This is a genomic window from Plantactinospora endophytica, from assembly GCF_016862915.1.
GTDB classification, from domain to species: domain Bacteria; phylum Actinomycetota; class Actinomycetes; order Mycobacteriales; family Micromonosporaceae; genus Plantactinospora; species Plantactinospora endophytica.
Genome location: NZ_BONW01000042.1, coordinates 230,687 through 288,357 on the forward strand (window position 1 = coordinate 230,687; position 57,671 = coordinate 288,357).

31 protein-coding genes (2 of these 31 running past the window's edge) are annotated in these 57,671 nt (G+C 72.0%); 14 read left to right on the forward strand and 17 right to left on the reverse strand.

Translation table 11 applies throughout. From position 1 onward, the window contains the following. The 10 genes from Pen02_RS35880 to Pen02_RS35925 all read right to left on the reverse strand — a co-directional run. Positions 1–15,575, reverse strand: partial view of a non-ribosomal peptide synthetase gene (locus Pen02_RS35880; protein WP_203870634.1) — the 5' portion only. The gene continues 1,660 nt to the left of window position 1, outside the view; the window shows 15,575 of its 17,235 coding nt (coding positions 1–15,575); its start codon is at positions 15,573–15,575; the stop codon falls past the left edge of the window. Between the two features lie 351 nt (positions 15,576–15,926). Further along, complete coding sequence (gene sbnA / locus Pen02_RS35885; protein ID WP_203870635.1) at positions 15,927–16,907, reverse strand: 2,3-diaminopropionate biosynthesis protein SbnA; 981 nt, start codon at positions 16,905–16,907, stop codon at positions 15,927–15,929. Continuing rightward, a complete protein-coding gene (gene sbnB / locus Pen02_RS35890; RefSeq protein WP_203870636.1) occupies positions 16,904–17,962 on the reverse strand; it encodes a 2,3-diaminopropionate biosynthesis protein SbnB in 1,059 nt (352 codons plus the stop codon). Before sbnB ends, sbnA begins: the two co-directional genes overlap by 4 nt. After that, positions 17,962–21,474, reverse strand: a complete 3,513-nt coding sequence (locus Pen02_RS35895) for a non-ribosomal peptide synthetase (RefSeq protein ID WP_203870637.1) — start codon at positions 21,472–21,474, stop codon at positions 17,962–17,964. Before Pen02_RS35895 ends, sbnB begins: the two co-directional genes overlap by 1 nt. Positions 21,475–21,519: 45 nt before the next feature. Continuing rightward, on the reverse strand, positions 21,520–22,056 hold the full coding sequence (locus tag Pen02_RS35900; RefSeq protein ID WP_203870638.1) for a flavin reductase family protein: 537 nt from the start codon (positions 22,054–22,056) through the stop codon (positions 21,520–21,522). A gap of 73 nt (positions 22,057–22,129) precedes the next feature. After that, positions 22,130–23,662: a tryptophan halogenase family protein gene (locus Pen02_RS35905; protein ID WP_203870639.1), complete on the reverse strand. Its 1,533-nt coding sequence runs from the start codon at positions 23,660–23,662 to the stop codon at positions 22,130–22,132. Between the two features lie 262 nt (positions 23,663–23,924). Then, the gene (locus tag Pen02_RS35910; protein WP_203870640.1) at positions 23,925–24,764 is read right to left on the reverse strand and encodes an ABC transporter permease; all 840 of its coding nucleotides are present in this window, start codon (positions 24,762–24,764) and stop codon (positions 23,925–23,927) included. Continuing rightward, complete coding sequence (locus Pen02_RS35915; protein WP_203870641.1) at positions 24,761–25,729, reverse strand: ATP-binding cassette domain-containing protein; 969 nt, start codon at positions 25,727–25,729, stop codon at positions 24,761–24,763. Before Pen02_RS35915 ends, Pen02_RS35910 begins: the two co-directional genes overlap by 4 nt. Before the next feature lie 82 nt (positions 25,730–25,811). After that, positions 25,812–27,776: an AfsR/SARP family transcriptional regulator gene (locus Pen02_RS35920; protein WP_275413651.1), complete on the reverse strand. Its 1,965-nt coding sequence runs from the start codon at positions 27,774–27,776 to the stop codon at positions 25,812–25,814. A gap of 132 nt (positions 27,777–27,908) precedes the next feature. Continuing rightward, a complete protein-coding gene (locus Pen02_RS35925; protein WP_203870643.1) occupies positions 27,909–28,892 on the reverse strand; it encodes a TauD/TfdA family dioxygenase in 984 nt (327 codons plus the stop codon). 205 nt (positions 28,893–29,097) lie between these two features. On the opposite strand from Pen02_RS35925, the gene Pen02_RS35930 reads away from it, so the two are divergent. Genes Pen02_RS35930 through Pen02_RS35950 form a run of 5 tightly spaced genes read left to right on the forward strand, consistent with a single transcriptional unit; the run spans position 29,098 to position 33,572 of the window. Continuing rightward, positions 29,098–30,036 (forward strand): ABC transporter ATP-binding protein, encoded by a 939-nt coding sequence (locus Pen02_RS35930; RefSeq protein ID WP_203870644.1) that lies wholly within the window; start codon positions 29,098–29,100, stop codon positions 30,034–30,036. Further along, positions 30,033–30,896 (forward strand): ABC transporter permease, encoded by an 864-nt coding sequence (locus tag Pen02_RS35935; RefSeq protein WP_203870645.1) that lies wholly within the window; start codon positions 30,033–30,035, stop codon positions 30,894–30,896. Before Pen02_RS35930 ends, Pen02_RS35935 begins: the two co-directional genes overlap by 4 nt. A gap of 33 nt (positions 30,897–30,929) precedes the next feature. Beyond that, entirely contained in the window at positions 30,930–31,631 is a 702-nt protein-coding gene (locus Pen02_RS35940; protein ID WP_203870646.1) for a sensor domain-containing protein, read from the forward strand. Further along, positions 31,585–32,916 carry a sensor histidine kinase gene (locus tag Pen02_RS35945; RefSeq protein ID WP_203870647.1) on the forward strand — a complete coding sequence of 444 codons (1,332 nt, stop codon included), beginning with the start codon at positions 31,585–31,587 and terminating at the stop codon, positions 32,914–32,916. Before Pen02_RS35940 ends, Pen02_RS35945 begins: the two co-directional genes overlap by 47 nt. Positions 32,917–32,927: 11 nt before the next feature. Beyond that, the gene (locus Pen02_RS35950; RefSeq protein ID WP_203870648.1) at positions 32,928–33,572 is read left to right on the forward strand and encodes a response regulator transcription factor; all 645 of its coding nucleotides are present in this window, start codon (positions 32,928–32,930) and stop codon (positions 33,570–33,572) included. Positions 33,573–33,665: 93 nt separating this feature from the next. On the opposite strand, the gene Pen02_RS35955 is transcribed toward Pen02_RS35950, so the two are convergent. Both Pen02_RS35955 and Pen02_RS35960 read right to left on the reverse strand, forming a co-directional pair. After that, positions 33,666–34,436: a hypothetical protein gene (locus tag Pen02_RS35955; protein ID WP_203870649.1), complete on the reverse strand. Its 771-nt coding sequence runs from the start codon at positions 34,434–34,436 to the stop codon at positions 33,666–33,668. Between the two features lie 182 nt (positions 34,437–34,618). Further along, positions 34,619–35,086 (reverse strand): hypothetical protein, encoded by a 468-nt coding sequence (locus Pen02_RS35960; protein WP_203870650.1) that lies wholly within the window; start codon positions 35,084–35,086, stop codon positions 34,619–34,621. Between the two features lie 379 nt (positions 35,087–35,465). On the opposite strand from Pen02_RS35960, the gene Pen02_RS35965 reads away from it, so the two are divergent. From Pen02_RS35965 to Pen02_RS35975, 3 genes are all read left to right on the forward strand, one after another. Further along, on the forward strand, positions 35,466–38,684 hold the full coding sequence (locus tag Pen02_RS35965; protein WP_203870651.1) for an AfsR/SARP family transcriptional regulator: 3,219 nt from the start codon (positions 35,466–35,468) through the stop codon (positions 38,682–38,684). A 203-nt stretch (positions 38,685–38,887) separates the two neighbouring features. Continuing rightward, positions 38,888–39,790, forward strand: a complete 903-nt coding sequence (locus tag Pen02_RS35970; RefSeq protein WP_203870652.1) for a bile acid:sodium symporter family protein — start codon at positions 38,888–38,890, stop codon at positions 39,788–39,790. Then, positions 39,787–43,053 (forward strand): ATP-binding protein, encoded by a 3,267-nt coding sequence (locus Pen02_RS35975; protein WP_239141844.1) that lies wholly within the window; start codon positions 39,787–39,789, stop codon positions 43,051–43,053. The genes Pen02_RS35970 and Pen02_RS35975 overlap by 4 nt, the downstream gene beginning before the upstream one ends. Here the strand turns inward: Pen02_RS35975 and Pen02_RS35980 are convergent. The 3 genes from Pen02_RS35980 to Pen02_RS35990 are packed head-to-tail and all read right to left on the reverse strand — an operon-like array spanning position 42,974 to position 45,157. Further along, positions 42,974–44,218, reverse strand: a complete 1,245-nt coding sequence (locus Pen02_RS35980; RefSeq protein ID WP_203870653.1) for an MFS transporter — start codon at positions 44,216–44,218, stop codon at positions 42,974–42,976. The two genes, Pen02_RS35975 and Pen02_RS35980, sit on opposite strands and share 80 nt — an antisense overlap. Positions 44,219–44,228: 10 nt before the next feature. Continuing rightward, on the reverse strand, positions 44,229–44,372 hold the full coding sequence (locus Pen02_RS35985; RefSeq protein ID WP_203870654.1) for a hypothetical protein: 144 nt from the start codon (positions 44,370–44,372) through the stop codon (positions 44,229–44,231). Next, positions 44,372–45,157, reverse strand: coding sequence for an alpha/beta fold hydrolase (locus Pen02_RS35990; RefSeq protein ID WP_203870655.1), 786 nt, complete (start codon positions 45,155–45,157; stop codon positions 44,372–44,374). The genes Pen02_RS35985 and Pen02_RS35990 overlap by 1 nt, the downstream gene beginning before the upstream one ends. 118 nt (positions 45,158–45,275) lie before the next feature. Here Pen02_RS35990 and Pen02_RS35995 point away from each other — a divergent pair, with 118 nt between their 5' ends. The 3 genes from Pen02_RS35995 (at position 45,276) to Pen02_RS36005 (ending at position 47,019) form a co-directional block, all read left to right on the forward strand. Further along, entirely contained in the window at positions 45,276–45,482 is a 207-nt protein-coding gene (locus Pen02_RS35995) for a 2TM domain-containing protein (RefSeq protein WP_203870656.1), read from the forward strand. Between the two features lie 210 nt (positions 45,483–45,692). Next, complete coding sequence (locus Pen02_RS36000; RefSeq protein WP_203870657.1) at positions 45,693–46,355, forward strand: MOSC domain-containing protein; 663 nt, start codon at positions 45,693–45,695, stop codon at positions 46,353–46,355. 304 nt (positions 46,356–46,659) lie between these two features. Beyond that, on the forward strand, positions 46,660–47,019 hold the full coding sequence (locus Pen02_RS36005) for a YciI family protein (protein WP_203870658.1): 360 nt from the start codon (positions 46,660–46,662) through the stop codon (positions 47,017–47,019). A gap of 86 nt (positions 47,020–47,105) precedes the next feature. On the opposite strand, the gene Pen02_RS36010 is transcribed toward Pen02_RS36005, so the two are convergent. Then, positions 47,106–48,314: an RNA polymerase sigma factor gene (locus Pen02_RS36010; protein WP_239141846.1), complete on the reverse strand. Its 1,209-nt coding sequence runs from the start codon at positions 48,312–48,314 to the stop codon at positions 47,106–47,108. A 144-nt stretch (positions 48,315–48,458) separates the two neighbouring features. Here Pen02_RS36010 and Pen02_RS36015 point away from each other — a divergent pair, with 144 nt between their 5' ends. The 3 genes from Pen02_RS36015 (at position 48,459) to Pen02_RS36025 (ending at position 53,778) form a co-directional block, all read left to right on the forward strand. Continuing rightward, a complete protein-coding gene (locus Pen02_RS36015; RefSeq protein ID WP_203870660.1) occupies positions 48,459–50,003 on the forward strand; it encodes an alpha/beta fold hydrolase in 1,545 nt (514 codons plus the stop codon). A 245-nt stretch (positions 50,004–50,248) separates the two neighbouring features. Next, entirely contained in the window at positions 50,249–51,154 is a 906-nt protein-coding gene (locus tag Pen02_RS36020; protein WP_203870661.1) for a hypothetical protein, read from the forward strand. Positions 51,155–51,540: 386 nt separating this feature from the next. After that, positions 51,541–53,778, forward strand: a complete 2,238-nt coding sequence (locus Pen02_RS36025; protein WP_203870662.1) for a penicillin acylase family protein — start codon at positions 51,541–51,543, stop codon at positions 53,776–53,778. 84 nt (positions 53,779–53,862) lie between these two features. On the opposite strand, the gene Pen02_RS36030 is transcribed toward Pen02_RS36025, so the two are convergent. Continuing rightward, positions 53,863–57,671, reverse strand: partial view of a rhamnogalacturonan lyase family protein gene (locus Pen02_RS36030; protein WP_203870663.1) — the 3' portion only. It continues 70 nt past the right edge of the window; 3,809 of the gene's 3,879 nt are visible here — the last part of the coding sequence; the start codon falls outside the window, past its right edge; it ends in the stop codon at positions 53,863–53,865.

The window sequence follows — 57,671 nt, forward strand, 5'->3', positions numbered from 1 at the left end:
GGCGACCCGGGTTGGGCGAACGTCTCCGGCGCCGGCAGCGCCGCCCGGTCCACCTTGCCGTTCGGGGTCAGCGGCATCGAGTCGACGAGTACGACCAGCGCCGGAACCATCGCGTCGGGCAGCCGGGCGGCGAGTGCGGCGCGCAGTCGACCCGGTTCCGGCGGGGCGACGGCGTCACCCGGGACGACGTACCCGACCAGCATTCGGCCGTTGCCGACCTCGCGTACGGTGGCCGCGGCCAGCGCCACTCCCGGCTGTGCGGACAGCGCCGCCTCGACCTCGCCGAGTTCGATCCGGAAGCCCCGGACCTTCACCTGGTCGTCGAGCCTTCCCACGAAGTCGAGTTGCCCGTCCGCCCGCCACTTCGCCAGGTCGCCGGTGCGGTACATCCGCTCCCCGGCCGAGCCGTACGGGTCGGCGACGAACCGCTCGGCGGTGATCCCGGGGCGGGCCAGGTAGCCGCGCGCCAGGCCGGCGCCGGCGACGTACATCTCGCCGACGACTCCGGGCGGGACCAGTCGGAGCTGCTCGTCGAGCAGGTACACCCGGGTGTCCCGGACCGGCCGGCCGATCGGCAGCGGCGCCGTTCCGGCGAGCGGACCGCTCAACGTCGCGGCGAGCGTCGACTCGGTCGGGCCGTACCCGTTGACCAGGCGCCGCCCGCGTGCCCAGTACTCGGCGAGTTCCGCCGGGCAGGACTCGCCGCCGACGATCAGCGACCGCAACTCCGGCAGCGCGATCCGGGGCAGGCTGGCCAGCACCGACGGCGGCAGCAGCAGGTGGTTGATCCGGTGCGTCTCCAGGTAGTCGGCCAGGTCCTCGCCGACCGGCGGTGCGGACGGCACCACCAGGCACGCCCCGGAGAGCAGCGACAGGCACAGTTCGGCGACCGACGCGTCGAAGCTGAGCGCGACGAACTGGAGTACCCGGTCGCCGGGCCGTACGCCGCACGCGTCGACCATCGACTCGGTGATGCTCGCGATCCCGCCGTGCGTGACGACGACGCCCTTCGGCTGTCCGGTGGAGCCGGAGGTGTAGATGACGTAGGCCGGTGCGGCCAGCGGCCTCGCCGGGCTCGGGTCGGTGGCCGGGGCGGCGGCGACGGCGCGGGCGGTCGCCGGGTCGTCGAGCAGCACGACCGGACGGTCCCCCAGGTCCACCGTGCCGGCCACGGTGGTGTCGGTGACCACACAGGACGGTCGGGCGTCGCCGAGCATGAACGCGAGGCGCGCGGCCGGGTAGTCCGGGTCGAGCGGCAGGAACGCGGCGCCGGACTTCATCGCGGCGAGCACCGCGACGACGTAGTCCGCGCCGCGCCGCAGCGCCACGGCGACGGTGCGCTCCGGGCCGGCGCCGTGGGCGGCCAGGTGGTGTGCGAGCCGGTTCGCCCGGGCGTCCAGCTCCGCGTAGCAGAGCGCCTCGCCGGCGAACCACACCGCCGCCGCCTCCGGGGTACGCCGGGCCTGGGCCGCGAACAGGCCCGGGAAGTCCAGCGCACCGGCCGGTACGGCGGTGTCGTCCCCGCCGTGCCAGTCGTTCCAGCCGTACCGGATCCGCTCGTACTCGCCCGGGACCAGCACGTCGAGGTCGTCGACGGAACGGTCCGGCTGCGCCGCCGCAGTACCGATCAACTGCACCAGCCGCTGTGCGAACGCGGCGACGGTGCCGGCGTCGAACAGGTCGGTGGCGTACTCGATCGAGCCGGTCACCCCGACCGGCCGGCCGGCGTCGTCGAACCGCTCGGTCAGGCCGACGCCGAGGTCGAACTTTGCCGCGCTGAATCCGGGGTCGTGCCACCCGGTGTCGAGGCCGGGCAGGTCGTAGACGGGTTTCCCGGCGGTGTGCACGGTCAGCGACACCTGGAACAGCGGGTGGTGCGACAGCGACCGGACCGGGTTCAGCTCCTCGACCAGCCGCTCGAACGGCAGATCCTGATGGTCGTACGCCGCCAGGTCGGTGTCCCGAACCCGCGACAACAACTCCCGGAACGTCGGCGCACCACTCACATCCGTGCGCAACACCAACGTGTTGACGAAGAACCCGACCAACTCGTCCAACGCCGCGTCAGTCCGACCCGCGACGACCGTACCGATCGGAATGTCCGTACCGGCGCCGAGGCGGGACAGCAACGCCGCCAACCCGGCCTGCACCACCATGAACAGCGTCGTACCGCTGCCCCGGGCCAGCTCGGTCACCCTGGCGTGCACCTCCGGGCCCCAGGCGAACTCGGCCCGGCCCCCGGTGAACGACGCGACCACCGGGCGGGGCCGGTCGGTGGGCAGCGGAATCAGGTCCGGCATCCCGTCGAGCCGGTCCCGCCAGAACCCGAGCTGTCCGGCCAGCACACTGTCCGGCGCGTTCTCGTCGCCCAGCAACTCGCGTTGCCAGATCGCGTAGTCCCGGTACTGCACCGGCAGCGGGGACCAGCCCGGCTCGGCACCGGCAATTCGCGCGGCGTACGCCGCCGACACGTCCCGCACCAACGGATCGAACGACCAACCGTCCGCCGCGATGTGGTGCAACACGACCAACAGCACATGGTCCTCGGGCCCGACCTCGAAGAGCGTGACCCGCAGCGGCGGTTCCTCGGCGGTCAGGTCGAACGGCCGGCGCGCGGCGTCCGCCACCTCGGCGTCCAGGCGCCCGGCGTCGACCCGTACCAGCTCGACGGCCGGCGAGGTCGGCTGGATCCGCTGCCGGGTCGGGCCGTCGGCGTCGACGAAGACGGTACGCAGCACCTCGTGCCGCGCCACCACGTCCACCCAGGCAGCCCGCAACGCCGACACGTCCAACACCCCACGCAACCGCACCGCCAACGGCACGTTGTACGTCGCACCCGCACCCTCCAACCGATGCAGGAACCACAACCGCTGCTGCGCGAACGACAACGGCACCAACTCATCCGCCGACGTCGACCCGACCAACGCCGGCCTCGACACTCCACCGTCGACCAGTCGGGACGCCAGCCCCGCCACCGTCGGCGCCTCGAAGACCGCCCGCAGCGGCAGTTCCACCCCCAGCGCCGCCCGGATCCGGGACACCAGCCGGGTCGCCAGCAGCGAGTGGCCGCCGTACTCGAAGAAGTTGTCGTCCAGGCCGACCGCCGGCACCCCCAACACGTCGGCGAAGAGCCCGCAGAGCAGTTCCTCCCGTGCGGTGCGCGGCTGCCGCCCGGTGCCCGACCCGCCGTCCGGGCCGAGCAGCACCGGCGCCGGCAGCGCCCGATGGTCGACCTTGCCGTTCGGGGTGACCGGGATCGTGTCGACCACCACCACGGCGGCGGGGACCAGGAACGCCGGCAGCCGCTCCCGCAGGAAGTCCCGCAGCTCGCCCGGCTCGGCGGCACCGCTCGGTCCTGCCGCCGGTACCGCGTAGGCGACCAGCCGTGCGTCGCCGGGCCGGTCCTCGCGGACGACCGCGACCGCCTGGGCCACCGACGGATGTCCGGCGAGCACCGCCTCGACCTCGCCGGGCTCGATCCGGAAGCCGCGCAGTTTGACCTGCCGGTCGACCCGCCCGAGGTACTCCAACTGCCCGTCGGACCGCCACTTGGCCAGGTCGCCGGTGCGGTACATCCGCGAGCCGGACGGACCGTACGGGTCGGCGACGAACCTCGTGGCGCTGAGGCCGGGCCGGGCCAGGTAGCCGGTGGCCAGGCCGGTACCGGCGACGTACAGCTCCCCCGGCACGCCGGGTGGCACCGGGCGCAGTGCCGCGTCGAGTACGTAGGTGGCGGCGCCCCGGATCGGCCGGCCGATCGGCGGAGTCGCCGCTTCGTGCAGCGGCGTACTCATGGTGGCGCAGACCGTCGTCTCGGTCGGGCCGTACGCGTTGACCATGCGACGGCCGGGTGCCCAGCGTTCGATCAGTTCCGGCCCGCACGCCTCCCCCGCGACCACCAGCGTCATGCCGGCCGGCAGGTCGTACCCGTCCAGTCCGGCGAGCGCGCTGGGCGGCAGCGTGACGTGGCTGACCCGTTCCTGCGCGACGAGCGCGCTGAGCGGTTCGCCGGGGCGCAGCCGCTCGCGGGGTGCGAGCACCAGGCAGGCGCCGTTGGCCAGCGCCATGCAGACCTCCCAGGCCGCCGCGTCGAAGCTCAGCGCGGCGAACTGGAGCACCCGGCTGTCGGCGGTGACGCCGAGCATCTCGGCCTGCGCCCGGGCGAGGTTCGCCAGGCCGGCGTGACTGACCACCACACCCTTGGGCCGGCCGGTCGAGCCGGAGGTGTAGATGACGTAGGCGGGTACCTCCGGAGCCGGCGGGGCGAGCGGCGCGGAGTCGGCACCGGCCGACGGTCCGGGGTCGGCGCTGTGCGGCACGACCTCGTCCAGCAGCAGCCGGGCGACCGGGCTCTCCGGCAGGGTGGCGGCGGTTCCGCTCGTGGTGAGCAGCACGGCCGGCTGGCCGTCCTCGAGCATGTAGGCGATCCGCTCGGCCGGGTAGTCCGGGTCGATCGGCAGGTACGCCGCACCCGCCATGTGCACGGCGAGCAGCGCCACGACCAGTTCCGCCGAGCGCGGCACCGCGACCGCGACGAGGCTGTGCGGACCGGCACCGGCCGCCCGGAGCCGCCGGGCGAGGGCGGTGGCCCGCCGGTCCAGCTCGGCGTAGCTCAGCTCGACCCCCTCGAACCGTACGGCCGGCGCGTCCGGTTCCCGGTCCACCCCGGCCCGGAACAGCGCCGGCAGGGACGCCGCCGGAAGGTCGGGAGCGCCGTGCGCCCAGTCGCCGAGGATGGTGTCCCGCTCGCCGTCGACGAACACGTCGATGCTCTCGACCCTGGCGTCCGGCGCCGCGACGGCGGCCTCGAGGGTGTGCACCAGGCGCCGGGCCAGCAGTTCGACGGTCGCCGGGTCGAACAGGTCGGTGGCGTAGTCGAGCTGCGCGGCGGCGCCGCCGTCCGGGTGCTCCCGCACGGTCAGGGTGAGGTCGAACTTGGCGGTGCTCAGCTCCGCGTCGCGCCAGGTGGCTTCGACGCCGGGCAGGTCGTAGACGGGTTCGTCGTCGGCCTGCACGGTCAGCGACACCTGGAACAGCGGGTGGTGCGACAGCGACCGGACCGGGTTCAGCTCCTCGACCAGCCGCTCGAACGGCAGATCCTGATGGTCGTACGCCGCCAGGTCGGTGTCCCGAACCCGCGACAACAACTCCCGGAACGTCGGCGCACCACTCACATCCGTGCGCAACACCAACGTGTTGACGAAGAACCCGACCAACTCGTCCAACGCCGCATCCGTCCGACCCGCGACGACCGTACCGATCGGAATGTCCGTACCGGCGCCGAGGCGGGACAGCAACGCCGCCAACCCGGCCTGCACCACCATGAACAGCGTCGTACCGCTGCCCCGGGCCAGTTCGGTGATCCGCTCGTGCAGCCCGGCGTCCCAGCCGAACTCGAAGCGTCCACCGGCGAACGACGCCACCACCGGGCGGGGCCGGTCGGTCGGCAACGCGATCAGGTCCGGCATCCCCGCCAACCGGTCCCGCCAGAACCCGAGCTGCCCGGCCAACACACTGTCCGGCGCGTCCTCGTCACCCAACAGCTCCCGCTGCCACACCGCATAGTCCCGGTACTGCACCGGCAACGCCGACCAGCCCGGCTCGGCACCGGCAACCCGCGCCGCGTACGCCGCCGACACGTCCCGCACCAACGGATCGAACGACCAACCGTCCGCCGCGATGTGGTGCAACACGACCAACAGCAGGTGGTCCTCCGGGCCGATCTCGAACAGGGTGACCCGCAACGGCAGCTCGGCCGTGAAGTCGAACGGCCGGCGGACCGCGTCCGCCACCGTGGCCGGCAGGGCCGCCTCGGCGACCGGGATCGGGCCGGCGAGCACCGGGGCCGCCGGATGCACCCGCTGGTACATCACGCCGTCGACGTCGGTGAACCCGGTACGCAGCACCTCGTGCCGCGCCACCACGTCCACCCAGGCCGCCCGCAACGCCGACACATCCAACACCCCACGCAACCGCACCGCCAACGGCACGTTGTACGTCGCACCCGCACCCTCCAACCGATGCAGGAACCACAACCGCTGCTGCGCGAACGACAACGGCACCAACCCATCCGCCGACGTCGACCCGACCAACGCCGGCCTCGGCGCCCCGCCCTCGACCAGCCGGGACGCGACGCCGGCCACGGTCGGCGCCTCGAAGAGCGCCCGCAGCGGCAGTTCCGCCCCCAGCGCGGCCCGGATCCGGGACACCAGCCGGGAGGCGAGCAGCGAGTGGCCGCCGAGGTCGAAGAAGTTGTCGTCCAGGCCGACCGCCGGCACCCCCAACACGTCGGCGAAGAGCCCGCAGAGCAGTTCCTCGCGTACGGTGCGGGGCTGCCGTCCGGTGCCCGGCGCGGCGAACGCGGGTGCCGGCAGCGCCCTACGGTCGACCTTGCCGTTGGCGTTCAACGGCAGCGCGTCGAGTACGACGAAGTACGCCGGCACCATGTAGCCGGGCAGCTTGCCGGCGAGCTGGCTACGCACGTCGTCGAGCCCGACCGTACGCCCGGCCGCCGGCACCAGGTACGCGACGATCCGACGGTCGCCACCGATCTCCCGCACGGTGACGTACGCCTGCCCGATACTCGGCTGGCCGACCAGCGCCGCCTCGATCTCGCCCAGCTCGATCCGGAAGCCGCGCAGTTTGACCTGCTGGTCGGCGCGCCCGACGTACTCGATCTCGCCGTGCCGGTCCCATCGGACCAGGTCACCGGTGCGGTACATCCGCCCGCCGGCCGGGCCGTACGGGTCGGCGACGAAACGCTCGGCGGTCTGGCCGGGACGGCGCACGTAGCCCCGGGCGGTCCCGGTGCCGGCGAGGTACAGCTCACCGGTGACGCCGACCGGCACCGGGCGCAGCAGTTCGTCCAGCACGTAGCCGCGCATGTTGTCCATCACCCGCCCGATCGGCACGGTGCCGGCCTGCTCCGCAACTGTGTGCACCTGCCCGGCGAGCGCGTAGGTGGTGGTCTCGGTCGGGCCGTACACGTGCACCAGGGCGACCGACGGGCACGCCTGCCCGAACCGGCGCATCGCGGCCGGCGAGACCAGTTCGCCGCCGGTCCACACCTCCCGCATCCCGGCCAGCGCCGCCGGCCGCTCCTCGGCGATCAGGTTGAACAGCGCCGTGGTGAAGAACGCCGCGGTGACCTGGTGATCGCGCAGTACACGTTCGAGGGTGTCGACGTCGGGGTCACCGGGCGGGGCGACCACGACGGCGCCGCCGCGCAGCAGCGGCACCCACATCTCGTAGGTGGAGGCGTCGAAGGCGAACGCGGAGTGCACCAGTACCCGCAGGTGCGCCGGGTCGTCGAAGCCACGGTGGTGGACCAGGCCGACGATGTCCCGGTGGGTGACGGCGACACCCTTCGGGGTACCGGTCGAGCCGGAGGTGTACATCACGTAGGCCAGTTCGGCGGGGTCGGTCCGGACCCCCGGGTCGGTGTCCGGCAGCTTCGCCTGCTCCGGGTCGTCGTCCACGGTGACGACGACGGCGGAGTGCGAGAAGATCCGCTGCTTGGTGTCGGTGAGCAGCACCGTGGCGCCGGTCTCGGCGAGCACGCCGCGTACCCGGGCCGGCGGGTAGGTGGCGTGCAGCGGGACGTAGGCGGCGCCGAGCTTCAGCACGGCGAGCGCGGCGACGACGACGTGCGGCGAGCGTTCCAGCAGGCAGCCGACGTGCGAACCGGCGCCGACGCCGAGCCGGGCGAGCCGGTGGGCGAGCCGGTTCGCCCGCCGGTCCAGCTCGGCGTAGGTCATCGAGCCGGCGTCGCCGGTCACCGCCACGGCGTCGGGGGTACGGGCGACCTGCGCACGGAACAGCTCGTGCACCGAGGCGTCCGGGTAGGCCACAGCCGCCCCGTTCCAGTCGACGAGCAGCCGTTGCCGCTCGGCGGCCGACATCAGCTCCAGCGCGCTGATCGGCGCGGCAGGCTCGGCGACGGCAGCCCGCAGTACCAGTACGAGCCGGTCCGCGATCGCTTGGGCGGTCTCCTGGTCGAACAGGTCCACGGCGTACTCGATGCCGCCGCGTACCCCGGCCGGGCCGCCGTCGGCGGTGTGCGTCTCGGCGACCACCACCGACAGGTCGAACTTGGCCACCCCGGTGTCCACCGGTACCGGTGCCGCGCCGAGGCCCGGCAGTTCGAGCCGGCCATCCTCGTCGTTGCGGATGGTGAGCATGACCTGGAACAGCGGGTGGTGTGCCAGCGACCGGGCCGGGTTGAGCACCTCGACCAGCCGCTCGAACGGGATGTCCTGGTGTGCGAAGGCGGCCAGGTCCACCTCGCGGACCCGGGCCAGCAGTTCCCGGAAGCTCGGGTCGCCGGAGGTGTCGGTGCGCAGCACCAGCGTGTTGACGAAGAACCCGACCAGTCCGTCGAGGCCCTCCTCGTTCCGGCCGGCGACGGCCGTCCCGACCGGGATGTCCGAGCCGGCGCCGAGCCGGGACAGCAGCGCCGCCAGCGCCGCGTGGAACACCATGAACACCGTCACGCCGGCCGACCGGGCCAGCCCGGCCACCGCCTCGTGCAGCTCGGCGTCGAGCGTGAACTCGACGTCCGCGCCGACGTGGCTCGCCTGCGCCGGCCGGGGCCGGTCCGCCGGCACCTCGGTCAGCTCCGGCAGCCCGGCCAGGGTCGCGGTCCAGTAGGCGACCTGCGCCGCAGCGGCGCTGTCCGGGTCGGTCTCCGCGCCGAGCAGGTCGTGCTGCCACAGGCTGTAGTCGGCGTACGAGACCGGCAGCGGCGCGTACCGGGGTGCGGTGCCGGTCGACCGGGCCGCGTAGCCGAGGGCCAGGTCGCGGGCGAACGGCGCCTCGGACCCGCCGTCGGTGGCGATGTGGTGGCAGAGCACCAGCAGCACGTGCTCCGGCTGCCCGGTCGAGTCGAGCGCGAACACCGTCACCCGGATCGGCGGGTCGACGGTGATGTCGAACGGTACCCGGGAGGCGGCGTCCAGCGCGTCGGCCAGCCCGGCCTCGTCGACCCCGACCAGCTCGACGACGGGACGGGCCGCGTCGAGCGGGATCAGCTCCTGGTACGGCTCGCCGTTCTGCTCCGGATGGCGGGTGCGTAGTGGCTCGTGCCGGGCGACGACGTCGGCGAGTGCCTCGGTCAGCGCGGCCAGGTCGAGCGGGCCGGTGAGCCGGCTGGCGACCGGCACGTTGTAGGTCGCCGAGGTCGGGTCGAGCCGGTGCAGGAACCACAGCCGACGCTGTGCGTACGACAGCGGCAGCCGGTCGGGCCGGGGCCGGGGCCGCAGCGCGACCGTACCGTCGGCGGGGGCGGCGTCCGGACCGGAGCCGGTGGCCGCGTCCAGTTCGGCGGCGAGTCCGGCCGGGGTCGGCGCCTCGAAGATGACCCGGAGCGACAGGTCGACGCCGGTCGCGGCCCGGAGCTGGCTACGCAGCCGTACCGCGAGCAGGCTGTGCCCGCCGACGGCGAAGAAGTCGTCGTCCGGGCCGACCCGGGGCACCGCCAGCACCTCGGCGAAGATGCCGCAGACCAGTTCCTCCCGGGCCGAACCGGCGGCCCGGCCGAGCCCGGCGGCCACCGCCTCGGGTACCGGCAACGCGGCCCGGTCCAGCTTCCGGTTCGCCGTCGTGGGCAGCTCGTCCAGCGCCACGATCGACGACGGCACCATGTACTCCGGCAGTTGCCGGGCCAGGTGCTCGCGCAGACCGGCGACGTCGACGCCGGCCGGTGCGACGTACCCGACGAGCCGGCGGTTGCCGGGGGTGTCCTCGCGCAGCACCACCGCCGCGTGCCGGACCGCCGGGTACCGCTGCGCCACCGCCTCGATCTCGCCCGGCTCGATCCTGAAACCGCGCAGTTTGACCTGGTCGTCGACGCGGGCGACGAACTCCAGTTGCCCGTCGGCGCGCCACCGGAACAGGTCGCCGGAGCGGTACATCCGGGAGCCGGGCGGGCCGTACGGGTCGGCCACGAACTTGGTCGAGGTCAGCCCGGGCCGACCGAAGTAGCCCCGGGTGACCAGGTCACCGGCGATGTACGCCTCACCGGTCACCCCGAACGGGGTCGGGCGCAGCCGGGCGTCCAGCACGTACATCCGGGTGTTCCAGATCGGCGTGCCGATGGTCACCACGCCCGGCACCACCGACTCGCCCGGTCCGACCCGGAACTCGGTGCAGCCGATCGTGGTCTCGGTCGGGCCGTACTCGTTGATCACCGTGGCGCCCGGGTGGCCGGCACGCCACTCGTCGAGCACCTCACCGAGCAGCGCCTCGCCGCCCAGCACGAGCTGCTCGGTCGGCGAGTAGCCGGCCGGCAGGGACAGCAGCACCGGCAGGTGGCTCGGGGTCGCCTTGACGAAGGTGGGCGTCGGCGGCTGCGGACCGGTCGCGCTGGCCTCGGTGAGGTCCACCAGGTGGGCGCAGCCGCCTGCGGTGAGCGGCGCGAACAGGCCGGTGGCGGTGAGGTCGAAGGAGACCGGCGAGTGCACCAGTGCCCGCCCCGCCACCCCCGGGTACGCGCTGCGCGCCCAGGCGAGGTAGACGTTCAGCGACCGGTGCTCGACGACCACGCCCTTGGGTCGGCCGGTCGAGCCGGAAGTGAAGATCACGAAGGCCGGGTTGGCGTCGTGCAGCGGCGCCCGGCGCTCGCCGTCGGTGAGGACGCCCGCGTCCAGGCCGGCGAGCGCGTCGACGGTCGCGGCGGAGTCCATCACGACGAGGCCGGGAACGGAACCGTCGGGACCCGGCTGATCGGCACCGTGCCCGTCGGGACCCGGCTGATCGGAACCGTGCCCGTTGGGACCGCCGGCGGCGATCTCGGCGGCGACGTCCACACTGGAGTGCGTCAGCAGCAGGACCGGGGCGACCTCCTCGACCATCACCCGCAGCCGCTCCACCGGATAGCTCAACTCCAGCGGCAGGTACGCGGCACCGGACTTCAGCACCGCGACCAGCGCGACCACCAGGTCGACCGACTTGGGCACCGCGACCGCGACGAAGCGCTCGGGTGCGGCGCCACCGGCGACGAGCAGCCGGGCCAGCCGGTTCGCCCGCTCGTCGAGCTGCGCGTAGCTCAACGTGTCGGCGCCGTGCGCGACGGCCGGCGCGTCCGGGGTCAGCGCGACCTGCCGCTCGATCAGCGAGACGAGCGTGGCGGCCGGCACCTCCCGCGCGGTGTCGTTCCAGCCGTGCAGCACCGCGTGCCGCTCCTCCGCCGCGAGCAGGTCGACCGCGCTCAACGGCAGGCCGGCGTCGGTGGCGACGCCGTCGAGCAGGCGTACCAGCATGGCGACGAACCGGTCGACGGTCGCCCGGTCGAACAGGTCGGTGGCGTACTCCAGGGTGCCGGTCACGCCGCGCGGCCGGCGCGCCTCGTCGTACCGCTCCTCGACGATCAGCGACAGATCGAACTTCGCCGCGCCGTTGTGCACCGCCGTCACGTCGGCGGTCAGGCCCGGCAGCCGAAGGCTCGCCCCGGCGTTGTTCTGCAACGTCAGCATCACCTGGTAGAGCGGGTGGTGGGCGAGCGAGCGGGGCGGGTTCAGCGCCTCGACGAGCCGCTCGAACGGCACGTCCTGGTGCGCGTACGCGGCCAGGTCGACCTCGCGTACCCGGGCCAGTAGTTCCCGGAACGTCGGGTCGCCGGAGGTGTCGGTGCGCAGCACGAGCGCGTTGACGAAGAAGCCCACCAGCGCGTCCAGCGCGGCGTCGGTACGCCCCGCCACCGCCGCGCCGATCGGCACGTCGGTACCCGCACCGAGCCTGGTGAGCAGGGCGGCGAGGGCGGCCTGCACCACCATGAACATGGTCACGTCGCAGCCCCGGGCCAGCTCCAGCAGCCGCTCGTGCAGCTCCGCCGGCAGCTCGACCGGTACGACGTCTCCGGCGTAACTCGCGACCGGCGGGCGGGGCCGGTCGGTGGGCAGTTCCAGTACCGGCGCCAGACCGGCGAGCGCCTCCCGCCAGTATCCGACCTGGGCGTCGGCGACCGTGCCGAGCAGGTCGCGCTGCCACAGCGCGTAGTCGGCGTACTGGACGGGCAGCGGTGCCCAGGACGGCGCCGACCCGCCCAGCCGGGCCTGGTACGCCGTGGACAGGTCGGCGGCGAGCGGGTCGAGCGACCAGCCGTCCGCCGCAATGTGGTGCACCAGGATGAGCAGCACGTCCCCGTGCACGTCGGACCGGAACAGCCGGGCCCTGATCGGCGGCTCGGTGGCGAGGTCGAACCGGTGCCGCGCCGCCTCGGCCACCTCGGCCATCGGGTCGCCGGCCACCCGCAGCACCGACATCGGCAGCCGGGCCGGCACGACGACCTGGGCGACGACGCCGTCCCGCTCGACGAACGTGGTACGCAGGCTCTCGTGCCGCTGCACCACGTCGAGCAGCGCGGCCTCCAGGGCGGCCGGGTCCACGGCGCCGTCGAGGCGTACCACCAGCGGCACGTTGTAGGCGGCGGCGCCGCCCAGCTCGTCGAGCAGCCACAGCCGGGTCTGCGCGTACGACGCGGGTACCAGCTCGGGGCGGTCGCCGGCCCGCAGCACCGGGCGGTGGGCGACGGCGGTACCGTCGGCCGCGCCGTCGCCGTCGGCGGGCAGCAGTTCGGCCAGTTCGGCGACGGTCGGCGCCTCGAAGACGGTCCGCACGCTCAGCTCCACGCCCCAGCGGGCGCGCACCAGGTTGAGCAGCCGGACCGCGAGCAGCGAGTGCCCGCCCAGGTCGAAGAAACTGTCGTCGATGCCGACCCGGGCCACCCCGAGCACGTCGGCGAAGAGCCCGCAGAGGAACTCCTCGCGCGGGTCGCGGGCGGCCCGGCCGGTCCCGCCGAGCAGCGTCGGTGCCGGCAGTGCCTTCCGGTCCACCTTGCCGTTCGGGGTGAGCGGCAGCGCGTCGAGCACCACCAGCGCCGACGGCACCATGTAGTCCGGCAGCCGCTCGCCGAGGTGTCCGAGCACCGTGCGGACCAGCGCCGCGTGGGCGCGCAGCGCGGCCGGGTGGTTCGCCAACGCTCGGACGTCCACAGTGGCGTCGTCGGGACCGGGCAGAACGGCCGGGACGGTCTGACCGGCCGGTACGAAGGCCGCGTCGAACCGGGTCGGGTCCTGCGCCGACCAGGTCAGCACGGCGGTCAGCCCGACCCGTCCGGCCAGCTCGCCGATGGTGTGCGGGTCGGTCTCCCCGGCCGGCGCGGCCAGCGCGGCGAGCGCCTCCTCGATCGGGGCACCGGCGCCGATCAGCTCGGCGGCGGCGTGCTGGCGCCGCACCCGGGCGTTCGGGATGCCCCGCACCACCAGCCCGGCACCGACCCGTGCCTCCAGGGCGGCGAGGTCGCCGAGGTCCGCCCAGTCGAGTTCGCTGGTCGGGAGCGGGGCGTCGGCCGGCGTGGTGTCGAGTACCACGTCGTAGCGGTAACGGGACATCTCGGTGTGCCCGGCCGAGCCCTTCAGCTCCACGCGTACCGACCGGATCGCCGGGACCAGCCGGGGCAGGGCGGCGAACAGGGCCGGCGCGACCAGCAGCTCCTTCTCCATCGCCAGTTGCTGCTCGACGCCCCGCCGTACCGCCGGGGTGGCGGCGTGCGCCCCACGGCGGGCGAGCTGCACCTCGGTGTGGAACTCCCGGGCCAGCTCCAGGTTGCGTACGTCGCCGACGAAGATCCGGCCACCGGGGGCCAGCAGTCCGGTCAGCGCCTCGATCACCTCGACCAGGTAGTCGACGCTCGGGAAGTACTGCATGACCGAGTTGATGACGATCGTGTCGAAGTAGCCGGTCGGCAGGCCGGTCACGTCGTCGGCGGGCTGCTGCCGGACGTGTACCCGACCGGCCAGGTTCGGGTCGGCGTCGGCGGCGGCCCGCAGTGCCGCGACCGCCCGGGGCGACAGCTCGGTTCCCCAGTACGCCTCGCACTCGGGCAGCAGCGGCGCGGCGATCAGACCGGTGCCGAAGCCGATCTCCAGGATCCGGGCCGGACGCAGCGCCCGGATCCGCTCCACCGTCTCGGCGCGCCACTGCGTCATCTCGGGCAGCGGGATCGGTTCGCCGTCGTAGCTCGAGTTCCAGCCGTGGAAGTCCTCGCCGAAGGCGGCTGCCGGCGCCTCCACGTACGTGGTGTCGTGCACCTCGCGCCACTCGTCGACCTGGGCGCGGGCCAGGTCGGCCGGTGCCGGCCGGTCCCCGTCGGCGTCGCCGGGAACGAGGTAACCGACGATCCGCTTGTCGCCGGGTTCGTCCTCGCGTACCGCCACCGCAGCGCGGGCGACCGCCGGGTGGGCGGCCAGCGCCGACTCGATCTCGCCCAGCTCGATCCGGAAGCCGCGTACCTTGACCTGGTCGTCGACCCGACCGGCGAATTCGAGCACTCCGTCGGGGCGGAACCGGGCGAGGTCACCGGTGCGGTACATCCGCTCGCCCGGCGCGTACGGGTCGGCGACGAAGCGCTCGCCGGTCAGCCCGGGGCGGGCGTGGTAGCCCCGGGCCAGTCCCGGTCCGGCGACGTACAGCTCGCCGACGACGCCCGGCTCGACCTGGTGCAGTTCGGCGTCGAGCACGTACGCCCGGGCGTTGTCCATCAACCGGCCGAGCGGCAACACCCCGGGCGCCAGCTCGGTACCGGGGTCGACCCGGTACTCGGCGACGTTCACCGTGGCCTCGGTCGGACCGTAGACGTTGCGTACGGTCGCGTCCGGGTGCCGGCGGCGCCACTCGTCGAGGATCTCCGCGTGCAGCGCCTCGCCGCCCAGCATCAGGTCCACGGTCGGCGAGAAGTGCTCCGGCAGGACCGAGAGCAGCGGCAGGTGGCTCGGGGTGGCCTTGAGGAACGTGGTGGGCAGCGCCGGCGTGCCCGGGTCGTCGGCGAGCGCCGTGACGTGCACCAGGCCGCCGCAGACCAGCGTGGCGAACAGCGACGTGACGGTCATGTCGAAGGCGACCGACGAGTGCCACAGCGAGGTTCCGGCCAGCTCCGGGTAGGTGTCCTGGCACCAGAGCAGGTAGTCGGCCAGGGCACGGTGCTCGATCACGACGCCCTTCGGCCGACCCGTCGAGCCGGACGTGTACATCAGGTAGGCCGGGTTGTGCGGCGTCAGTGGCCGGACCCGGTCAGCGTCGGTGAGGTCGCCGTCGTCGCCGTCGTCGGGCTGGCCGAGGTCGTCGTCCTGCGGGCTGAGCACCCGGTCCGGGCGGAGCACGTCCGCCGCCAGGTCCGGCAGGGCGCCCGGGGTGGTCAGCACGCAGTGCGCCGCCGCGTCGGCGAGCATGAACTCGATCCGGTCGGCCGGATAGGCGAGGTCGAGCGGCAGGTAGGCGGCGCCGGACTTGGCGACCGCGAGCAGCGCGACCGCGAGGCCCTCGTCGCGGGGCAGGGCGACCGCGACGGTCGTCTCCGGACCGGCGCCGTGCGCCACCAGCCGCCGGGCGAGCCGGTTGGCCCGCGCGTTCAGCTCGGCATAGCTCAGCCGCGCCGGGCCGCACACCAGCGCGGGCGCGTCCGGGGTACGGCGCACCTGCGCCTCGAACAGGCCGGGCAGGGTGAGCCCGGGTACCGGCCGCTGCCGCCCCTGGTACGCACGCTGAATGTCGCGCCGTCCGGATGCCGTCTTCGAATCCATTCCGCCAACTCCCCCGTCAACAGGGCGGACCCAGGCCGCCACCGCGGCCCGAAGCTATCGAGGCTTACTTTCGAGCGGTTATCGGTGAACCTTTTCCATTCACATCCGTGAATCTTTTCGGCGCCGCACGCCCGCACCGCACGGCACAACACAGCACAGCACGGCTTCGCACGGCGCTTCGCACCGCAGCACCGAGGCGATCCAGCGCCGGCATCACACCGCAGCGCACCGCGCTTCGTTCCGCGCGGCGTGTGCGCGGCGCGGCGGACCCTGCGGTCCGTCCGACCGCAGGGTCCGGGGCACCGGGCCCGTGCTGACGAGCCCGGTGCGGAAAAAGCGGGTGCCGCGTGTTCAGTGGCTCCCGGTCACCGGTTCCCGACCGAGGTGACCGGCTTCGGCGCCGAACATCTCGTCGCACCAGCCGGGCTGGTAGATCGATTCGAGGTACCGCTCGCCGAGGTCGGGAGCGATGGCGACGGCGGTCATCCGGCCCTGCGGGTCGTTCGCCGCGAGCCAGTCCAGCGCACCGCTGACCACCGTGCCGGTGGAGCCGCCGAACAGGAAGCCGTGCCCGGCGAGCGTCCGGCACATCCGCACCGTGTCCGCCTCCCGCACGTGCAGCACGTCGTCGACGTACCGCTCGTCGAGCATCGGCGGGCGGACCGAGGTGCCGAGGCCCGGGATGTGGCGCGGCGCCGGTACGCCGCCGAAGGTGACCGAGCCGACCGCGTCGACCGCCACGACCTTCGCCCGTTGACGGGTGTCCCGCAGATAGCGGGCGCAGCCCATCAGGGTGCCGGTGGTGCCGGCCCCGACGAACAGCACGTCGAGGTTGCCGAAGCGCCGCACGATCGACGGCGCGGTGTGCCGGTAGTGCGCCCGCCAGTTGCCGGAGTTCGCGTACTGGTTGAGCCAGACGTACTGCGGCGAGGAGGCGCACAGCTCGCGCACGTACCGCAGCCGGGCGCCGAGCAGGCCGCTGACCGGATCCGGCTCGGTCACCGTGTAGACCTGGCCGCCGAGCGCCGTCATCATCAACTTCGCGGCCAGATTGCACCGGGTGTCGGTGACGCAGACGAAGCGGTAGCCACGGTTCGCCGCGACGATGCTCAGCGCGACACCGAGGTTGCCCGAGGACGACTCCACGATCGTCGAGCCCGGCCGCAGCGTGCCGTCCCGCTCGGCCTGCGCGACCATCTCGGCCGCGACCTTGAGCTTGATCGAGCCGGCGAAGTTGAAGCCCTCGCACTTCAGGTGGAGATTCCGGCCGAGCAGCGGAGCCAGGTCGACGTAGAGGTCGTCCTGGTGGAAGTCCTGTGGATTGACGATCACCGGCACGGCGCACCCCGGTTTCCGTACCGACCGAGTTCGTGGAAGAAGTCGTCGATCGCGGTCAGGTCGCCGGCTGCCGCCGCGCGGTCGTGGACGTAGCGGCCGACGGCCAGGTCGAGCACGCCGAGCCCGAACGGGGAGAACACCAGCGGGCGGTCCACCGGCGGCCGGAAGTCGCCGGTCAGCACGTCGTACAGCGTCGCGTGCACGAAGTCGCGGTGCCCGACGGCCTGCTCGGCCAGGTGCGGCGAGGTGGCCGCGGTGAGGCAGTGGTCCACGTCGTCGACCACGTTGGTGGAGGCCAGGATGATCTCCGGGGACAGGTCCCGCAGCGACAGGTGCAGCACCAGCGGCGCGTGCCCGAACAGGTCCGGGTCGTGCACGTGCGGCGCCGGTGCCACGGTCGCGAACACCACCAGGTCGCTCGCCCGGATCAGGCTGTCCGCGTCGTCGTGCAGGGTGACCGGACCGGTGTAACCGGAGCCGGTCAGGTAGTCCCGCCACTGCCGGGCGTGGTCCGGGTCGAGGTCGTGGATGCCGACCTCGTCGAACTGCCAACCGGTGCCGGCCAGGTACGTGTGCACGTACCGGGCGATCAGGCCGGCGCCCACGAAGCCGACCCGCGCAGGCCGGGGTCGGCCCTGCGCGGCCCAGCCCCGGGTGAGCCGGTCCGCGGCGAGCGCGGCCGAGGCCGCCGTACGGGTCGCGCTGATGATCGACGACTCGAGGCAGGCGAACGGGTACCCGGTCGCCGGATCGTTGAGCACCAGCACCGCCGAGGCCCGGGGCAGACCGGTGGCGACGTTCTCCGGGAAGCTGGAGATCCACTTGATCCCGTCGACCGCACCGTCCCCGCCGACCGACGCCGGCAGCGCGATGATCCGTGCACTGGGCCGGTCCGGAAACCGCAGGAAGTACGACGGCGGGTTCACCGTCCGGCCGGACCCGTGCAACCGGTAGGCGTCGGCCACGACGTCGAGTACGGCGGCCGGGTCACCGGCGAGCGCCCGCTGCACCTGCGCGCCGGAGACCACCGCGAACGAGGGGGCGGCCATCAGGCACCCCGCACCGGGTCGGCGAACGCCATCAGCACCTCGCGCGGGCCCTCGTAGGGCTCCCGGCTGTGTGCCATCCGGATGTTGTCGATCAGCATCAGGTCCCCCGCCTGCCACGGCTCGCGCACCGTCGCCGCCTCGTATGCCTCGTTGATCACCGTGATGGTCTCCGGTTCGATCGGCTCGCCGTCGCCGTAGAAGGTGTCGAACGGCAACCCGTCCGGACCGAACTCGGCCTCCAGGTACTCCCGCACGGCCGGCGCGAGCGTCGCCGCGTTGAGGAACCCGATCTGGTTGGACCAGCAGTGCTCACCGGTACCCGGGTGCCGCAGGAACGCGTCGCGCCGCTGGGCGGTACGCAGCGTGCCGTCGGCCTCCCAGACCGCCTCGATGTCGTACCGCGCGCAGTACGCCTCCGCCTCGGCCCGGTCGCCGACCCCGAACGCCGCCCGCCAGTCGACGCCGACGTAGTCCCGGAACACCCGGCGCAGCAGCCAGCCCTGTCGGGCGAACCGGTCGACCAGCTCGGCCGGCAGGGACGCGGCGACGACCCGGGAGTCCGCGACACCGGTGATCCCGCCGCGTACGGCCGGCCGCCGGCAGGCCAGCAACAGCCGGCCGGGGACGTCGCGGGTGTAGCTCATCTCGTGGTGCATGCACATCGGCTGGTCCGGTGGCCAGTGTGCGGACGAGTACACGCCGTCGGCGTGCCGGTCCCGGCCGGCGAAGCCCTCCCGCTCCGGCACCAGCCGCAGCGACAGTGCCGTCGCGGCGGCAGCCAGCGCGGCGGTGTCGGTCAGCCCGAGGCCGCGTACCAGCACGGCGCCGCGCGTCTCGACCAGCCTGTCCAGCGCGGCCCGGTGCTCGGCCAGCCAGTGCCGCGCCTCCTGGGCCGGCACCGTCCAGGCGTGCACGACGGCGGGCCGCCCCGGGTCGAACGTGACGTCGAGCCGGCCGGGCGAGTAGTCCGACACCGGCTCGGGCGCCGCCGCCGGAGCGGTCCGGGTCAGCAGGTCGACTCCCGCGCGGTTGCCGTTGACCCGGCGGTTGATCCCGCCCCGTGCGTCGACCAGCCGACCCAGTGCGGCCAGCGTCGGCGAGTCGGTCAGCTCGCGCAGCGACACCCGGCGGTCCAGGCTCGCCAGCAGCTTGATCGCGGCGAGCGAGGTACCCAGGTCGAGGAAGTTGTCGTGCTGGCCGATCAGGCCCGGCGGCGTCTGCGACACCTCCGACCACATCCGGGCCAACCATTCCTCGGTCGGGGTGCCCGGCGGGGTACGCCTGGTCGGTTCGCCGGCCGGTTCGCCGCTCGCCAGCGCGACGAGCGCCTTGCGGTCCACCTTGCCGTTGCCGGTGACCGGCAACGCGTCCAGCTCCCGGTAGACCGAGGGCACCATGTACGCCGCCAGCGAGCGGCCCAGCTCGGCACGGATCCCGTCCTCGTCGAGCCCGCCGTCGCCGCTGTAGAACGCGCACAGGTACGGCTCGCCGGCACCGACCACCACCACGGCGGCGTCCCGGATGCCGGGTACCCGCAGCAGGGTGTTCTCCACCTCGCCGAGTTCCACCCGGAAGCCGCGGATCTTCACCTGGTGGTCGCGGCGGCCGAGGAACTCCAGCCGCCCGTCCGGGCGGAGCCGGCCGACGTCGCCGGAGTGGTAGAGCCGGCCGTCGGCGTCCTCCGGGTCCGGGTGGAAGACGGCTGCGGTGCGCTCGGGGTCGTTGATGTAGCCCCGGGCGACGCAGACCCCGGCAAAGACGATCTCGCCGGGTGCACCGGACGGCACCGGCCGGCCGTACTCGTCGAGGAGCCGGATGTCGGCGTTGCGTACGGCGTGCCCGAGCGGTACCCGGTCGCCGGCCGGCGGCCGGTCCATCACCTCGTGGTTGGTGTCGTCGCAGGTCTCGGTGAGCCCGTAGGCGTTGACCAGCCGGATCGCCGGGTACGCGGCGAACCAGCGGGCGACCAGTTCCGGCTTCACCGCCTCGCCGGTGACCGAGACGGTACGCAGCGCCGGCAGCTCGCGCGGCTGCTGTGCGAGATGGTGCAGCAGTGCCTCCAGATAGGACGGTACGACCTGGAGCACCTCGACCGCGTTCCGGGTGACGACGTCGAGGAACCGGCCCGTGTCGTGCACCGCCTCCTGCTCGACGACGACCGTCCGCCCGCCGACGACCAGCGCCGAGACGAGCTGCCACAACGAGATGTCGAAGCACTGCGAGGCGACCTGGGCGACCACGTTGCCGGCGGCGACCTCCAGGTCCTCCAGCTTGGCGAGCACGTGGTTGACCATGCCGGCGTGCTCGCACATGACGCCCTTCGGCTCGCCCGTCGAGCCGGAGGTGAAGTAGATGTACGCCAGGTGGTCCGGCCCGACGGGCAGGCCGAGGTTCTCGTCGTCGAGCACGCCGCCGGGCCGGGCCGCCTGCTCGGCCCGCAGCACCACCGCGTCGGCCGGGCGGATCTCGGCGAAGTTGGCCTCGCCGGCCCGGCCGGTGACCACGAAGCGGCAGCCGGCGCGCTCCAGCATCCGCGCGATCCGCTGCGGCGGAAAGCCGGGCTCGACCGGCAGGTAGGCACCGCCGGCCTTGAACACCGCCAGCACCGTCGCGGCCCAGTGCAGGTCGCGGTGCATGACGACGGCGACCGGTTCCTCGGCGTCCAGCCCGCCCCGGACCAGGGCCCGGGCCAGCCGGTTCGCCCGCCGGTTCAGTTCGCCGTACGTCCACTGCTCGTCGCGGTGCACCAGGGCCACCACGTCCGGGTGGCGGCGGGCCCGCTCCTCGAACAGCTCGTGCAGCCGCTGCTGCGGCAGCTCCCGCCGGGGTCCGCACAGGGCGGCCCGCTGGGCCCGGTGCTCCTCGGCGGAGACCAGGCAGCAGGCGGCGTGCCGTTGCTCGGGCGCGTCGACCAGGCCGGCCAGCCCGGTGGCGTAGTAGCCGGCGAGCCGGGCCGCGTAGTCCTGGTCGACGGCGTCGAGGCGGTAGCCGAGCGCCAGGACCAGCCGGTCGCCGTCCCACCGGACGGACGTGCGCAGCGCCCGCGCGGGGCCCGGCCCGTCGATCGCCGTGCCGCGCAGGTCGAGCACCGTGTCCGGACCACCGTCCGGTACGTCCTGGCCGTCCTCGATGTCCTGCGTCCGGTCGGAGCCGTCGTCCCCGGCCGGGCCACCGAGGACGGCCTCGGCGGCCCGGACGAGTTCGACCCACGTACCGTCGCCCACCGCGAGGTCCCGCGCCGCCACCCGGTCGGCACCGGCGAGCAGCAGCCCGGTGGTGACCGTCGAGTCGCCGCTGAGCGTGGCGAGAACCCGCGCGTGTACGGCCAGCACGATCGCCGGCCAGGAGACCTCGACGTCCCGGGCGACCCGCCGTACGCCGGCCGCGACGGTCGGGTCGACGTCCAGCAGGTACGTGCCCGCCTGGACGCCGGACCCGGCGGGCCGCTCGACCCACCGTGGCAACAGCGTCGACACGCCGACGCGCGGCCCGGGGGTGGTACCGACGTCCATGGTCTCAACGTCCCTTCGGAAGCTCGCCACGCAGGCGGTGCGGGTTCATGAACCGGCCGCCTCTCGCGCGTCGAAGCGGGAGTAGCGGCGCATTCCGTACAGCAGCGGGGTGCCCTCGCTGTAGCGCAGGTTGATCACCTCGCCGATGACCACGTCGTGGTCCCCGACCGGCAGCCGCCGCCGTACCGTGCACTCGGCCACGGCGAGCGCGTCGTCGACCAGCCACGGCGCCCCCGACCGGTCGGCGGGCTTCCAGGCGACGTCGCGGAACCGGTCCGGGGTGCGGGACGCGAACAGTTCGGCGGTCGCCTGCGCGCCGGAGTGCAGCAGGTTCACCGCGAAGACGCCCTGGTCGCCGATTGCGGCGAGGGTGCCCGACTTCGCGTTCAGGCAGATCAGCAGCGTCGGCGGGCGCAGCGTGACGCTGGACAGCGACGTACAGGTCATGCCGTGCGGCATGCCGTAGGCGTCGACCGCGGTGATCACGCTGACCCCGGTCGGGTACGAACTCATCAGCAGACGCTGTTCGTCGGCGCTGACCGCCGTCGGTGTCGTCAGCGTGTGCGAGGCAATTGTCGTCATGATCGCCTTCCTCGGGTCGAGGCGGGCGGTGGGTGGACCGTGGGGGGCACGGTCCACCCACCTTGGGGGGGTGTTACTGAATGGAGGACAGGTATTCGTAGGCGCTCGGCAGGGCCGAGACGAGCTGGGCGGCGTCCCGGCGCACCCCGGCGAACTCGGCCCGGGCGTTCGTCGGGTCGATCAGCGGCAGCGCGGGACGCGGTCCGGGCGGCACCGCACCGAGGCCGAGCAGCATCGTGTTCCACGAGTACAGCTCGAAGCCGTGGTAGTACGGGTAGATGCCGTTGTCGTCGAGCAGCACCCGCGAGGCGGTCTCCAGCCGCTCGCCGAGCCCGTCCGGGATCGGCCGGAGGTCGGTCTCCTTCCAGTACGGCGTGTCGTTGCGCTGCGCGCACCGGTAGTGCAGGACGAGGAACTCCTTCACCCCGTCCACGACGTGGCCGACCCGCGCGTTGTAGTTGTCGCGCAGCGTCGGGTCCCAGCGCTCGTCCGGGAAGTGCTTCACGAGCTGCTCGATGCCGTGCTGGATGAAGAAGATGCCGGTGGACTCCAGCGGCTCGACGAACGCGCTGGACAGGCCGATCGCCACGCAGTTGTTCACCCAGGAGCGCTCGTTGCGGCCGATCCGCATCCGGATGTGGTTGGCCTGCAGGTCGTCCTGGCCCGGGGCGACGAACTCGCGCAGCGTCCGCTCGGCCTCCTCCGGCGTGCAGTACTCGTCGGAGTAGACGTAGCCGTGGCCGTTGCGGGCGAACAGCGGGATGGTCCAGATCCAGCCGTTCGGCGCCGCCGTCGCGGTGGTGTACGGGTTGATGCCGAGCCGCTCGACGTCGCGCGGCACCCGCAGCGCCACCGCGCGGTTGTTCGGCAACACGTCCTGGAACGAGTCGAACCGCTCGCCGAGCGTCTGGTTGATCAGCATGCCCCGGAAGCCGGTGCAGTCGACGAACAGGTCGCCGGTGATGTCGCCGTGTTCCCGGGTGCGGACGTGGCTGATCCACCCGCGCTCGTCCTGGCCGACCTCCAGCACGTCGTCGGTGACGTGCCGGATGCCGCGCTCGACGCCGTACTCGGCCAGGAACTTGGCCAGCAGGTCGGCGTCGAAGTGGTACGCGTACGGGAACTGGGCGCGCTGCTCGGCCAGCGTCGACCGGCCCAGCGACCCGTCCAGGTTGGCCGCGAACAGCGAGCCGTCGAGGTTGCGCGGCGAGCGCTGGGCCTCGCACAGCGCGGGCGTGACGAAGCAGTCCTGGTCGTACTCGCCGGTCCCCTCGGCCAGCCACCACTCGGCCAGGTTGAAGCCGTCGGCGACGCGCAGCCGCTCGAACGGGTGGTAGAAGTGGTGTCCCGGCTCACGCCAGTTCTCGAACCGGATCGCCAGCTTGTACGAGCCCGCGCACTTCGGCAGCCACTCGCGCTCGTCCAGCCCGAGGAAGTCGAAGAAGTGCCGGACCGTGGAGAACGTCGCCTCGCCGACGCCGATCGTGCCGACCCGCTTCGACTCCACCAGGGTCACGTCGACGCGGTCGCCGAAGGCCGCCCGTAGGTAGGTTGCCGTCATCCAGCCGGCGGTCCCGCCACCGACGATGACTACTCGATTCACCATCTTCGTTCGCTCCATCCGTCGACCGGTCTCCGGCGCGGTCCGCCGTTTCCGGTGTGATGTGTGGGTGTGTGATCCACCGTAGACATTTGGCTTTTCACTGCGATATCAAAATGCTTTGTCGGCGCCGCCCGGCACTCGTTTTTCCGAGCGGTTCCGGTCAGTTCTCCAAAACTGTTCCGGGCCGGTCCGGCGCCATTTCGGACAGGGTCGAACCGGCCGGCGGCGGTATGCCCGCCGCCGGCCTGAGGTCACGCTTTCCGGGCTACCGCTTCACGCGGTAGCGCAGGACGGCGATCGGGCCGAAGACCGCGACGGCGCCGACGATCCAGATGCTCGCGCCGAGCGCCGGCCCGGCCACCTCGCCGCCCGAGAGCAGGCCCCGGCAGGCGTCCACGACCAGCGTCATCGGGTTGACCTTCACGAACGCCTGGAGCCAGCCGGGCATCGTCTCCACCGGTACGAACATCGAGCTGCCGAACTGCAACGGCACCATCCACAGCGTGGCGATGGTGTCCACCGTCGGCAGGCTGCGGGCGGTGAGCCCGATGACCGCCGACACGCAGGACAGCGCGACGCCGAAGCCGACCAGCAGGCCGATCGCGGCGAGCAGTTCGAGCGGCCCGGTGTGCACCCGGAACCCGATGAGGACGGCGAAGGCGAGGATCACGAACTGGGCGATCGTCATCCGTACCGCGTCGGAGATGATCCGGCCGGCCAGCACCGCCGAGCGGGCCACCGGCAACGACCGGAACCGGTCCACGATGCCGGTGCCGAAGTCGACCGCGAGGCCGACGCCGGTGGTTCGGGACACGATCGTCACGGTCAGCGCCATGATGCCGGGCATGAAGTACTCGATGTAGCTACCGGTGTCACCGGCGATGGCGCCGCCGAAGACGTACACGAACGCGAGGGTGAAGACGATCGGCATGACGGTGGCGTCCAGTAGCTGCCCCGGGTCGCCCCGGAGCTTGCGCAGGTTGCGCGAGGCCATCACCAGGGCGTGCCGGACCGCCGTACCGAGGCCGAGCGGCGGCGCCGACGCGGGCACCACCACCGGAGGGCGGCTGGCCAGCACGGCCGGGCTGTTGACGGTCGCGGTCATCGCGAAACCTCCGATCCGGCGGCCACCAGGCTCGCCTCCGATTGGGTGAGACGCAGGAACGCCTCGTCGAGGCTGGGCGTACCGGTGTCGATGCCGGCGAGCGCGACGCCACAGGCCGCGATCGCCCACACCACGGCGGTGACCTGCTCGTCGCTGTTCACCGGCACCTGGTACTGACCGGCGTCGGCCACCACGGTGCCACCGGTCAGTCCGGCGGCGACCAGGGTCGCGGCGACCGTCGGCAGGTCGGCCGGGTCCACCGGCCGGATCCGCATCGTCCGGCCACGCACCCGGGCGCACAGTTCGGCGGTGGTGCCCTCGGCCGTGATCCGGCCACCGTCGAGCAGCACGAGCCGGTCGGCCAGCGCCTCCGCCTCGTCCATGTACTGCGTGGTGAGCAGCACGGTGGTGCCGTCGTACGCCATCTGGCGCACGGTGTCCCACAGCGCCGCCCGGCTGTGCGGGTCCAGGCCGGTGGTCGGCTCGTCGAGGTACAGCACGGTCGGCCGGCCGACCAGGCTGGCGGCCAGGTCGAGCCGTCGACGCATGCCGCCGGAGTACCCGCCGGCCACCTTCCGGCCCGCCTCGACCAGGTCGAAGCGTTCGAGCAGCGCGGCGGCCCGGACCTTGGCGTCCCGCCTGGACAGGCCGAGCAGCCGGCCGATGATCTCCAGGTTGTCCAGGCCCGAGAGATCCTTGTCCACGGCGGCGAACTGGCCGGTCAACCCGATCAGCGCCCGCACCTGGTGTGCGTCGCGGACCAGGTCGTAGCCGTACACCCGGGCGGTGCCGGAGTCCGCGGTGTCCAACGTGGACAGGATGCGGACCAGGGTCGTCTTGCCGGCACCGTTCGGGCCGAGCAGACCCAGGATCTCGCCCGGCGCCACCGCGAGGTTCACCCCGCGCAGCGCCGGGGTACCGCCGAATCGTTTGGTCAGGTCGTCGACCTGCACAGCAGCGTTCATCGTTCCTCCTCCGTCCTGCACCAGGGCAGGCGTCACCGCGCGCCGCGTACCGGGCACGGAACGGTGGTGGGTCGGGCGATCGTCAGCGACGCCCGCGGTGGCCGGTCTTCACGGTGCGGTCGTCGCAGACGGCCGCGACGGTGCGGGCGACCGAGGGGTTGGGCTCGATCAGGAAACAGGAACCGCAGAGCATCGCGGTGGGGCAGCCGGAGTTGCCCAACGCCGCCCACTCGGTGTGCGCGCGGACCCGGGCGGCCTCCAGATCCTCGGCGCGGTCCTCCACGTCGGCACGCTCCCGGGCGTACAGCCGGACCAGCTCCGACATCCGGTACGCCAGGCTGCCGGCGGCCGGATACTCCGTCGGCTCCAGCAGTTGCGCGTCGACCAGCCGCTCGGTGAGCGTCTCGGCGTCGAACGGCGTGGTGTCCAGCAGGCTCGCCGCCACCGAGACCGGGAACGTCGGCCCGCCGAGCAGACCGAGCCGACGGAACATCAGTGCGGCGGCCGGATCGAGACGCCGGTAGCTCACCTCGAGCGAGGCGCGTACGCCGCCGGTGCCGTCGTCGGACAGCTCGCCGAGCCGGCGGTCCGGGTCGGCCAGCCGGGCAACCATCCGGGGCATCGTCCAGTGCTCCCGCGCCGCGAGCCGGGTGGCCGCGACCGTGACGGCCAGCGGCAGCCCCTCGCACTGCTCACCGAGGAGCGCGGTAGCCGCCGGATCGGCGTCGACCCGGGACGGGCCGACGGTCGCCCGCAGCAACTCGACGGTCTCGGCGCTGCGCAGCCGTCCGAGCCGGACACCGATCGCCCCGGCGAGGTCGTGGTGCCGCCGGGTGGTCAACAGCGCGCAACACGTACCGCTGCCGGGAAGCAGGAGTTCGACCTGGGCAAGGCTGTCCGCGTTGTCCAGCACCAGCAGCAGCCGCCGGTTGTTGACGAGGCTGCAGTAGAGCGCGACCCGGTCGGCGAGCTGTGCCGGCATGGCATCGGCCGGTACCCCCAGCGCCCGCAGGAAACGGGCGAGCACCGGCTCGACCGACCCGGGCTCGCCGTCGGACCCGTACGCGCGCAGGTCCGCGTAGAGCTGGCCGTCGGGAAACGCGTCGGCGTGCTGCCGGGCCCACTGCACGGCCAGCGCCGACTTGCCGATGCCGGCCGGGCCGGAGATCACGCCGAGCGGCAGCGGGCCGTCGGCCGAGCGCCGGGTGAGCAGCTCGTCGAGCGTCTCCTGCTCCTCCGCCCGACCGACGAAGACCGACAGGCTGCGGGGCAGTTGTGCCGGCACGACGTTGCCACGGCCGGTCGGAGCGGCCGGCTGCTCCCCCAGCGACGGTGCCGCCTCGCCGCGCAGGCAGGCCGCGTGCAGCCGCTGCAACGTGGCGCCGGGCTCCAGCCCCAACTCGTCGATGTAGAGCCGGCGCCCCTTGCGGAACACCTCCAGCGCCTCGGCCCGCCTCCCGGACCGGTACAGCGCCAGCATCAGCAACGCGCGGGTGTGCTCGCGCAGTGGCCGCTCGTCGACCAGGGTGGTCAGGTCGCCGACCAGCTCACGGTGCTGGCCCAGCCGCAGCCGAAGCTCCAGGAACTGCTCGTACGCGGTGAAGCGCTGCTCCTCCAACTGCACCGCCGCCGACTCGACCACGTCGCCGGCGACGTCGGACAGGGCCCGGCCACGCCACAGCGCCAGCGCCTGGCCGAGCAGGTCGACGGCACCGTTGAGGTCGCCGTCGGTGACCAGGGCCTGCGCCTGGTTGACCTTGGTCTGGAACTCGACGGCGTCGATGCGGTTCCCCTGGGACACCAGGACGTACCCGGACGGTACGGTCCTGACCACCTCGCCCTCGATCCCCGCCTTACGGAAACACTTGCGCAGTCCCGCGATGCAGATGGCGACCTGGGTACGTCCGGTCGTGGGCGGCCTGCCGCCCCACAGCGCGTCGAACAACCGGTCCACCGAGACGACCCGGTCCGGTGACAGCGACAGCATCGCCAGGACGGTGCGTTGCCGCGGACCACCGATCGGCACTGCCCCGGCGTCGGTCGCCATCCGGACAGGCCCGAGTATCTGTAACGAAAAGCTCCCCGTTGTCAGCACAGTGTCAGCCAAATCTCTGGAAGAGGTCGAAATTCGGGTTCCCGGGCCGTCGATCGGGACGGGACCGGAAGCGCACCGCCGCCATCAGCCGACCAACACGTAGCCGTCGCCCGGCCGCAGTGCCCGGGAACGTCGGAGGTCGGTGGTGACGAACGTGCGTTGCAGCCAGCGGTCCTCGCCGTCGTAGCGCGGGCGGAACGGGGTACGGCCGTGCACCGTCACCCGGTTGTCGACGATGGCCAGGTCCCCCGGTTCGAGGTACACCGTCTGGGCCAGCTCGCCGAACAGGTGCTGGAGCCGGTCCAGCGCCCGCCGACCCCGGCCGGTCAGCGCGGTGGTGGCCGCGAAGTCGACCCGCAGGTCGGGGTCGTCCAGCGCCCCCGGCAGCACCGGGTGCGGCTCGGTCTGCGAACCGACGCAGAACGACGGCGGCGCCGACGTGACGAACTCCGGTGCGGCGAGCGCGGTCCGGGTCGCGGAGTCGAGCAACGGCAGTACCTGACGAACGCACGCCGTACGCAGTCCCGCCTCGCGGTCGTGGTCGGGTCGCAGGCAGAGCAGCATCACGTAGTCAGGTCGGTAGTCGTGGAAGGCGTTCTCGTTGTGGAACTGCAACAGCACCGAACCGGTGTTCTCCTGCGTGTTCTCCCGACCCGGTACCGGCACCACGTCCTGCACCAGCGCACCCGACTTCTCGGCGTGGTACGCGATCGGGTCGCCGAGTTCGGTGGCGACGGTCATCAGCACGCCGGCCGCCACGGTGGCCGTACGCTGCACGGAGCCGGCGACCGACGGCGTGTCCGGCATGGTGCCCTCGCCGACCGGCAGGCCGCGCAGGACCAGGGTGCCCGTCTCCCCCGAGTACCGGCGGAACTCGGCGAGCGAGCGGCGAAGACGGTGCGGCAGCGCGCCACCGCCCTGCCGGGCGGCGCCCACGAAGTCCGGGTCGTCGACCCGGCCGTCGGCCTGCGCCAGCAAGGCGTCGGCGACGGCCTCCACCGTCGAGCGGTCAGCCGCATCGAGTACGCACCGTCCGGCACGCTCCTGCGGACCAACGCTAGTCAGCATGTCTCACCCTTCTTCACCATTGGGATGATCACTGCGAACCTCTGGCGCCGACAGTAGGACCGCTGGTTATCCCGGCTCTATCCAGCGCTCATTTGCGTCGGGGTGGGGTGAACCGAACCTCGGTTCGGCGAGCCTGCACGATTGGTTCCCGCCCGGGCCGTCGACAGAATTGTTCGACAACATCACGGACCGGTGAGAGGCGATCATGAGCGATTCCGCACCTGTCATCCAGGTTTCCCAACTGACCAAGCGCTATCGCGGAAAGGCCGCCGTCGACTCGCTGTCCTTCACCGTGCAGCCCGGCCGGGTGACCGGCTTCCTCGGGCCCAACGGCGCGGGCAAGTCGACGACCATGCAGCTCATGCTGGGGCTGACCCGCCCGGACGAGGGCAGCGCCACCGTCGGCGGACGGCCCTACCGGGAGCTGGTCCAGCCGCTGCGTACCGTCGGCGCACTGCTCGAAGCGCGCTCGGTGCACCCCGGCCGCAGCGCGTACCACCACCTGCTGTGGCTCGCGCAGAGCCAGCGGCTGCCCCGCAGGCGGGTCGACGAGGTACTCGACCTCGTCGGCCTCGGCGACGTCGCGCACCAGCGGGCCGGCGGCTTCTCGCTCGGCATGGGCCAGCGGCTCGACATCGCCGCCGCCATGCTCGGCGACCCCGGCGTACTGCTGCTGGACGAGCCGGTCAACGGCCTCGACCCGGCCGGGGTGCGGTGGATCCGCGACCTGATGAAGCGGTTGGCCGCCGAGGGCCGGACGGTCTTCGTCTCCAGCCACCTCGTCAACGAGATGGCGGTGACCGCCGACCATCTGATCGTGATCGGCCGGGGCAAGTTGATCGCGGACTGCCCGACCGTGGCCTTCGTGGCGGACAACTCCGAGTCGTCGGTGCTGGTCCGGTCGCCGGAGGTGCACCGGCTCGCCCAGCTCGTCGTGGACGAGGGCGCCCAGTGGCAGCGGGAGTCGGCGACGGCGGTACGGATCCGGGGACTGGACTCGGATCGGATCGCCGAACTCGCCCTGCTCGGCCGGATCGTCGTGCAGGAGCTGCGCACCGAGACATCGTCGCTGGAGGACGTCTTCATGCGACTCACCGAGGACCAGGTCGAATACGCCGGCAAGACCAAGGAGGCAACCCCGTGACCACGATGAACCTGGAGCAGGCGCCGGTGCGGACCTGGCTGCCTCCGGACCCGACCGATCCCCGGCCCCGCTTCGTCGACCTGCTGGCGGCGGAGTGGACGAAGATGCGTACGGTCCGCTCGACGTTCTGGGCCCTGCTGGCCATGGTGGTCATCTCGACCGCCCTGGCCTGGGTCGCGACGGCCGTCATGGCGAGCCAGTGGGACACCCTGTCGGCGGAGGACCGGGCGTACCTCGTCGCCGATCCGGTCGGACTGATCTTCCAGCCCGCCGCGTCGTACGCGCAGATCGCGATCTGCGTGCTGGCCGTGATGGCCATCGCCGGCGAGTACTCCACCGGCACCATGCGGACCACCCTGGCCGCGGTACCCCGGCGGTGGCCGGTGGTGGCGGCCAAGGCCGGTGTCTTCGCCGTCGTCGCGTTCGTCGCCACCGAGATCGTCGCGATCGGGGTCTACCTGCTCGGCCGCGCGTACCTCAGCCCGCACGTGGAGGTCGGCACCGACCTGCGACCGATCCTCGGATTCGGCCTCTATCTGATCACTATCGGGTTGTTCGCCCTCGCGCTGGCGACCGTGTTGCGGCACGTGGCGGGGTCGATCACCGCGGTACTGGCCCTTATCATCGTCGTGCCCAACGTCGGGTCGTTCCTGCCCGGCAAGTGGGGCGAGTACGCGAGCACCTACCTGCCGGGTGGCGACGGTGGACAGATGATCATGTCGTCCGGGCAGAACCCCGGCGCGGTGGTGACGCCGTGGCAGGGCTACGGGGTACTGCTGGCCTGGGCGGTCGCGGCACTCGTGCTCGCCGCGGTCACGCTGGCCCGCCGGAGCGCACCACCGTCCCGGTCGGCGATCTGACCGGTGTCCGATCGAGCAGCGAGGGGATTCGTGTTGAAGAAGCAGACGCCGTGGTGGAGGGCCCAGTTCACCCGCGACACCTGGAGCCGCGCGCTGTACGTCGTACTGTCCGCGGTGCTCGGCGTCCTCTACTTCACCTTCGTACTGCTGGGGCTGGCGCTGGCGCTCTACGCGTTGCTCGTCGTCGTCGGCGCGTTCGTGCTGGCCGGCACGTTCGCGCTGGCGCGGGCGATCGCCCGGTGGGAGCGGGCCAGGGCCGGCGCCATGCTCGGGCTGACCATCGTCGCCCCCACCTACCGGCAGCCGCAGCGCCCCGGACTGCTGCGCCGCTTCGGCGCCCGGCTGCGCGACCCGCAGACCTGGAAGGACATCTCGTACGCGCTGCTCAGCCTGCCGATCGGGGCGGTGTGCTTCATGCTGGTGGCGGCGCTCGGCCAGATGATCTTCCGAGCGGTCACGTACCCGTTCATCGCGCTCGCCGAGAACACCTATGCGACCGACTGGGGCGGCCCGACGTACGTCGGCGCGGTCGCCCTGCACAGCGGGCAGGGGCTGTTCGCGCTCTTCCTCCTGCCGCTGATCGTGCGCGGGCTCACCAGGCTCCAGACGGCCACCGTCGGCTGGCTGCTCGCCGCCGGCCCGACGGGGCAACTCGACCGTCCCCACGCCACCGGGCACGATGGAGCGGATGGCAACCTCGGCGCATCTTCGGTCAGTCGGCCGGTGGCTCGGTAACGTGCTGCGCAGCCCGCTACGCCCCCAGGCGTGGCGGGACCTGGCCACCGTGGCGGTCGGGCTGCCACTGTCACTGGTCGGCTTCGTGTACGTGACGGTGTTCTTCGCGATCGGGGCGGCCCTGCTGGTCACCCCGATCGGACTCTGGGTCGTCGCGGTCGCGCTGGCCGGCGCCCGCCGGCTCGGCCGGGTACATCTCCCGCTGGTCGGCACGCCGACCGGAGAACCGGTGCCGGTGCCACGGCTGTCGCTGCCGCCGGGACCGGTCGGGCCGCTGGTCTGGCGGCGGGCGATCCTCACCGACACGATCAGTTGGCGCAGCGCCGCGTACCTGGTGGTCAAACTCCCCTTCGCGGTCCTCTGCGGCGCGATCGCGCTGCTGTTCTGGATCTACGGGCTGCTGCTGGTCGCCTATCCGCTGCTGCGTCCGTTCAACGGCTTCGACCTGACCGCCGGGGACGGCACCGTGCGTCGGGGCCTCCGGGTCGGCGGCGAGGTACTCGACACCTGGCCGACCATCCTCGCCGTCTCGCTGGTCGGCCTCTTCCTGCTGCTGGTGGCCCCGTACGCGCTGCGCAACGCGATCGCGCTGGACGGGGCGCTGGCCAGGGCGATGCTCGGCGCCACCGCCGAGGAGCGGGTGCGGCAGCTACAGCAGCAGCGCCAGCAGATGGTCAACGACAGCACCGCCATCCTGCGCGGCATCGAACGCGACCTGCACGACGGCACCCAGGCGCACCTGGTCGCGCTGGCCATCCACCTCACGATCATCAAGGAGGCGCTGGCCGCCGGCTCGGCCGAGGGCGTCACCCAGGCCCGCACCGAGGCGGGGACGGCCCAGGTCCGCGCCAAGCAGGCAATCGCGGAACTGCGCGAGCTGGTCCGGGGTTTCCATCCGCCGGTACTCGACGCCGGTCTCGAACCGGCACTGCAGACCCTCGCCTCCGGCTGCGCGGTACCGGTCGAGTGCACCGTCAACCTCCGCGAACGCGCGCCCACCTCGATCGAGTCGATCGCCTACTTCTGCGTCGCCGAACTGCTGACCAACGTGACCAAGCACAGCCGGGCGTACCGGGCCCGGGTCGACGTCTCCGACGACGCCGGGCGGCTGCGGGTCACGGTGACCGACGACGGGGTCGGCGGCGCCACCGTCGGCGGCGGCTCGGGACTCACCGGCCTGCTGCGCCGGGTCGGCGCCGTGGACGGCCGGCTCACAGTGGACAGTCCGGTCGGCGGGCCCACCGTGGCGACGGTCGAGCTACCCGCCCGACTGGCCGACGGGTAGCCTTTCGCAGCGTGCGTATCGTCGTCGCGGAAGACACCCGGATCCTCCGGGACGGCCTGGTGCAGCTCCTACGCATGCGCGGCCAGGAGATCGTGGCGGCGGTCGGTGACGGCGAGGCACTCCGCGAGGCGGTGGCCGAGCACGACCCGGACGTCGCGGTCATCGACGTACGGATGCCGCCCACCTTCACCGACGAGGGCCTGCGCGCCGCGGTGGACCTGCGCCGGAGCAAGCCCAAGCTCGGAGTACTGATCTTCTCGCAGTACGTCGAGACACGCTTCGCCGTCGACATCCTCGCCGGCCGCTCGGACGGCGTGGGCTATCTGCTCAAGGAGCGCGTCGCCGACATCGACGAGTTCGTCGACGCCCTGCACCGGGTGCACAACGGCGGCACCGCACTCGACCCCGAGGTGGTGTCCCAACTGGTCGGTGCGAGCCGCAAGCGACCGGCCCTGGAGGCGCTCAGCCCGCGCGAGCGCGAGGTGCTGTCGTTGATGGCACAGGGGCTCAGCAACGCGACCATCGCGAACACCCTGGTCGTCACCGAGCGGGCGGTGGAGAAGCACGTGTCGAACATCTTCCTGAAGCTCGACCTGCCGCCGTCCGAGGTCGGCCACCGCCGGGTCCTCGCGGTGCTGCGCTACCTCGACTCCTGACCTCTCCGCAGCCGGACGGTCGCACCTGGACTCCTGCACAGGCGTCACCCGAAGCTTCGGATCGTGACGGGACGTCGTCGGCGTCGCGCGCTCTCACGCGGGATTCTCCCGCAGCAGCCGGGAGAGCAGGGCGCCGCGTTTCGTCAACTCCTGCCTCGCCCGCGCGAAAACCTCGGGGTTCCGGTCGAGTTCGGCATTCTGGTACTCGGCCTCGACCGTCGACGCCACCGCCACCAGTCGGGTGCGTCCCTTGCAGGAGATGTCGTCGAGCGCCACGCCGATCTGGACCGCGCTGGGCGTGTCCCCCTCACCGTCCCACCGGGGGTCCCCGGCGGCCCGGAACGGATCCTGGTACGCGTGGCCGTGTTCCCGCATGCAGTCGGACCAGTCCACGAAGGCGGCGCGGACGCGGTCGTCCGACACGGTCCGGCGGAACACCTGCACGCCCAGATCTCCGACCCGCTGCGCGCTCGCGTCGTCGTCGACCGCCCGCACGACGCCGCGCGCCCTACGTCCGCACGCGCCGACCGCCTGCCCTTCCTCGCCGGAGACGCTGTCCAGCGGTTTCGGGTCCGCCGTCCCGCGTGACTCCCTGCTGAGCCGGTACCCGTGGGCCCGGCTGATGCCCGGATCGGTCACCCCGTACCGGCGGGACTTGTACTCCCTGATCGTCCTGGCGATCCAACCGGTACCCGCCGGGAAGCCGGACGTGGAGTCGAAACCGGCCGCGCGCATGCACCTCCGGGTGACGCGGTCGACCAGATTCTCCAGATCCTCGCGTTGTTCCGGAGTCAGTTCGTAGTCGTCGAACGGAAGCTTCGGGTAGGACGAGCCCTGACGCGTATCGACGGGTGCGGTGGCCACGACCTGATTCGGCGGTGCCGATTGGCCGCACCCGCAGGTCAGAAATGCGACAACCACCGTCGCCGCGACAAGCCGAAATCTCATGATCCTCTCCTGGTTCGGTACGCCGAACGCGGTTCGCCCCACCCGTGTCCCGTCGAGGTGTCGGCGAACCGCGTCCGTCAGGTGGGCTGGTTACCCGCTCACCGGCAGTTGTTGACGTTGATGGACGCCTCGTTGTTGCGCAGATAGCCGTTGAGGTTGCCGGCGTGTCCCGGGCTCAGCCAGTTGTTGTCACGCCAGTCGCCGTACGGGCCGGTGAATCCCGGAGAGATCCATGTGGTGACGTTGCAGTTGGCCGTGTGGTTTCCCATCGAGGCGGCGTTGTTCCGGACCGCCTGGCCGGCGCCGGCCGTACCGGTACCGCCGTTGGAGAACGTGTAGCCGCTCAGGTTGGAGTAGCTCGTCCCACCCGGTCGCCAGCTCGCGTTGGTCAGGCCGGGGCTGTAGTAGAGGCAGAGGTACGTTCCGCAGGGCTGCCAGAACGACGACCAGGTGTCGATGTTCGCGGCCTGGGCGGGGGAAGCCAGTCCGACGGCAATCCCGCTGGCCGCGACCGCTCCGGCGGCCAGAACGGCCACCCGGGTACGCAGCGCGCTGATGCTGTTCAATGTCGATCCCTTTCTCGGAGGTGATGTCGCCGGCCGAAACTGCCGGCCTACTGTTTTCGGTGCCGGTCACGGTTCGTGCGGAGGGAATCCGTTCGCGTCTCCTTTCGGAAGGGTCGACCTCGGCGTGTCCGGGCCGTTCCGCCGCGACCAGCCTGTCCGGCCGGCATCACCGGCTCGCCGGACGTCGCAGCGACGCCGCGCCGGTCCGCGCACCGGCGCAGACAATTCCGCTGGTGTCAATATCTGGCACCGTCTTTTCGGCGTCCCGCATCGGCTGCCACCGGCAACTGTTCGCGTCCTGGTTACCGTCGCCGAGTAGCCTGACTCTGCGCTTACGTATCCCTGACGCTGGACATCAGCGTCACGAGCCGGGGGAATCATGGACTTCCGGATTCTCGGGCCCCTCGAGGTCTGGGACGGTGACGAACTGCTGCCTGTCGCCGCGGCCAAGCAGCGGGTGGTGCTGGCGCTCCTGCTGCTGCACGTGGACCGTGTCGTGTCGATCGACCAACTCATCGACGAGCTGTGGAGTGACCGACCTCCGGCGAACCCCCGGGCCACCCTGCACGCCCACGTGCACCGGTTACGGCAGAAACTCCGCCAGGCCCGGACGGCGGGCGGCGCGGTGCTGCACACCAGGCCGGACGGCTATCTGATTCGGGTGTCGCCGCACGCGCTGGACCATCGCCGCTGGCAGCGGCTGGTGGCCGAGGGCCGTACCGCGCTGACCGACGGTGCCGCCACGGTCGCCGTCGCCCGGCTGCGAGCGGCACTGTCGCTGTGGCGCGGGCCGGCCCTCACCGGAATCGACACCACCGGGATCCGGGCGGCGGCGAGCGGACTGGACGAAGGCCGCTGGGAGGTGCTGGAGCAGTGCCTGGCGGCGGAACTCGGACTCGGCCGGCACGCGGGCGTCCTGCCGGAGTTGGAGGCTCTCACGGCCGCGCACCCGTACCGGGAGGGGCTGACCGGCAAGCTCATGCTCGCCCTGAGCCGCAGCGGCCGACGCGCCGACGCCCTGGCCGCCTTCACCCGGGCCCGGGAACGCCTCGTCGGCGAACTCGGCGTCGAGCCCGGGGCCGAACTGCGACGCATCCAGCAGGAGATCCTGCGCGGGGAGCACGACCACCACCCGCCGACCGACCCGACGCTACGCACCGCCGGCACCCCGGGACGGCCCACCTCCGTCGGCCGGGCGTCGACCGGGCCGGCCGCACCGCACGCCGACGCGCGGGGACCAGCCGGACCAGGGATTCTGACCGACGACCCCGACGACCGCCCCGGCCTGGCCACGCCCGCACCCCCACCGACCCAACCTGCGGTGGAGACGACGGTACCGCCGTGCCTGCTGCCCGCCCTGCTACCCCGGCTCGTCGGTCGGGCCACCGAGATCGAGCGGGCCCGGCACTACCTGCTCGACCCCGACTACCGGCCCGGCACGCTCGTCGTCACCGGCCCGGCCGGCGTGGGCAAGACCAGCTTCGTGGTACGAACGGCGCACGCGATCGCGACCGGGTTCCCCGACGGACAGCTCTACGCCGACCTGCGGGGCACCCAGCCGGCCCCGGTCGACCAGGCGGACGTACTCGGTGGATTCCTGCGGGCGCTCGGCGTGCGCGGCCAAGCCGTGCCCGACGGCCTCACCGGGCGGACGCACCTGTACCGGACGCTGCTGGCCCGCCGACGCGTACTCGTCGTACTCGACAACGCCGCCGACGCGCGGCAGGTCGACGACCTACTGCCCAACGGGCCGGGATGCGCGGCGATGGTGACGAGCCGGACGAGCCTGGCCCGGCTGCACGGTGCGCGAATGGCGCTGCGGGTGCTCTCGGTCGAACAGGCGCTGACCCTGCTCGGTGACACCGTCGGCCCGGACCGGATCGCCGAGGAACCCGAAGCCAGCCGGGCGATCGTCGAGCGCTGCGGCCAACTGCCCCTGGCGGTCTGGGTGGCCGGGGCCAGGCTGGCGGCCCGACCGCACTGGACGCTCGCCTCGATGGCCCGGACGCTGACCGACGAGCACCACCGGCTCGACGAGCTGACCGTCGGCGACGTCGCGGTACGGGCCAGCGTGGAGCTGACGTACCGGATTCTGGATTCCGACGCCCGGCGGGCGCTGCGGCTGCTCGGCCTGTTGCAGGCCCGCGACTTCGCGCCCTGGGCGCTGGCGGCATTGCTGGGCACCAGCCTGGTCCGCGCGGAACGGCTGCTGGACGACCTCATCGACGTCCACCTGGTGGAGATCGATTCGACCGGTCCGCCGAGCGCCCGCTACCGGATCCACGACCTCGTCCGGCTCGTCGCCCGGGAGCGGGCGTTGGACGAGGAGCCGCCGCAGGAGTGCGTCGCGGCGCTGCGCCGGCTGCTCGGCGCCAGCCTGGACCTGGCCGAGCGGTGCGACCTCGAGTTGAGCGCGGACTTCCTCGGCGTGGCACCGCACCAGATCGACCACTGGCGGCTCTCGCCCGACGAGGCCGCCGCGCTCACGGTCGAACCGCTGGACTGGTTCGACCGGGAGCACGCGTTCCTGGTCGCCACCGTGTACGACGGTCTCGGCGCCGAGGCGCTGCCCGGAGCCGGGGCCACGGCGGTCGACCTCGCCGGTTGCCTCGCCTCGTCGCTGACCACGTTCTTCCAGATCCGTAGCCACTTCGACGACTGGCGTCGGGTGCAGGACCGCGCCCTGTCCGCCGTTGCGGCCACCGACGACCGCCGGACCGCTCTCAAGCTGCACCGCAGCCTCGGTGAACTGCACACCATCCAGGACCAGTACGTCGAGGCGATGGCCCACTTCCGGGCCGCCCTCGACCACGGCGCACCCCAGCAGCCGGCCTACGAGGCGGCCGTGATCTCCGGTCTCGGCTACCTGCATCGCCTGCTCGGCAACTACGACACCGCCCTGGACCTCTTCGCCCGGGCGGCGCAGCTCGCCGAGCAGACCGGGAACGTCAACGGCCTGGTGTACGCGTTGTCCGGGATCGGCGTCGTGCACCTCGAACGCCGGCACTTCGCCCGCGCGCGGGAAGACTTCACCCGCGCCCTCCGGTTCAGCCGGGAGGCCGGTTACCGCCCGGGCGAGGCGCAGGCCCTGCGTGGCCTCGGCCACGTCGAGCGGGCCGGCGACGAGTACGCCGCCGCCGCGGAGGCGTTCCGGCACGCCATGGAGATCAGCAGCGGGTTCGGCGACCGGCTCGGGTACACCCACGCCGCATGCTGGCTGGCCGAGGTCCGGATCCACCAGGACCGTCCCGTGGAGGCACGTCACCTGCTCGCCCGGTGCCTGTGGACCTACCGCGAGTTCGGCAACGTCTGGGGCGAGGCGTCGACGCTCTGGGTCCTCGCCTGGGCCCAGCTCGCCGCCGGCCGCCCCGGGCCGGCCCGTCGACGGGCCACGCAGTCCGTCGCCGTCTGGCGGCGGATCGGCTCACCGTACTGGCTGGCCCGGGCGCTGGACACCCTGGCGGACGCCCTCGACCGGGACGGCCGGGCCGAGGCCGCGCGGCGGACCCGGGCCGAGGCCGCCGGCCTGCGGCACGGCCGACCCGAGGGCGACGGTTCGTCCGGTTCGAGCTTCGTGCGAGGTGGCGACACAGGGTGACCACCCGTACGCCCGTGCCGCCGGTCGTGGGCGCCGACGGACATGCCGGAGACGTCATGGCGACATTCCGCACAGGCCGGGACGGACGTCACGACGGGCGGCGGGATTCCACCTGGAGCCAGGCCGAGGGTGTGTGAATGAGTCCACGCCGTGGTGGCGGCAGGGGCTATTGACCGGCTACGGCGTCCCGGCGAAAATGCACCGTGAGCTCCTCGTTGATCATAGCCAGCCTGCCGATTGCCCTCGGTGTCGTCATGCTCGGCTTGGGGCTCAGCCTGACGACGGAGGACTTCCGGCGGGTGGGCCGGCATCCGAGGGCGGCCGTGGTCGCCCTGCTGTGTCAGGTCGTGGTGCTGCCGGTGATCTGTTTCGGTCTGGTGCTCGCGTTCCGGCTCCCGCCGGAGCTGGCGGTCGGGATGATGCTGATCGCCGCGTCACCCGGCGGTCCCACCGCCAACCTCTACAGCCACCTGTTCGGCGGGAACGTCGCGCTGAACGTCTCGCTCACCGCGATCAACTCGGCGCTGGTCGTGGTCACCCTGCCGATCGTGGTGAACCTGTCGACCGGATACCTCCTGCCGGACAGTGCCGCCCTCGGGTTGCAGTTCGACAAGGTGGTGCAGGTCTTCGTCATCGTGGTCGTCCCGGTCGCGGTCGGGATGCTCCTTCGCGCGCGGGCGCCCGAGCTGGCGCAGCGGCTCAACCGCCCGGTCCGGGCGCTCTCCGCCGTGGTCCTGGTCGTGGTCATCGGCGCCGTGCTGTACGGGGAGCGGGCCAACCTCGTCGGCTACTTCGTCTCGGTCGGTCTGGCGGTGCTGGCCTTCAACATCGTGAGCCTGCTGGTCGGCTACACCGTGCCGCGCCTCGCCGGCGTCGACCGCCGCGCGGCGATCGCGGCCGGATTCGAGATCGGCATCCACAACACCGCGTTCACCATCACCGTCGCGCTGAGCCCGGCGCTGATGAACAACGCCGAGATGGCCATCCCGGGCGCGGTGTACGGCATCGTGATGTTCTTCACCGCCGCCGGGTTCGGCTGGCTGGTCACCCGTCGTCGGGCCCAGGAGTCCGTTCCCGGTGCGCAGACGCCGGTCGGGCTCGGGTGAACGTACCTGTGCCACCGGCCGACGCCGATCCCGTACGGCTGCGGATCCTCGGCCCGCTGCGGATGTGGCGCGGCGCTGCCGAACTGGACCCGGGCCCCCGGCAACAGGCGTACCTGCTGGCCCTGCTCCTGGCCCGGGTAGGTCAACCGATCACGACGAGCGAGTTGACCGGCCTGATCTGGGGCGACGACGTCCCGACGAGTGCACTCAACGTCATCCAGAAGTACGTCGGCGCACTGCGGCGTCTGCTCGAACCCGCGATCTCCGTTCGGGAAGCCGGCTCGTACCTGCACCGCCGTGGCAACGCGTACCTGTTCAGCGCCGGCCCTGGCATGCTGGACCTGGTCGCCTTCCGGGAACTGCTCGACGCCGCCCGGGGCGCCCTGGCCCGACAGCATCCCGAAACGGCGTTCGAGCACTACGTCGAGGCGCTCGACCTGTGGCAGGGCCCGGCGGCGGAAGGATTCACCCACGGAACGACCGCGATGGCGATCTTCGCCGCTCTCGACGACGAGTTCCACGCCGCCTGCACGGCCGCGGCCGACCTGGCCGTGTCGCTGCGCCGACCGGAGCGGGTACTCCCGGCGTTGCAGCTCGCCACCAAGATGGCACCGTTCCACGAACCCGTACAGACGAGCCTCATCTCCATCCTGGGCGCGGCCGGACGCCAGGCCGAGGCGCTGTCGGCGTTCCGCGTACTCCGGGACCGCCTGGCCGACGAGCTCGGCATCGACCCCGGCCCGGAGTTGCAGGCCGCCTACCTGCGGGTGCTGACGCAGGCCCCGGCGTCCCAACCGGCGGCGGTCACCGCCGGCAAGGCCGGCGGAGGACCCGCGCGGAAGCCGGCCGGCCTGATCGGCAGGGCCGAGGAACTCGCCGTGCTGCGGCAGTCCGTGGAGGCGGCGCTCACCGGCGGCACCGGGCTCGCCGTCGTCGAGGGCGAACCGGGCGTGGGCAAGACCCGCCTGCTGGAGGAGGTCGCCGAGCTGGCGGATCAGGGCGGTGCACGCGTCGTCTGGGCCTCCTGCCTGGAAGGTGACGGAACTCCCTCGATGTGGCCGTGGGAGCAGGCGCTCGGCACCGTCGTCGACAGTCTGCCCGGGTCGGCGCGGGAGAAGTGGCTGGCCAGCGAACTCGGTAGCCTCCTCGAATCGCGGGACGACGACGGCGGGCCGACGGTCTCCGGCGGCCGGGCCCAGTTCCGGCTGTTCGAGCAGGTCGTCACCGTCATCGGTCAGGTCGCGGCCGAACGGCCGGTACTGCTCGTCCTGGACGACCTGCAATGGGCCGATGCCGCCTCGCTCCAGTTGTTCGGCCACCTGGCGGGCCGGCTGCCGGCCGGTACCGCGATCATCGGCGCCCTCCGCGACCGGGCGCCCACCCCGGGCTCCGACCTTTCACGGGTGCTGGCCGCCGCCAGCCGGTTGTCCAGCCACCGCAGGATCCGACTCGGCCCGCTCAGCCTGGCCGAGGTGGCAGAACTCATCCGCCGCGAAGCCGGCCACCAGCCCGGCGCCGACGTCGCCCGCAGCATCCACGCCCGTACCGCCGGCAACCCGTTCTACGTCCGGGAACTGTCCCGGCTGCTCAGCGACCGTGGTGCGCTCGCCGACGACGCGGCGCCGGTGCGGGCCGGGGTGCCGTCGACGGTGCGGGACGTCGTCCGTGGCCGGATGGCCAGCCTCGACGACGCTGCCCGCGACCTGCTGCAGGTCGCCGCGCTTCTCGGCCGCGACGTCGACCTCGGACTGCTCGCCCGGGCCGCCGGCACCGACGCCGCCGACTGCCTCGAACGCCTCGAACCGCTGCGGGCGCTCGGGCTGCTCGAAGCCGGACCCGAGGACCCGTTCTCGATGCGCTTCGCGCACGACCTGGTACGCGAGTCGATCACGGAGACGACCGCGCCACAGCGGGCGATCCGGCTGCACCTGCGTGTCGCGGACGCGCTCGAAACGAGCCGGGCGGACGACGAGTCCGTCACCGAGCGTCTCGCCTACCACCTGTGGGCCGCCGGCCCCCTCGCCGACCCGGTTCGCACCGCGGAGGCGCTCAAGCGGGCCGGTCGTCGCGCGGCGACCAAGCTCGCCTTCGCTGCCGCCGACCGGCATCTGGAGACCGCCGCCCAGGTCGCGCGGAACGCCGGGTTGCCGGAGTTGGAGCTGTCCGCCCTCTCGCTGCTCGCCATCGCCCCGCGCCGGCAGGCCGGGTTCGGCGGCACGACGTTCGATCTGTTGGAGCGTGCCGAACACCTGGCCCGCCAGCTCGGCCGTGACGTCGAGGCCGCCGGTCTCCTCTTCGCCCGCCTGTTCGGGGCCTACACCTTCCTGGAGCCCGACCGCGAACACCTGGTCCGCCGGCTGTACGAGCAGGGAGAGGCGTCCTCCGATCCGATCCTGCGGGTGTACGGCCGGCAGGCATGGGGCCTGCACCAGTGGGACATCGGGAACATCGGCGAGGCATACCGGTACTTCATGGCGAACGACCCCGCCGTGCTGCACGGCGCCGTCTCGGCACACAGCGGGACCTCCGTCCGGCGGGACGTCTCGGGTGAGTGGCCCGGCTGGCGGGCCGTCGTGACCGCACTGCACGGAGACGCCGGGACGGCGGGCACGATGATCGACGAATGGAACGGCCCGGCCGACCCGCTGGGGGTCGCGACCTGGGCCTACTACATCACCATCATCGCCTCCATGGCCGGTGACGCGGACTGGGTGATACGCACGATCGAGCGGTGGATGGCCATGGGCACCGGCCGCACCGCCGTCCAGCAGGAGCACTACGTGCGGCTGAACTGGTACTGGGCCCGGGCCCTCACCGGCGCCGATCCGGCCGGGATCGCGGCGGAGGCCGAACAGTTGCTGGCCACGACGCTTGTCGACCCGCCACGGTGGGGCATCGCGTACCACAACGGGCTGCTCGCCGAGATGTGGCTGGCCGCCGGCAGGCCGGTCGAGGCCGGCGCCGCCCTCGACCGGGCGGACCGGGCACTCGAAGCCCACGGCCAGCGCTACGCCGAAGGACTCGTCCGCCTGCTGCGGGCGCGCCTGCTGCACGCCCGGGGCGAGCCCGTCGACGTCGTCCGGGCCGCCGCCGAAGCGGCCCGCGTCTGGTCCGCCGGTCACGAGAGCCACCTTTTCGCCCGCCGGGCCGAGGAGTTCGTGGCCTCCCTCGGCCGACCTCCCATCAGCCGCCAGCAACGCGGCGGCCACCATCCGTCGGACGGGCGACCGTCACCAGGTACAGCAACAGCCCGGCCGTGGTGAGCACGAACCCGGCCCAGACCGTGGACAGGGTGCCCAAGCCGGCGTGCAGGGCGATCGCGCCGCCGACCGCGCCGAGCGCGTTGGCCAGGTTGAGCGCGGCAAGGTTGAGCGCACCCATCAGCGTCGGGGCGTCCGGCGCGAAACCGGTCAACCGGACCTGGATGGTGGGGATCGCGGCCATCATCGTCGCGCCGACGCCGAACAGGCAGGGCAGCAGCACCGCGAGGTGGTCGCCGGCCGTGCCGATCAGCACCAGCAACGCCAGCACTCCGCCGTAGCCGACCACCAGGCCACGGTGGTCGTACCGGTCGGCGACCCGCCCGCCGAAATGGTTGCCGACCGCCATGCCGAGACCGAAGACGGCCAGCGCCACCGGGATGACCGAGGCATCCCGCCGCGCGGCGTCGGTGACGAACGGGCCGATGAACGTGTAGACGGCGAAGATGCTCGAGATGCCGAGCGCCGCCACGGTCAGCACCAGCCAGATCTCGCGCCGGCGGAGCGCACCGAGTTCGCCCGCGACGGAGCTGCCGTGCAGTTCGTCGGTGCGCGGCAGCCACGCCAGCAGGGCGGCGCCGGCGAGCAGACCCACGGCGGCCACGGTCCAGTACATGGCGCGCCAACCGGCGTGCTGGCCGATGAGGGTGGCGAGCGGCGATCCGAGGACGGTGGCGACGGTGAGCCCGCCCATCACGGTGGCGAACGCCTCGCCGCCCCGCCCCGGACCGAACACGTACGCGGCGACGACGGCACCGGCGCCGAAGAACGCGCCCTGCACACTGCCGGCCAGGAACCGGAACACCACGAGCGACGCGATGTCCGGCGCCAGTGCGGAGAGTGTGTTTCCGGCCAGGAACAGCAGGATCAGACCGAGCAGCAGGGAGCGGCGGTTCACCGTGGCGGCGAGCAGCGTGATCGCCGGGGAGCCGACGATCACGCCGATCGCGTACGCGGTGATCGCGTGCGTGGCGACCGGGATCGACACGTCGAGATCGGATGCGAACAGCTGGATGATGCCGTTGCTGCCGAACTCGCCGGTGCCGATCGCGAACGTGCCCAGCACCAGGGCGAGCAGCGTCAACCTCGGGTTCCGGACCGGTGAGCGCCCTGCGGTGTGCCGTCGCCTCTCGACGGCGGACGGCTGCTCGTACGTGTGCTGATGCATCGTCCCTCTCCTACGCGGTCGCTTCGCCCGGGCCGGTACGGGCGTAGCCGCGCCGCAGCAGCCCGACCGCCGTCGTGTCGTCAGCGGTCCGGTCGTACTCCTCGGGGATCCGCGAGCTCCCGGAGTCCGTCGACAGCCCGAGACGCTCGAACATCAGCGCGCCGCCCGCTCGACCAGCTCGGCCGTCACGTCGGGCTGCGAGATCATCGCGACGTGCGACGCGGCGACCTCACGGACCTGCGACCCGGCCCGCTGCGCCATGAACCGCTGCGCAGCGGCGGGCAGCACCTTGTCGTTGCGGGCCACGAGATACCAGGACGGAATCGTCCGCCACGCCGGTGCGCCGGACGGCTCGCCGAGCGTGCGCGCGTCAGCCGGTCGCTGGCCGGCCCACATCAGTTCCGCCGTCGGCCTCGGCACGTCCCCGGCGAACACGTCGCGGAAGACGTCCTTCTTGACGTAGCCGTCGACGAGACCGGCACCGTAGGGACGGAAGTCCAGCGCCGCCTCGTCCAGCCTGCTCCCCGGGTACTTCGTCTGCAGGCCCAGGAGCGTCTCGCCCTCGTCGGGTACGAACGCGGCGACGTAGACCAGCGCCTTCACGTTCGGGTTGCCGGCCGCCGCGTTCGTGGTGACGATCCCGCCGTAGGAATGCGCCACGAGCACCATCGGCCCGCTGACCGTCGCCAGGATGCTGGCCAGGTAGGCAGCATCGGCGGAAACGCTGCGCAGTGGGTTCGCCGGGGCGATGACCGGGTAGCCGTCGCGGACCAGCCGTGCGGCGACGCCGTTCCAGCCGGAGGCGTCGGCGAAGGCACCGTGCACGAGTACCACGGTGGGCTTCGGCTTCGGGTGGTGCGCCTGGGCCGCAGGCGCCCCGACGAACGCACCGGTGGCGGCTGCGGCCGATCCGGCCAGAATGGTTCTGCGAGTCGTCATGGCAGAGATTTCCTTCCAGCAAGGGGGACGATCGCCGGCCAGCGTAGGTACGGCCACTTGACGGTTACTGACCAACGGATTCAGTAGCCGTCAAGTGCGCGGGCCTAGCTTCCTCACCATGCGATCGACGACGAACGGGGCCGCCGCCAGATGGGGCCTGCGAATCCACGCCCTCTGGTATGTCCTGGCCAACGTGGGCCAGGTCTTCACTTGGTACTACGCTACGCCCGAACAGTTCTTCTGGCCCCTGTGGTCAATCGTCGGGTGGGGCGTCGGACTGGCGTTCCACGCCTGGGCGGTCAACCGGAACCGGCACCGGATCTGAACGCCGCCGTTTCTCCTGGAGTTCGCTCCATGTTCACCTGGCCGGAATGCACTCGGGAGTTCAGACGCAACTCCAGATGCACGACAACATGATCACCAATAATCCGGCGAACTGGCCGAGTCAGATCGTCCCGATCTGGGGACCCATATCCCACGGCAGATCGCGGGAAACTGTGCGGCGTGCGGTGGCCGGGGCGGCTAGGTTGCGGGCGTGAGCAGGATTGTTTCGGTCAACCTGGCGGCGCCCGAGCCCAACCCGGCCAAGGGCGAAGCTGTCACGGGCATCAGGAAGCGGCCGGTCGATCATCTGGTCACCCTGTCCGCACCGCAGCCCGAGCCAACCGGGCCACGCAGCGACCAAGTCGGTGACCAGGTCTTCGACACCGAGCACCACGGCGGCGGCGACCAGGCCGTCTACGCGTACGCGCGGGAGGACTACGACTGGTGGCAGGCGCGGCTGAGTCGCCGGCTGGCCAACGGGCTCTTCGGCGAGAACCTGACGACCGAGGGAGTCGACGTCAACGGCGCGGTCATCGGCGAGCGGTGGCGCGCCGGTCCACGGTTGGTCCTCCAGCCGACCTTCGGCCGCGTCCCCGGCGTCACGTTCCAACGGATGATGGGCGAGCCGCGCTGGATGAAGACCTTCGCCAGGGCGCAACGCCCGGGCGCGTACCTGCGGGTGCTGGAAGAGGGCGAGGTGTGGGCCGGCGATCCGGTGACCGTCGAGGACCGTCCGGCGCACGGGGTGACGATCGCGCAGGCTTTCCGGGCGTACCTGACCGAGCCGGAACTACTGCCCGAGCTGGTCGAGATCGACGGGCTGCCCGACGACCTGCGCGAGACCCTCGCGGAGCGGCTTCTCCGGCGGCGATAGCTCCTGATCGAGTGGCCGGCGCCGCCGATCGGCACGTCCGCGCGCAGCAGGTACCGGATCCGCCGCAACCCGCGCATGACGCGCCCCGGCCTCCCAACCCGCGCGTGACGCGCCTTGGCCTCACAACCCGCGCGTTACGCGGTCTGGCCTCACCGACCCACGCGTTACGCGGCTTGGTCCCGCCGTCCTTCGGAACGCGGTCTGCGGCTGGACGACGGAAGAAATTCGACCGAACCTGTCGAGGACCGGTGCCGGCCGTTCGTCATACGGAGGACGCAGCACTTTCCAGCCACGAGGAGCAACGATGAAGTACGCGATGCTGATCTTCGGCGACGACCGCGAGTGGACCGCGCTCTCCCCCGCCGACGAGCAGGACCTGATGAAGCAGGTCTTCGAGTGGTACGAGCGGTGGCAGCCGACCGGCAAGATCGCCGACGGCGGTGCCGAGCTTCAGCCACGGGACGCGGCGAAGACCGTGCGCGCCGGAGCGGACGGCCAGCCGGTGATCACCGACGGGCCGTACCTGGAGCTCAAGGAGGTCATCGGCGCGGTCGTCATGCTGGAGTGCGACGACATCGACGAGGCCGCCCGGATCGCGGCCACCTGGCCACTCGCCGCCGGGATGAGCGCGCTGGAGGTCCGTCCGGTGCTCAGCCGCGACTGACGGCTGTCCCGCCGATCTCGATAGGGCGGCCGCCGATGGTGGTAACGGGGGGCGGCCGCCCATGGCGCTGACCTGGGGCGCCGGTCTCACAGCCGGCGCCTCAGCTCACCCACCCGACGCGACATGAGTTCCCGTTCGGCCGGGTTCGTCGCCAGTTCCAGCGCCCGCTGCGCCGCACTCAGCGCCTCGGCCGGGCGGTCGAGCGCGGCCAACAGGTCGGCTCGGGCGGCGTGCCACAGGTGGTAACCGGCGAGCCGGTCCCGGAGTGCGTCGACCTCGTCCAGCGCCGGGGCCGGCCCCACCGCGAACCGGGTGGCCACCGCCCGGTTCAGCAGCACCACCGGCGACGGGTCCACCGTGTACAGCCGGTCGTACAGCGCCCGCACCTCGGCCCAGTTGGTGGCCTCGTACGAGGTGGCCAGGGCGTGCAGTGCGGCGATACCGGCCCGGAGCTGGTACGGCCCGGGCCGGCCCTGGCGCACCGCCGCCCGCAGCCGCAGCGCCGCCCGTTCGATCGCCGCCCTGTCCCACAGCCGCCGGTCCTGCTGTTCGAGCAGGACGATGCGGCCCCACGAGTCGAACCGCGCGGCGGCGCGGGCGTGGTGCAACTCCAGCAACGCGGCCAGGCCGGCGGCCTCCGGCTCACGGGGCAGCAGCGTACCGAGTTGGCGGGCCAGTTCGACTCCCTCCCGGGCCAGCTCGTGCCGCTGCGCGGATCGGCCACTGGACAGATATCCCTCGTTGAACACCAGGTAGATCACGGCGAGTACGGCCGGAAGCCGCTCGGCGTACTCGTCCGGCTGCGGCACCTCGAACCGGATGCCGCGCTCCCGCAACTGGCGCTTGGCCCGGGACAGCCGCTGCGCCATCGTCGGCAGCGGCACCAGGAACGCGGCGGCGATCTCGGCCGTGCTCAGGCCACTGGCGGCGTAAAGGGTCAGCGCTACCCGGGCCGGTTCGGCAAGGTCCGGATGGCAACACGCGAAGACCATGGCCAGCCGGTCGTCCACGCCCGGTTCCGGTGGCGGCTCCGCAGCCACCTGTGCCACCTTCTCGCGGCCGACGGCGTCCCGGCGCAGCCGGTCCAGCGCCCTGCGCCAGCCGGTGGTGACCAGCCAACCGGTGGGGCTCTCCGGCACACCCTCGTCGGGCCAGCGCTTGAGCGCCTCGGCCAGCGCGTCCGACAACGCCTCTTCGGCCCGGTCGAAGTCGCCGAGCCGCCGGCTGAGCGCGCCGAGCATGCCGGCGGCGTCCGTCCGCCAGATCCGGTCGACCAGTTCTGTCACGTCGCCCACCGCACCAGGGTGCAACACCCGCCGGACCGAGGCGTTCCAGGCCCGCCGCGCGAGTTCCCGGGGCCAGCCCTCGTCGACGTCTCCGTCGACCGGGCCGACAGCCGGTCGGCTGATGCGGGACCATTGAGCGATGGAGGTATTCCGATGAAACGGGTACTCACACCGACCGTCGCCGTTGCCGTCCTCGTGGCACTCCTGCCGACCACTGCCGCACAGGCCCAGCCCGGAGAGTCTGGGTCCGGCCTGCGTTGGGGGGTGTGCGCGGACAGCCCCGACTCTCGCCTGGAGTGCGCCGACCTGCCCGTACCGCGCGACTACCGGGCCCCGCAGGGCACAACGATCACCGTCGCCGTCTCCCGGCTCAAGGCGGCCGATCCCGGTAAGCGTCGGGGGATCATGCTGCTCAACCCGGGCGGTCCGGGCGGCAGCGGCCTGGACCTGCCGCTGTACCTGGCCGAGACGCTGCCCAGGGAGGTTCTCGACCGCTACGACCTGATCGGGTTCGACCCGCGCGGCGTCGGCCGCAGCACGCCGATCAGTTGCGGCATTCCGGAGACCACACCTCTCGACCTGCCGCTGCCGTACCCGGCTGCGGACGGCACGATCGACCGGAACATCGCCTACGCCCGCGCCACCGCGCAGGGCTGCGCCGCGACCGCCGGTGACCTGCTGCCGCACATCACCACCGCGAACACCGCCCGCGACATGGACCGCATCCGCGCCGCGCTCGGGGAGCCGAAGACCTCCTATCTCGGGTACTCCTACGGCTCCTATCTGGGTGCGGTCTACGCCTCGCTGTTCCCGCAGCGTACCGACCGGATCGTGCTGGACAGCGCGGTCGACCCGGCCCTGGTCTGGTACGGCGTCTGGCGCAGTTGGGGTGAGGCGGTCGCGCTGCGGTTGCCCGACTTCACCAGGTGGGCCGCGGCCCGCGACGACGTCTACCACCTCGGCGTCACGCCGGGCGAGGTCGAACGCACCTACTACCGGATCGCCGAGCGGCTGGACCGCTCGCCGGTCGAACTGCCCGATTTCACCGTCAACGGCAACTTCTTCCGCGAGCAGACCCGCAGCGCGCTCTACGACGACCGGAATTTCGGTGACCTCGCGGAGTTCTGGCAGGCGTTCGCCGACCCGGCCAACCCGCCCACCAGCGCGACGGTGACACCGACCAACCTCGCCGAGCCGGCGGTGGACAACTCCCTCGCCGTGCTGTACGGCATCGTCTGCGGTGACGTGACCTGGCCGCGCGACACCGGCCTGTACGCGCACAACGCCGCCGCCAGCCGCCGTGCCTTCCCGGCGACGGCCGGCATGCCCGGCAACCTCTGGCCGTGCACGTTCTGGGCGCACCGGCCGGTCGAGCCGCCCGTCGCGGTGACCGACCGAGGCCCGCGCAACGTGCTGATCCTGCAGAACCTGCGCGACCCGGCAACCTCCTGGCGCAACGGGTACGGCCTGCGCCGGGCCCTCGGCGACCGGGCCGCGTTCGTCAGCGTCGACGCCGGCGGACACGGCATCTACGGCATCCGGTCCGGGCCGTGCACCGACGCCATCACCACCGAGTTCCTGGTCAGCGGCCGGCTTCCGGCCCGGGACCGGTTCTGTCAGGGCCCGTCACCGGAGGACGTGCCGGCCGCCGGAACCCGCTCCGCCGCCCCCCGCTGGCGCCCCGGTCCCTGGCTGTAACACCCGCGTGCCAGGACGGTGGACGACGACGGCCGAATTGTCTCGTCGGCGAAGTCGGCGGAACGGCCACCGGACCTGGCACCGAGCGCGGCCCGCGCGGTCTGGGCCACCCGGGCGAGTACCGCCCGGACCGCGCCGGCCGCCCGCACCCGGGGTCGGATCGGTGGCCGTGAGACGGTTCGACCAGCGCCAACGCGTCGGGCGGGCCCGCACCGCCCCGGACGGCCCGTGACATGATGGCGCGCATGGCGAAGCAGCGGGACGTCGGCGGGCCCGACCGTGACAGCCGGTTGGGTGGTCCCACGGAGAGTGCGGGCGGCGGGCCGGCCGACGCACGGCTCGCTCTCGCGGAGGATCCCGGGACGCCACAGATGACCCTCTTCGACCTGGCCTCCGACCCGTCGGCCGTGGTCCGCAGGGCGGTCGCGGCCCGCACCGACGCACCCGCGCAGGCCCTACGACCGCTGACCCGGGACCATGACCGTTCTGTCCGGGAGGCCGTAGCGCGGAATCCCTCGACCTCGGTCGGGAATCTGCTGCGGCTCGTCAGGGACGCCGACCGGTGGGTCCGCTGGGCGGTCGCCGCCAACCCTGGCTGTGACGAGTCGGTTCGCCGGGTGATGTCGGAGGCGCCGGACAAGGAGCTTCGTGGTCTCCTCGCGGAGATGCGGGAGTTGGAGCCCGCCCTCGCCGCCAGGCTGGTCGACGACGCCTCCCCCGAGGTACGGGAACGACTCGCCACCCACACCCACGACCCCGACGTGATCACTGCCCTGATGGCCGATCGCACCGCCCGGGTACGCAAGGGGCTCGCCCGCAACCCACGGACCACCGCCGAACAGCGGAGCAGGCTCGCCCAGGACCCGGTGGCCGACGTCCGGGCCGCGCTCGTCCGCGCGGTCGAGCTGTCCGAGGCGGATCTGGAACGCCTGGTCGACGACCGTTCGGTGCAGGTACGCATGGCGATGGCGACGTCCGACGTCGTCCCGCCGCAGGTCCGGCAGTCCCTCCAGGACGATCCCGACGATACGGTGGCCGCCACGGCCAGGGACTTCCGCCCGGCGTCCGGCACCTCTGCGGTACGTGCCCCACGCGTCGGAATCCGGCGCTCCGGCACCGGCCCGGGTCGACCGGGCGGCGCCGCGCGCTGAGGCCGCCGACAACGCACCGGCGCCTGCCGGTGTGGCACATCAACGCACCTCGGGGTGCCATCCTGCTTCGCCGGCAAGGCTGCGCGGCCGGGCTGGTCCGGCGTTTCCTGTCCGGACACCGCCGGGCGTTGACGGGGCGGGCACGTCGACGGGTATCGCGTGCGATGTGTGTGCTGATCCGCTCGTCCGCGCTGGCGACGCCGGACTGCCGGACCTGGTCGGTTCGCGATCCTCCCGGTCGAGGCGGTTCCGGATCGAAGCGCTCTGATCTATGGTGATGATCATGAAGCTGCCGCTCGTCGGGCGCTCCTCGACCGGACACACCGGAAAATCGATCCCCTGAACTCCGGCACGGTCCGCCGACCACAGAGAAGGGTGGCCCACTCATGCACCAGGCACAGAACGAAGGGCTGAGCCGGCGCCGCGTCCTGGGCGGCGCGGTCGGACTGACCGCCGGAGCCGCAGCCGTCGCGGCGGGGGTACCGGCCAGCGCCGCGTCCGCGCACCCCACGGCCGATCTCGTCCGCTGGCGCAACCAGGCGGCCCAGGTCACGATCACCCGCGACGACTGGGGCATTCCACATGTGACCGGCAGGACCGACGCGGACGCGGTGTTCGGGATGATGTACGCCCAGGCCGAGGACGACTTCAACCGGATCGAACGCAACTACCTGGTCAGCCTCGGCCGGCTCGCCGAGGCCGAGGGCGAGAGTGCGATCTGGCAGGACCTGCGCCAACGGCTGTTCGTCGATCCCGAGGTGCTGAAGCGGGAGTACGCGAAGAGTCCGGCCTGGTTGCGCAGGCTGATGCGGGCCTGGGCGGACGGGTTGAACTTCTTCCTCGCCACCCACCCCGAGGTGCGACCGCGAGTGATAACGCGGTTCGAGCCGTGGATGCCGCTGAGCTTCTCCGAGGGCAGCATCGGCGGTGACATCGAGCGGGTACCCCTCACCCAACTCGAAGCCTTCTACACCAGCCGCACGCTGCCGATGACCGACGACGAACGCGGGCTGCTGTTCCGCGAGCCCAGCGGCTCCAACGGGATGGCGATCGCGCCGAGCCACACCCGGGACGGGCACGCACTGCTGCTGATCAACCCGCACACCAGCTTCTTCTTCCGCTCCGAGCAGCACGTGACCAGCGGTGAAGGGCTGAACGTGTACGGCGCGGCCACCTGGGGCCAGTTCTTCGTCTACCAGGGCTTCAACGCCGACACCGGCTGGATGCACACGTCGAGCGGCGTCGACAACGTCGACGAGTTCGCCGAAACGATCGTGACCGGAGCGGACGGCAGACACTCCTACCGGTACGGCAACGCGCTGCGGCGGGTGACGACGAAGACGATCACGCTGTCCTACCGCACCGCCGACGGTGGACGGGCACAGCGCGGCTTCACCACCCTCGCCACGCACCACGGTCCGATCGTGCGCGAGGCGGACGGGAAGTGGATCGCGTTCGCGCTGATGAACCGGCCCGTCGAGGCGTTGCGGCAGAGCTTCCTGCGCACCAAGACGCGGGACTACGCGGACTTCATCGAGGTCGCCGGCCTCAAGGCCAACAGCTCGAACAACACGCTCTTCGCGGACTCGAAAGGCGAGATCGCCTTCCTGATGCCGCAGTTCATGCCGGTCCGGAACGACCGGTTCGACTATCGCAAACCTGTCGACGGAAGCGACCCGGCGACCGACTGGAACGGGCTGCACAGCCTCCGGAGCCTGCCGCAGGCGGTGAACCCGAGGAACGGCTGGACGTTCAACACGAACAACTGGCCCTGGACCGCGGCCGGCGCGGACAGCCCCGACGCCGCCGACTACCCGCGCTACTTCGACCAGGCCGGCGAGAACCCGCGCGGGCCGCAGGCGATCCGGGTACTCAACGCGCGGCGGGACTTCACACCGCAGCGGCTGATCGCCGCCGCCTTCGACACCTACCTCACCGCCTTCGCCCGACTCGTACCCGGGCTGGTCGCGGCATGGGACAAGCTGTCCGCAGGTGACCCGCAGCGGGTACGGCTCGCCGCCCCGATCGGCCTGCTTCGCGACTGGGACCATCGCTGGAGCGCGACCTCGACCGCCACCTCACTGGCGGTGTTCTGGGGTGAGGCGCTCTGGGCACCCCTGACCCAGGCGGCGCGGGATGCGGGCATGTCGATGTGGGACTACCTGGCCGAACGCGCCACCGATGCGCAGCGGCTGACCGCGCTCGACGCGGCCACCGAGCGGCTGACGCAGGATTTCGGCGACTGGCGGGTGCCGTGGGGCGAGATCAACCGCTTCCAGCGCAACGACGGCGCTGTCGTCCAGACGTTCGACGACGCCAAGCCGAGCAGCCCGGTACCGTTCACCTCCGCGCAGTGGGGCTCGCTCGCCTCGTTCGGTGCACGGCGCTACCCGGGTACGAAACGCTACTACGGCACCAGCGGTAACAGCTTCGTGGCGGTGGTGGAGTTCGGGCCGAAGCTGCGCGCCTGGGCGGTGACGGCCGGGGGCGCGAGCGGGCACCCCGACTCGCCGCACTTCGACGACCAGGTCGAACGGTACGCGAGCGGCAACCTTCGGCCCGTCTACTTCTACCCCGAGGACCTCAGGGGCCATGTCGAGCGGCGCTACCACCCGGGGCGGTGAACAGGAGGATCCGGACGACAGCAAACTCCGGGTACGGCAGAGAGGGCCGGCCCCTGCGGACCGACCCTCCCCTGGCGTCAGTTGTCAGTACCTGCCGAGGTCCTGCCACGGGCCGTTGGCATCACCCGGCTGCTGGTTCCGGGTCCACCACCTGGCCTTCCAGGTGTGGCCGTTGTGCGCGACCGTCTCGCCGCCGGTGTAGACCCAGGACGCGGTCCAGGCCCGGACACCCGCCCCGGCCGCCGGAACGAGGACACCCTGCTCCTTCCACGCGCCCGTCGCAGTGCTGCCCGGCTTCTCGTTCTGCGTCCACCACTGGGCGACGTAGATCGCCCCGTCGTAGGACACCTGGTCGCCAGTGTTGTACGCCTTCTTCGCGTCCCAGGCCGGAACCGCCGGCTTCGGTTCCACCAGCGTGAAGGTCACGGTCGTGACGTTGCCCGCCACGTCGTACACCTTCAGCTCGTTCGCCCCGAGCACCGCACCGAACACCCCGGGCTGCACCCCGTTGAGGTCGGAGTAGGTGTTGTCGGCCAGATCCTTTTCGACCCCGTTCACGGTGAGCCTGTCGACCTTGTGCTCGTCGAACAGCTTGAACGACACCACCTCGTACCCGACCGCAGCCGTGCCGACCGTCTCGGTGGCGCCGTCCTTCACCGTCACCGTCGGGGCGGTGACGTCCAGCAGGAAGGTCAGCGTCGTGACGTTGCCCGCCACGTCGTACACCTTCAGCTCGTTGGCGCCGGCCTTGCCGCCGAACGTGCCCGGCTTGACCCCGTTGAGATCGGAGTAGGTGTTGTCGGTCAGGTTCTTCTCGACCCCGTTCAGGGTGAGCTTGTCGACCTTGCCGGCGTCGAACAGCTTGAACGAGACGTTGCTGTAGACCCCGTCCCTACCCTTCGACTCCGGCTTCACCGTGATCGTCGGAGCGGTCCTGTCGGGCCCGGCCGGGACGGAGATGTCGGTCCGCATCGCCGGCAGCTTGGCCTCGTCACCCAGGTAGAAGCTGGCGAAGCCGATCTGGTCGTAGCCGGTGTTCTTGTTGGCCACGCCGTTGCGGTACATCGGGTCGTGCATCAGCGTACGGATGCCGTACTCGGTCGGCGACAGGGTGGTGACGATGGCCAGGCGGTTGCCGCTGGCCCGGAGGACGAGTTCCTCGCGCCAGTCTCCGAGGAGGTCGGCCTTGAGTGTGGGAGTGCTCTTGTTGCCGGTCGACGTCAGGCCGGTCGCGAGATACGGGGTGGCCGCGAAGGTCAGGTCGTCGATGCTGTTGATCGTGCTCCCGTTGACGCCCATGTGCGTCAGGCCGCCACCGAACCAGATGGCGTTCTGGCCCTGTGCGATGCCCCGGGCACTGGCTGTGGTCGCCAGGACCTCGCCGGTGACCATACTCCTGACATCTCTCGACGCGCCCGCCGAGCCGCCCTGCGCGCCCGGCCAGCGGTTGGAGTAATTGCCGGCCACGCTTCCCTCGTCGTCGCTGCCGGCGTAGACGCCGTAGACGAGCGAGTTCTCGTAGACGACCTGGCCCTGCGCGTTGCGGCGCTTGCCCTTCATCGGATCGTAGCCCGCCGGACCAGGGATCCAGCCGCTGTGCACGCCGGTGCGCAGATCATCCAGAAGGTGCTCCTCCATGCCGGACCACTCGCGGATGTTGTTGTCCTTGTCGACCGGCAGCAGCGCGCTGCGGTCACCGTGGCGGAACGGAGCCCAGACGTTGCGCGGGTTGTTCCGGACCGCGTCGGTCGCGAACTCGAAGGTGCCGGCCACCGGCGGGACGCTGTTCTGCCCCTCGATCGTGGGCATGACGTCGCCGTTGAGGACCTTCGGCAGGATCTTGGTCTTGTCGGCGTTCAGGCCGAGGACCATGGCCTTCAGCACGACCTCGTCCCAGCCGTCACGATCGAGGTCGGCGGAGGTGGTGAAGTGGTTGCCACGGTTCTGGTAGTCGTAGGCGCTGCCGCCGAGCGACCAGTACTGCGGGTCGGCCGAGTCGAAGTTGGCCTGGAGGTGGACCTGGCCGTCCACGATGTTGAATGCGGCGAGGGTCGTCCGGTGGTAGTAGCCACGCTGGGAGACGGCGTACTTGTTGACTCCGTCGAGGGCTGCCACGACACCGACGTAGCGGTTGGGGCGGTTGCCCTGCGCGTCACCGTACGAGGCCGCCTTCCAGGGGTGTTCGAGCCAGTAGACCTCCGACTGGGCCAGGATCTGTGCCTTGTAGTCGTCGGTGGAGCTTCCGGCGCCGGGCCCGGGGAAGGCCAGGTACGAGTAGTTGCCGCGCTGGGACGCGGGCGTCATGGCCCAGTTCTCCCCGTCGACGCTGGCCTCGTACGGGAACGGGTATCGCTCGCTGTCCATCAGCTCGCCCTTGCCCGTTTCGGCGTCCCACTCGAAGGCCGAGAAGAACTCCTGGTCGTCCTTTGCGGGGCCGATCGGGCCGACGTGGTAGGTCTTGATCCACCGCTTCACCGCCGGATCGTTCGGGCCGTCGTTGCCGCCGCCGACCGTCGGGCTGCGGTAGGCGATGCTGAAGCTGTTCAGCAGTGACCAGTAGGTGTCGAGCGCAGCGGTGTTGCCCGCGGCGAAGTACTCCTTGAACTTGTCCGTGGTCGTCTTCAGGCCGTCCTCGCCGCCCACGACGGTGCCGAGGGTGTCGGGATACACGACGGACTGCGACGCTTCGTCCCAGTTGCCGATCCGGGTACCCAGGCCGGTCTTGAGCATCAGCTCGGCCTTGCCGTCACCGTCGAAGTCCTCGGCGAACAGGGTGGTCTCGTGGTCGTTGGCCGCCCTGACGTTGTAGCCCATGTCGACGCGGAACAGCATGGTCCCGTCGAGCTTGTACACGTCGATGTATTCGGGGGCGGTCGTGGTGTTGCTGCCGCCGAAGATCGGCTCGGAATACATGGGATCCTGCTGGTTGCTGCGCCACTTGACGACGATCTCGTACTCGCCGTCGCCGTCGAAATCGCCCACCGTCATGTCGTGGGTGGAGTAGGCGCTGCTCTGCGACGTGTGGATCGCGCCGGTGCTGGTCTTCGCGTAGGGAAGCGACGTGCCGGCGTCCAGGTTCTCCACGTACTTGATGAACTCGGCTTCCAGCTCGTCGTACAGCGCCTTGGTGATCTTGCCGTTAACGAGCGAGTTCGTCAGGGGCCGACCGGTGGTGTAGGTGGCGACGCCGAGGGCGTTGGGGGTCGTGTTGCGCTCGTTGAGCCTGGCGACCCAACCGTCGAGCTGCTCCTGGGTCACGGTCGCCTGGTCCTCGTACGCCACCCGGAACGCTCGCAGCAGATCCATGTCGACGACGTACCAGTTCTGGTTTCCCGTACCCGGGATGACCATGCTGGCCGCGTTCATGTTGGTACCCGGGCCGAACCGCTGGCCACGGTAGGTGAAGTGCGCGAGCGGTACGGGAGCCGGTGCGGGCTTGAGCGGGATGTAGGTCGCGGCACCCCGGTCGGCCTGGCCTGTCTGACCGGGAAGGGCCGACAGCATGGGCACGCTCATGCCCTGCCTCTTGCCCTCTACACCGTCGATGACCGGAGCGACCTCGTAGACGGAGGTGAGAACGCCGCCCGGGTCGGTGTAGTTGGACGGGGTGACGTCCTCTTTCACAATGCCGGGGTTCGTGTCGTAGTCGCTCTCCGGCTGAACGTCCCGGGGCGCGATCGTGGTGATTCTCAGGAAGTCCGCATCGCCGTCTTTGCGGTAGACGTTCCAGGAGATGCCGTCAGGTTCGTTGCCCAGGAAGCGCCAACTCAGCAATACGCCGTTCGGGGTCTGGGCGGCCACCAAGCCGCGGGTCAGATACTCCATCTGGCGCAAATTGGACGCAGGAGCAGCGCTCGAAGCCGGAGAGCTGATGCCGAACAGGGACAGGCTCA

What these genes read in the sequence shown, in the direction of transcription:
- sbnB (WP_203870636.1), bottom strand. Translation starts at nt 17,962, where the DNA reads ATGGCCGCCCCCTCGTTCGCGGTGGTCTCCGGCGCGCAGGTGCAGCGG.
- Pen02_RS35895 (WP_203870637.1), bottom strand. Translation starts at nt 21,474, where the DNA reads ATGGACGTCGGTACCACCCCCGGGCCGCGCGTCGGCGTGTCGACGCTG.
- Pen02_RS35900 (WP_203870638.1), bottom strand. Translation starts at nt 22,056, where the DNA reads ATGACGACAATTGCCTCGCACACGCTGACGACACCGACGGCGGTCAGC.
- Pen02_RS35905 (WP_203870639.1), bottom strand. Translation starts at nt 23,662, where the DNA reads ATGGTGAATCGAGTAGTCATCGTCGGTGGCGGGACCGCCGGCTGGATG.
- Pen02_RS35910 (WP_203870640.1), bottom strand. Translation starts at nt 24,764, where the DNA reads ATGACCGCGACCGTCAACAGCCCGGCCGTGCTGGCCAGCCGCCCTCCG.
- Pen02_RS35915 (WP_203870641.1), bottom strand. Translation starts at nt 25,729, where the DNA reads ATGAACGCTGCTGTGCAGGTCGACGACCTGACCAAACGATTCGGCGGT.
- Pen02_RS35920 (WP_275413651.1), bottom strand. Translation starts at nt 27,776, where the DNA reads ATGGCGACCGACGCCGGGGCAGTGCCGATCGGTGGTCCGCGGCAACGC.
- Pen02_RS35925 (WP_203870643.1), bottom strand. Translation starts at nt 28,892, where the DNA reads ATGCTGACTAGCGTTGGTCCGCAGGAGCGTGCCGGACGGTGCGTACTC.
- Pen02_RS35930 (WP_203870644.1), top strand. Translation starts at nt 29,098, where the DNA reads ATGAGCGATTCCGCACCTGTCATCCAGGTTTCCCAACTGACCAAGCGC.
- Pen02_RS35945 (WP_203870647.1), top strand. Translation starts at nt 31,585, where the DNA reads ATGGCAACCTCGGCGCATCTTCGGTCAGTCGGCCGGTGGCTCGGTAAC.
- Pen02_RS35965 (WP_203870651.1), top strand. Translation starts at nt 35,466, where the DNA reads ATGGACTTCCGGATTCTCGGGCCCCTCGAGGTCTGGGACGGTGACGAA.
- Pen02_RS35980 (WP_203870653.1), bottom strand. Translation starts at nt 44,218, where the DNA reads ATGCATCAGCACACGTACGAGCAGCCGTCCGCCGTCGAGAGGCGACGG.
- Pen02_RS35985 (WP_203870654.1), bottom strand. Translation starts at nt 44,372, where the DNA reads ATGTTCGAGCGTCTCGGGCTGTCGACGGACTCCGGGAGCTCGCGGATC.
- Pen02_RS35990 (WP_203870655.1), bottom strand. Translation starts at nt 45,157, where the DNA reads ATGACGACTCGCAGAACCATTCTGGCCGGATCGGCCGCAGCCGCCACC.
- Pen02_RS35995 (WP_203870656.1), top strand. Translation starts at nt 45,276, where the DNA reads ATGCGATCGACGACGAACGGGGCCGCCGCCAGATGGGGCCTGCGAATC.
- Pen02_RS36005 (WP_203870658.1), top strand. Translation starts at nt 46,660, where the DNA reads ATGAAGTACGCGATGCTGATCTTCGGCGACGACCGCGAGTGGACCGCG.
- Pen02_RS36015 (WP_203870660.1), top strand. Translation starts at nt 48,459, where the DNA reads ATGAAACGGGTACTCACACCGACCGTCGCCGTTGCCGTCCTCGTGGCA.
- Pen02_RS36020 (WP_203870661.1), top strand. Translation starts at nt 50,249, where the DNA reads ATGGCGAAGCAGCGGGACGTCGGCGGGCCCGACCGTGACAGCCGGTTG.
- Pen02_RS36025 (WP_203870662.1), top strand. Translation starts at nt 51,541, where the DNA reads ATGCACCAGGCACAGAACGAAGGGCTGAGCCGGCGCCGCGTCCTGGGC.